Genomic DNA, 57671 nt, shown 5'->3' on the forward strand with positions numbered 1-57671 from the left:
GGTCAAGCCCGCTCCCACAGGATCACCGCAGTCATGTGGGAGCGGGCTTGACCCGCGATGGGGCGTTGGCCGTCATGCCAGCCCCTCAGAACGACCGCACGATCCGCCCCAGCGTCTCCATCGCCTGCTCCGACTGCTCGGTCCAGGGGCTGCCGTAATTGAGGCGGATGCAGTTGCGAAACCGCCGCGTCGGCGAAAAGATCGGCCCCGGCGCAATGCTGATGCCCTGGGCCAACGCCATCTGGAACAGCTTCAGCGAGTCCATCTGCTCCGGCAGCTCCAGCCACAGGAAGTACCCGCCGCTGGGGTGGCTGACCCGCGTCTGCGCCGGGAAGTGCCGGGCAATCGCCGCCAGCATGGCGTTCTGCTGCTCTTCCAGCGCATAGCGCAGGCGCCGCAGGTGGCGGTCGTAGCCACCGTGCTGCAGGTAGTCGGCAATCGCCGCCTGCGCCGGCATCGATGCACACAGCGAGGTCATCAGCTTGAGCCGCTCGATCTTCTGCGCATAGCGCCCGGCCGCCACCCAGCCGATCCGGTAGCCCGGCGCCAGGCTCTTGGAGAACGAGCCGCAATGCATCACCAGCCCTTCGGTGTCGAATGCCTTGGCCGGCTTGGGCGCCTGCTGCGCGTAGTACAGCTCGGCATACACGTCGTCTTCGATCAGCGGCACCTGGTGCACGCTCAGCAGCTCGACCAGCTGCTTCTTCTTGTCTTCCGGCATGCTCGCGCCCACCGGGTTCTGGAAGTTGGTCATGCACCACACGGCCTTGACCGGATGCCGCTCCAGCGTCTGCGCCAGCACCCCCAGGTCGATGCCTTCGCGCGGGTGCACCGGAATCTCCACCGCCTTGAGCTTGAGCCGCTCCAGAATCTGCAGGCAGGCATAGAACGCCGGTGCCTCGATGGCCACCAGGTCACCCGGCTCGGTTACCGCCTGCAGGCACAGGTTCAACGCCTCCAGCGCACCGTTGGTGATCAGCAGTTCTTCCATCGGCAGCATCAAGCCGCCGACCATGTAGCGCAGGGCGATCTGGCGGCGCAGTTGCGGGTTGCCCGGCGACAGGTCGGTGACCACCATGCGCGGGTCCATCTCGCGGCTGGCGCTGGCCAGCGAGCGCGCCAGGCGCGGCAGCGGGAACAGGTTGGGGCTGGGGAACGCCGAACCGAAGGCCACCGTCTGCGGGTCCTTGATCGAGTCGAGGATCGAGAACACCAGCTCGCTGACGTCCACCTCGGTCGATTCGCTGGCCTGCTCGATGATCTGCGGCTCGTTGAACTGGCGCGGGGCGTGGGTGTTGACGAAGTAGCCCGAGCGCGGCCGGGCCCGGATCAGCCCGCGACGCTCCAGCAGGTAGTAGGCCTGGAACACCGTGGACGGGCTGACCCCGTGGGTCTGGCTGGCGTAACGCACCGACGGCACGCGCTGGCCGGGGCCGAGTACCCCGGAGCGAATCAGTTCGGCAATGTCGTCGGCGAATTTCTCGTAGCGTTTCATCATGGCTCTGGGCGGTCTGACTCAGCGGAGTGTATGTGATCAGCGGTTCAAAGGCGCGACAAAACGGCTGCGCGCAAGGCTGCGCACGTTCGGCTGGTCGGTGTCGATGAGTTCGAAGCTGATCTCCTGGGAGCTGCTGGGCGCACGGTCGGCCAGCATCGCCACCGAGACCGGTATATCGCTCATCTCGCTGGCCGCCAGGGTGAACTCGGTCTTGCCATGCAGTTCGAAGCCCTCGGCGTCCACCAGGCGCAGGCGGTAGGTCTGCGGCTGCTGGGTCTTGTTGATGACCTTGAGGGTGTAGATGTTCTCGATCTGCCCCAGGGCGTTCTCGCGGAACAGGCCGCGGTCCTTGATCACGTCCATCGACACCATCGGGCGTTGCTGCAGGGCGATAACCAGGGCGCCGATCATCACCACCAGCACGGTCACGTAGCCCAGCAGGCGCGGACGCATCCACTGGGTGGTGCCGCCTTGCAGGGTGTGCTCGGACTTGTAGCCGATCAGCCCGCGTGGGTAGCTCATCTTGTCCATGATGCTGTCGCAGGCGTCGATGCAGGCGGCGCAGCCGATGCACTCCATCTGCAGGCCGTCGCGGATGTCGATGCCGGTGGGGCATACCTGCACGCACATGTGGCAGTCGATGCAGTCGCCCAGGCCCTGGGCCTTGTGGTTGGCGTCCTTCTTGCGCGGCCCGCGCGACTCGCCGCGCTGCGGGTCATAGGCGATGGTGAGGGTGTCCCTGTCGAACATCACGCTCTGGAACCGGGCATACGGGCACATGTGCATGCACACCGCCTCGCGCAGCCAGCCGGCGTTGATGTAGGTGGCACCGGTGAAGAACAGGATCCAGAACAGGCTGACGCCACCCAGCTGCAGGGTGAACAGCTCCTGGGTCAGTGGCCGGATGGGTGTGAAGTAGCCGACGAAGGTCAGTGCGGTCAGCAGGCTGACGCCCAGCCACAGGGTGTGCTTGGCTGCGCGGCGCGCCAGTTTGTTGGGGCCCCAGGGCGCCGCATCGAGCTTGATGCGCTGGTTGCGTTCGCCCTCGGTGACCTTCTCGCACCACATGAACACCCAGGTCCATGTGCTTTGCGGGCAGGTGTAGCCGCACCAGACGCGCCCGGCGAACACGGTGATGGCGAACAGGCCGAAGGCGCAGATGATCAGCAGCGCCGACAGCAGGATGAAGTCCTGCGGCCAGAAGGTGGCGCCGAAGATGTGGAACTTGCTGTCGGCCAGGTCCCAGAGGACCGCCTGGCGCCCGTCCCAGTTCAGCCAGACGGTGCCGAAAAACAGCAGAAACAGAAAACCCGCGCCACCCAGGCGCAGGTTTCGGAAAAAGCCGGTGAAGCTACGGGTGTGGATGTGTCTGTCGCTGCTGGCGGCCTTCTTCTTGAACGTGGAGGGCTCGGCAATTTCAACGATCTGGACGGGAATTCGTTCGCTCATGGTTCGTCGCTCATCAGGCCTCGATCAGGCCAGAGCACTATGGCGTCCCATCTGTTTGCATAACAGGTGCAGATATCTGGATAAAAACCGTATCAGATTATCCCTTGAAACCCTGCAGCCCTTATATGATCGAGCCCTCCTCGGAGGTCTTCAAATGCCTGCGACTATCCACCGCACCTGCCACGGTGAGCGCGTCAGCCTCTGCCTCGGTGATCGGCACCCGTTGCCCGGCCAGGGTCGCGATCGACATGCGCAGGTCGGCATCGGTGATGATCTGCACCTCTGCCGCTTCACCTTCGATGTTCAGGTCGTCGGCTATCAGGGTGCAGCGCTTGGTGGTTTCGTTGATTTCAATGGGCATGGCGGTGTCCTCGAACGGGGGGCTTACAGCTGTGACTCCGTTGCCGGCCGGGTTGCTGAGCGTGGCCGATCAGCGGTCGACAGCACTCGCGCGCCAGGCTGTTGTCCATCCAGTATCCCCTTGCTGATGGACGCTGCTCATGGACGCCTGGTGGCACCAAGTCTGGTCGACACTGATTGCCGAATTCGCCGATATCACCGATGCCAAGCAACTGACGCAGGTGACGGTGCGCCTGTTGATGGCTGCGCTGCTGGGGGCGGTGCTGGGCTTCGAGCGCGAGCTCAAGGGCAAGGCGGCGGGAGTACGCACGCACATGCTGGTGGCCATCGGTGCGGCGCTGTTCGTGCTGGTGCCGCGCATGGCCGGGGCGGACGACGCAGCGTTGAGTCGGGTGGTGCAGGGGATCGTCGCCGGCATCGGCTTTCTGGGGGCGGGCACCATACTCAAGGGCAAGGAGGACGATGCGGGCCATGTGAAGGGCCTGACCACTGCTGCGGGCCTGTGGATGACCGCCGCCATCGGCGTGGCCGCAGGCATGGGGCGCGAAGCCACTGCGCTGGTGAGCACGGTGCTGGCGTTGCTGGTGCTGGGGGTGATGCCGTGGGTGGTCGACCGCCTGGAGAAGCGCAAGCCAGAGGATGACCAGCAGAACGAGTAGGGCAGCAAGCACTGAGGGGAGCCTGGGCTCCCCTCAAATTTTGTTGCGTGTGCTCTTTTTATTATTGGAGGGTGGTCTATTGTTGTTTTTGGCGACCCTTGCCTCTTGTTGCGTTGCGATCCCCATCCGGGATCAAGAGCAAACGTATTTTTTTGAGCGCTGATCGACCTTTATCATTGCTGATCCAACCGAGACGGGCGCTACCTTGGGGTAGTTTTATTGTTCTCTGTCAGGTCGCGGGGCACGCCCCCGAAAAGCCATCCACTTCAAAAAAATCTGTTAGCTGCGCCTCTGCCGTGTTGTTCTTGTTATGTCAGAGCCGGTACGTCTTATTTTTATTGGGTTGTCGCATTTTTTATTGTTGTTGTACGAAAGATATAGCAGGTGCCGTGCCAACTTTTTAAAACCCAATAAAATCAATGGTTTGCTGGTTTGGTGGAAAAATCGTCACGGGAAATTGTGCTGATTTGTTTCCGTGTTACCCGGATTTTCCCTGTCGGGTGTGGGGGCGGTAACACTCACCCCCCATTGGCCCTGTTGCTGCGCACCGTTACCGGGCAGCGCGTGCCCTGGCAACACGCGAACCGCTGGCGCGGCCCAGCACGGCACTGATGCGCTGGCCGGCGTCGATCAGCTTGTCCAGGTCGATGCCGGTCTCGATACCCAGGCCCTGCAGCAGGTACAGCAGGTCTTCACTGGCCACGTTGCCACTGGCGCCCTTGGCATACGGGCAGCCGCCCAGGCCGGCGACCGAACTGTCGAACACGTTGATTCCCTCCAGCAGGCTGGCGTACACGTTGGCCAGCGCCTGGCCGTAGGTATCGTGGAAGTGCCCGGCCAGCTCGGCACGCGGCACCTGCGCGCCGACCACTTCGAACAGGCGGCGGGTGGCGCCCGGGGTGCCGGTGCCGATGGTGTCGCCCAGCGACACTTCATAGCAGCCCATGTCGCGCAGCTCGCGGGCGATGGGGGCGACCTGCTCGGCATCTACCTGGCCTTGATAGGGGCAGCCCAGCACGCACGAGATATAGCCGCGTACCTTCACCCCGTGTTCGCGCGCCGCCTGCATGATGGGCGCGAAGCGCTGCAGGCTTTCGCTGATCGAGCAGTTGATGTTGCGCTGCGAAAACGCCTCGGACGCGGCGGCGAACACGGCCACCTCCTTGACGCCTGCGGCCAGTGCGTCTTCGAAACCGCGCAGGTTGGGGGCCAGCGCCGCATAGGTGATGCCGGGCTGCTGGCGGATGCTGGCGAACACGTCGGCCGAACCGGCCATCTGCGGTACCCACTTGGGCGAGACGAAGCTGCCCACCTCGATATAGGACACGCCGGCGTCGGTCAGGTCATCCACCAGGCGGACCTTGTCCGCCACGCTGATGGGTTGGGCTTCGTTCTGCAGGCCGTCGCGGGGGCCGACTTCTACCAGACGCACATGGGTAGGCAATGACATGGCTAGGGTTCCTGTGGGCCTCAATGGCCGTTTTTCTGATTGTTCAGGGTGGTGGCCAGCGCCTGCTGGCAGCGCTCCTCGGCGGTGTCGAGTTCCAGCTGCATCTGCTGGATGTCGAGCAGTTGCTGTTCGAGCTGGGCGCGGCGCTCGGCGATCTTCGCCAGCATGCTGTGCAGCTGTTTCTGATTGCCGCTGGTGGGGTCGTAGAGTTCGATCAGCTCGCGGCACTCGGCCAGCGAGAAACCGATGCGCTTGCCGCGCAGGATGAGCTTGAGGCTGACCTTGTCGCGGGCCGAATACACACGCTCCAGGCCACGACGTTCGGGGCTGAGCAAGCCCTGCTCCTCATAGAAGCGGATGGCCCGGGTGGTGATGTCGAGTTCGCGGGAAAGGTCGGAGATGCTGTAGGTCTGGCTGCTCATTGCATGGCTCGGGGAAGGGGGCATGCGGCTAAGCTACTGGCTGGTTGACGTATACGTCAAGCAGGCATTCGGGGATGGCTGTCGCGGGTCACGCCCGCTCCCACAGCTTCAGCGCAGGTCGGGTGGGAGCGGGCTCGACCCGCGATAGCTTCAACGCAGCCCGCAGCTTATGCGCGTGCCTCCCGCTCGTCCTGCGCCACCACCGCCTGGCACAACTCGATCATCTGCTCGCGCATCCAGCGGTTGGCCGGGTCCTGGTCGGTGCTTTCATGCCAGTACAGGTGGGTTTCCAAAGGCGGCACGTCGCCCACCGGCAGGCTCACGTAGTTCAGTTGGTGGCGCCGCGCGAAGCGCTCCGGCACGGTCATCACCATGTCGGTCTGCTGCAGCACCTGCGAAGCCATCAGGTAATGCTGCGAGCGCAGCGCGATCTTGCGCTTGAGCCCCTGCTTGCCGAGCGCCAGGTCCACGTAACCCAGGCCGTTGCGCCGGCTGGAGATCTGGATGTGGGTCAGGCTCAGGTAATCCTCCAGGCTGATCCTGTCCCTGGCCAGCGGGTGGCCCTGGCGCATCGCGCACACGAACGGGTCCTGCATCAGCTTGACGTGACGCACCTGCGGGTCGGTGTTCAGCGGTGCATCCACGGCAAAGTCCAGGCGTCCGGCGGCCAGCTCCTTGGTGGTCTCGCGGCGCTTGCACAGAAAGCTCTCGATCACCACGTTCGGCGCCAGCCGGCGCAGGCGCTGGAACAGCGATGGCAGCACCACCGCCTCGGTAAGGTCGGTCATGCTGATGCGGAAGGTCTTGTTGGCCTGCAAGGGGTTGAAGATGCGGCTCTCCTGCACCGACACCCGCAGCAGCGACAAGGCATTGCGCACCGGGCCGATGATGTTCTGGGCCATGGGCGTGGGCACCATGCCCTGGGCCGTGCGCACGAACAGCGGGTCGTTGAAGGTCTCGCGCAGCCGCGCCAGCGCATTGGACACCGCAGGCTGGGTGATGCCGACGATCTGCCCGGCACGGGTCAGGTTGGCTTCGGTGTAGATCGCATCGAAGACGATGAACAGGTTCAGATCGACCTTGCTGAGGTTCATGGATGCCGCTCTTGTTGGAGTTATGGCCCGATCATATATCGGTTATGAATGTTTATACACGCCGAGAATAGGCTAGGTGGATTTTGCCCGGTGATCTAGCATCCAAGCCAGATCTCTTAAATCACTCGCCTTTCCCAGCAGGTACCGCTCATGGATTTCGCCTATTCACCCAAGGTCCAGGCACTGCGCGAACGCGTCACCGCGTTCATGGACGCCTATGTATATCCCGCCGAGGCGGTGTTCGAACGCCAGGTTGCCGAAGGTGATCGCTGGCAGCCGACCGCGATCATGGAAGAACTCAAGGACAAGGCCAAGGCCGAGGGCCTGTGGAACCTGTTCCTGCCCGAGTCGCAACTGGGCGCCGGCCTGACCAACCTGGAGTACGCGCCGCTGGCCGAAATCATGGGCCGCTCGCTGCTGGGGCCGGAACCGTTCAACTGCTCGGCCCCGGACACCGGCAACATGGAGGTCCTGGTGCGCTACGGCAGCGAGGCGCAGAAACGCCAGTGGCTGGAGCCGCTGCTGCGCGGTGAGATCCGTTCGGCGTTCGCCATGACCGAGCCCGACGTGGCCTCGTCCGATGCCACCAACATGGCCGCACGGGCGGTGCGCGACGGTGACGAGTGGGTGATCAACGGTCGCAAGTGGTGGACCTCCGGCGCTTGCGACCCGCGTTGCAAGATCATGATCTTCATGGGCCTGAGCAACCCGGACGGGCCGCGTCACCAGCAGCACTCGATGATCCTGGTGCCTACCGATGCACCGGGGGTGAAGATCGTTCGCCCGCTGCCGGTGTTCGGCTACGACGATGCGCCCCACGGCCACGCCGAGGTGCTGTTCGAGAACGTGCGCGTACCGTATGACAACGTGCTGCTGGGCGAAGGGCGCGGCTTCGAGATCGCCCAGGGCCGTCTCGGGCCGGGGCGCATCCATCACTGCATGCGTTCGATCGGCATGGCCGAGCGTGCCCTTGAGCTGATGTGCAAGCGTTCGGCCGAGCGCACCGCATTCGGCAAGCCGCTGGCGCGCCTGGGTGGCAACATCGACAAGATCGCCGACTCGCGCATGGAGATCGACATGGCCCGGCTGCTGACCCTCAAGGCGGCCTACATGATGGACACCGTCGGCAACAAGGTGGCCCGCAGCGAGATCGCGCAGATCAAGGTGGTGGCACCGAACGTGGCGCTGAAGGTGATCGACCGGGCCATCCAGATTCACGGCGGGGCAGGGGTCAGTGCCGACTTCCCGCTGGCCTACATGTACGCGATGCAACGCACCCTGCGCCTGGCCGACGGGCCGGATGAAGTGCACCGCGCGGCGATCGGCAAGTACGAGATCGGCAAGTACGTGCCCCGGGAGATGCTGCGCAGCGGGCACTGAGCCCGCGTCGATGCCCTCGCGGATCGCCTGCTGACCGGGTGGGGCGGGCATGATCCGCGAGGGTATTCGACACGCTGCCCGAGGCTACTCCACCCGTTTCACGTCCTTGGCCGCCGTTCGTGTCTTGAACAGCGACAGCAGCACGCCACCGGCCAGCAGCCCGAACGTCACGCACAGCGACAGCAGCGGCGGCACCTTGCCGATCAGGCCGTGGGCGAAGATCTTGCCGCCGATGAATATCAGCACCAGCGCCAGGGCGTACTTGAGGTAAACGAAGCGGTGCACCAGCGCCGCCAGGGCGAAGTACAGCGCACGCAGGCCCAGGATGGCGAAGATGTTGGAGGTGTACACGATGAAGGGGTCCTGGGTGATCGCCAGGATGGCCGGCACGCTGTCTACCGCGAACACCAGGTCGGCCAGCTCGATCAGCACCAGGGCCAGGAACAGCGGCGTGGCGTACAGCAGTGCCCTGGGCTGGCCAGCCGGTTTGAGGCGCACGAAGAAGCGCGCCCCATGCAGGTCATCGGTCACGCGCATGTGCCGGCGCACGAACCTGATCACCGGGTTGTGTGCCAGGTCCGGGTGCGTTTCGTGGCGGGTGAACAGCATCTTGAGGCCGGTAAACAGCAAGAATGCGCCGAACAGGTACAGTATCCAGTCGAATTCCTGCACCAGCGCACTGCCCAGGCCGATCATCAGGGCGCGCAGCACCACCACGCCCAGAATGCCCCAGAACAGCACGCGGTGCTGGTAGCGGCGCGGGATGCCGAAAAAGCCGAAGATCATCGCCATGACGAACACGTTGTCCATCGACAGCGACTGTTCCACCAGCAGCCCGGTGTAGAACTCCAGCGCGCTCTGTGCGCCCAGCTCCAGCCACACCCAGCCACCGAACAGCAGCCCCACGCTGAAGTAGGCCGAGTACAGCAGCAGGCTTTCGCGCATTTCGATGTCGTGCGGGCGACGGTGCAGCACGCCAAGGTCCAGGACCAGCAGAGCCACCACCAGGGTGATGAACACCAGCCACAGCCACACGGCCGTGCCCAGGAAATCGTCGAAGAGAAATAACGGCAGAGCGCTCATGAGCCCCTCCTTGTCGTCGTAGTTGTATGAAAACAACTGTGACTCCGACATGGCGGCGATCAGCCGTCAGAGGGGCCCGGTGTCACTGAGCCAAAGCCTAGCTCGCCTCTGGAAAGGGTGAGGGGGGAGGCTGTTACAAATGGTTTCCCGGGTGGGTGGGTCAGTAGACCCAGACTTCCACGCGGCGATTGCGGATTCGGCCTTCTTCGGCGGCATTGGTCGCCACGGGCATCTGACCGCCGAGGCCCGTCACTTCGCGCAGGTTCACCCCTTCGCGCACCAGTTCGCGGCGTACCGCCATGGCCCGCAGGCGCGAGAGCAGGGCGGCGCGGTCGGGGTCGTCCTTGGCGTCGCCAAACCCCACCAGCACCACGCTGTGCTGCAGCTTCTGGTGTTCGCGCAGGTACTCCAGCACGCGCTGCACATCGCGCAGCGCCTTGTTGTCGAGGCTGGCGCTGCCTTCCTGAAAGCGGAAATTGACATTCAGGCGCCTGGCGTTGGCGATCAACTGGCGGTACTGCGCCGGCATGCCCGGCAAGGCCTGTACCTGGACCGGCCGCACCTGCTGTGCGACGAACCCGCTGCTGGCCACGATGGCCTGGCCCGCTGCGCTCTGGGCGAACTCCACCAGGGCACTGGCCAGCGGGTTGCGCTGGGCGGGCGGCAGGTACAGGTACAGTCGCCGCGACAGCGGGTAGTCTTCGCTGGCCACCAGGGCGGGGGTCGGCAGCATGGCCTGGGAGGTGCCGTCGACGATGGCCAGCACCTTGGCCCCGTGCACCGACGCCAGGCTGCTGAAACCGATGGCCTGGCGGTCGGCACTGACCTCGTCGGCCAACTGCTCGCCGGACTCGAAACGCCTGGCGTGGCTGGCCAGCGAATACTGCTGGGCGTCCAGCACCAGGGCCTTGAAGGTGTCGAAGGTGCCCGAGCGGTCATCGCGGGCGTAGAGGTGGATCGGCCCGCTGCCGGCGCCCAGTTCATCCCAGGTGGTGATGCGGCCGGCGAAGATCTGCGCCAGTTGCGTGGTGCTCAGCTGGGGCAGCGGGTTGTCCGGGTGCACGATGACGGCCACGCCATCGAGGGCGATGACCTGTTCGGCGTCGGCACTTTTCAGGTCGCCCAGCGCGTGCAGCGCCTGCTGCTCGCTGTCGTTGATCGGGCGTGAGGTGGCCGCCAGGTCGGCGTCGCCGCTTTTGAGCGCGGCAAAGCCGGTGCTCGAGCCATGGGCGGCAATGCTCACGCGCAGTGTCTGGCCCTGTGGCGAAACCCCCTGCACCCACACCTCGTTGGGCCGTGCGCCGGGCAGGGTCTGGATCGACCGGGCGCCCTGGGCCTGCAGCAGGCCGCGTACCAGCGCGGGGCCGAGCACGCTGCCCACGGTATTGGAGCCTTGCAGGCGCAGGCTGGCCGGCTCGGCGCAGCACAGCGCCGGCAGCAGGCCAAGCAGCAGACAGAAAGATCGCAACATTGCCGGGGGTGCTCTGCACTCAAGATGGTGAGCGCAGATTAAGACAGATCGATGACAGTCCAATGACTGCCATCGAGCGCATGACTCAGTTCAGTTCCAGCCAGATCGGCGCATGGTCGGAGGGTTTCTCCATGGCACGCAACTCGTAGTCGACCCCGGCGGCCTTGATGCGCGGCAGCAGTGCCTGGGAGGTCAGGATCAGGTCGATGCGCAGCCCGCGCTTGGGCTCGTCCTCGAAGCCGCGGCTGCGGTAGTCGAACCAGCTGAAGCGGTCGGCCACTTCCGGGTGCAGATGGCGGAAGCTGTCGGTCAGGCCCCAGTTCTTCAGGCGCGCCATCCACTCGCGCTCTTCGGGCAGGAAGCTGCACTTGCCGGTCTTCAGCCAGCGCTTGGCATTGTCTGGGCCGATGCCGATGTCGCAGTCCTCGGGCGAGATGTTCACATCGCCCATCACCACCAGTGGCTGGTCGTTCTGGAATCGGGATTCGAGCAGGGCCTGCAGGTCTTCGTAGAAGCGCTGCTTGGCCGGGAACTTGGTGGGGTGGTCACGGCTTTCGCCCTGGGGGAAGTAGCCATTCATGATGGTGATGGGGTTGCCGTGCTCGTCGGCGAAGGTGCCCCAGATGAAACGCCGCTGCGCGTCCTCTTCATCGGTGCTGAAGCCCTTGACCAGGCTCAGCGGCGCCTGGCGCGACAGCAGGGCGACACCGTAGTGGCCCTTCTGCCCGTGAAAATGCACGTGGTAGCCCAGCGCCTGCACCTCGGCCAGCGGGAACTGCTCGTCGGACACCTTGGTTTCCTGCAGGCCGATCACGTCCGGCTGGTGCTTTTCGATCAGCGCGGCCAGTTGATGGGGGCGGGCGCGCAGGCCATTGATGTTGAACGAGACGATCTTCATGGGGGGGCGCAATCCTGAGCAAATCGGGAATGCTAGCCGATGGCGCCCGGCGTGTCAGCACGCGTGGCGTCCTGGCCTATAGTCAAAGGGAACGTTGGCCAGCGCGCACTACTCAGAAAGAGGCATTGAAGCCCACCAGGAGAGTCACCATGTCCGATACCCCTGCCGTACCGGCCGAAGTTCGTCAGCTCGACAGCGGCTACAGCCGTGAGGCGCGCTCGCTGCTGTACCAGGCCTACCGGCATGAGCCGACCTTCCGCTACCTGTTCGAGGCCGATCGTCCCGGCTACGACCATCGCGTGCGCGCCACGGTACGCGAGCTGGTGCGTCAGCATTTCTTCCAGGACCTGCCGGCGCTGGGCCTGCTGGTGCAGGACCGGCTGATCGGCATCGCCCTGATCGCCCCGCCGCAGCGGCGCCTGGGCATCACCGAGAGCTGGGCGTGGCGCCTGCGCATGCTGCTGAGCGCCGGCCTGCGCTGTACCCGGCGCTACCTGGACTACCAGGCCGCGGTCATGGCCTGTGTGCCGGGCGACGCGGTGCATGTGCTGCCGCTCCTGGGCATTCACCCGCAGTTCCAGGGCCATCACTATGGCGAACAGTTGCTGCTGGCGCTGCATGACTGGTGCGCCGAGGACGAAAAGTCCGAAGGGGTGGTACTGAATACCGGCAATGACCACTACCTCGAGTTCTACAAGCGACAGGGCTACCTGGAAATCGGTGAAATTGCTGTAGGACCAATCCGCGAGCATGTGTTTTTTCATCCCAATCCCCAGCGTTTGCGCCAGGCACAGGCTTGAAGGGGTGGTGTATCAGACCGTCGGCGAGCTGCGGGCAACCGCCAAGCTCTGGTAGCATCCGCGCCTATGACGTATTCAGGACGATTCACCTGCGGGTTGATTTTATGGGTTGCCAGCTGCGCGGTGTACGCACAGAGCGAGCTGGTAGTACGCATCAAGCCCGCCAACAACGAGCTCAAGGCCAACGTCGAAGGCTATATCGGCAGCCTTGGCACCCGCGATGAAGAAGCGCTGCTGCGCTTCAGCCGCGGCGCCGTGGAGCAGGCCAGAAAAGCCGCTCAGGCGCTGGGCTACTACCAGGCGCAGATCGACAGCCAGGTCAAACCTTCGCCCAAGGCCGACAAGGGCCCGCAACTGGTGCTCAGCATCGAGCCGGGCGAGCCGGTGCGCCTGCGCGAGGTGACAGTGCGCGTCGAGGGACCGGCCAGCGAGATGACGGCCTTCCGGGTTCCTTCGAGCAAGGCGCTGCGGCCTGGGGCTGTGCTCAACCATGGCAACTACGAGGACGCCAAGCGGCTGATCCAGAACCAGGCCTCGCGCTACGGTTTCTTCAGCGGGCATTTCCTGCGCCAGCGCCTGGCGATCGACCCGGCGGCGGGTGTGGCGGACATCGAACTGGTGTACGACAGCGGCCCGCGTTACCAGCTGGGCAAGGTTCGCTTCGAAGGCGACGCGCCGTTCGACGAGAGCCTGCTGCAACGCATGGTGCCCTTCAAGCAAGGCACCCCCTACGACTCCGAACTGATCGCCGAACTGAACAACGCGCTGCAATCGAGCGGCTACTTCGAAGGCGTGCGGGTCGACGCTGCGCCCACTGCCGCCGTGGCGCAGAGCATCCCGGTAGAGGTGCAACTGCAAACCCGCAAGCCCCGCACCATGGGCCTGGGCCTGGGCTTTTCGACCGACGTCGGGCCGCGCGGCAAGGCCAACTGGACCCGCCACTGGGTCAACCCGCAAGGCCACAGCTATGGCCTGGAAACCGAGCTTTCGGCGCCGCGCCAGAACGTCGGCCTGTGGTACGACATACCGCTCGACCCGCCGCTGACCGACAAGCTGCGCTTTGCCGGCGGCTACCAGAACGAAGAGATAGCCGGCACCGACAGCCTCAGCAAACTGCTCACCGTGGGCCCGGAATGGCACAGCAAGCTGCCCAGCGGCTGGCAGCGCGTGGTATCGCTCAAGTGGCAGCGCGAAGAGTACCGTCTGGGTGACGATTCGGGTTTGAGCACTCTGCTGATGCCGGGTGTGAGCTACAGCTACCTGCGCAGCGACAACCGCATCGACCCGCACAACGGCTACCGCTTGCAGTTCGACGCGCAGGTGGCCAAGGAAGGGCTGCTGTCCGACACCAACCTGCTGCATGGCAACGTGCTGCTCAAGGGCCTGACCACCGTGGCGCAGAACCACCGCTTCCTGGGCCGGGTGCAGTTCGGCGGCAGCGCCACCAACGGCTACAAGTCGGTGCCCCCCTCGCTGCGCTTCTTTGCCGGTGGCGACCAGAGCGTGCGTGGCTACGACTACCAGACCCTTTCACCCAAGAACGCCGATGGCGACCGTATCGGCGGGCGCTACCTGGTGGCCGCCAGTGCCGAGTACCAGTACTCGATCGCCGAGAAGTGGCGCCTGGCGACCTTCGTCGACCAGGGCAACTCGTTCAACAGCCTGGAACTTCCCAGCCTCAAGACCGGCGTCGGCTTCGGTGTGCGCTGGGTGTCGCCGGTCGGCCCGCTGCGGCTCGACCTGGCCAAGGCGCTGGACGATGACGGCGGCATACGTTTGCACTTTTCCATGGGGCCCGAGTTGTGAGCAAGGTGTTGAAACGCGGCGGGCTGGCCCTGCTGGCGCTGCTGGTCGTGCTGGTGCTGGCCGTGGGTATCCTGCTGGGTACCCAGGCCGGCAGCCGCTGGGCCTTGAGCCTGGTGCCGGGCTTGCAGCTGGACAATTTTCAAGGCCGCCTTGGCGGGCAATGGCAGGCCGATCGGCTGATCTGGCAGCAGGGCGAGGACCGTGTCGAAGTGCTTGCGCCGGTGTTTGCCTGGTCGCCCGGCTGCCTGTTGCGCATGACCTTGTGTATCGACCAGCTGCGCGCCGGGCAGGTCAACCTGGACTTCGCCCCCAGCGAGGCAGCGCCCGACAGCGGGCCGCTGCAGTTGCCCAGCCTCCAGTTGCCAGTGGCGATCGAACTGGGCGAAGTACAGGTCGGCCAGTTGCATCTGGACGGCAGCGAGCAGTTGAGCCAGTTGCAACTGGCTGCGCACTGGACCGCCCAGGGCCTGCAGATCGACAGCCTGAACCTGCAACGCGAAGACCTCAGCCTGAACCTCAGCGGCCTGCTGCAACCGGTGGGTGACTGGCCGTTGCAGCTGCAGGGTCAGGTGCAACTGCCGGCCATCGACGACCAGCCCTGGCAACTGGCGGTGCAGATAAAAGGCGACCTGCAGAAAAGCCTCGACCTGCAGGCCGACAGCAGCGGCTACCTGCAAGGGCGCCTGGCGGGTCAGTTGCAGCCCCTGGCCGAGCACCTGCCGGCCCAGGTACGCCTGAGCGCCACCGGCTTCAAGCCATCGGCCGGATTGCCGGACACCCTGCAGTTCGAGCAGCTGGAACTCAGTGCCTATGGCGACCTGGCAAAAGGTTATCAACTGGTGGGCGCCGGTCGCCTGCCGGCCGAGCAGGGGCCGATCAGCCTGAGCCTGCGTGGCCGGGTGGATGCCAAGGGCGCCCAGATCGCCGCCCTGGACCTGAGCGCCGCCGCGCAGCAGCGTGTCACGCTCAGCGCCACTGCCGACTGGCAGAGCGGTCTGGTTGCCGATGCCAGCATCGACTGGCTGGACTTCCCGTGGCTGCGCCTGTACCCGCTGGACGAGGCTCCGCAGGTCACGCTGCGGCGCCTGAACGCCAAGGTCAACTACCGCGACGGCAACTACCAGGGCGATTTCAGTGGCGACCTGGACGGGCCGGCAGGTGCCTTCAAGGTCAGCAGCCCGTTCAAGGGCGACCTGGGCCAGGTCAGCCTGCCACAGCTGGCCCTTGAAGCCGGCCAGGGCAAGGTGGCCGGCAGCGTCGCCGTGCAGTTTGCCGAGGGCGTGGCGTGGGACGCGGCACTGGAATTGTCGGCGCTCAACCCGGCGTACTGGCTGGCCGAGCTGCCGGGCATCTTGGCGGGCCCGCTGCGCAGCAAGGGCGAACTCAAGGGCGACACGCTGCGCCTGAATGCCGACTTGGACCTCAAGGGGCGATTGCGCGGCCAGCCCGCCGTGCTGCAGGCCAAGGCCGACGGTGCAGGCGAGAACTGGACCCTGGGCACCTTGCTGATCCAGCTGGGGGACAACAAGATCAACGGCAGCGCCAGTGTGCAGCAACGCCTGGCCGGTCAGCTTGACCTCAACCTGCCGCGCCTGGGCCAGCTGTGGCCGCAACTGCAAGGCCAGCTCAAGGGTCGGCTTGATGTGGCCGGTACGCTCAAGGCGCCGCAGGGGCAACTGACCTTGCAGGGCCAGCAACTGGGCCAGGCCGAAAACCGCGTGCAACGCCTTGACCTGGACGCCCGGCTGGACAGCGCCCAACGTGCCCTGATCGACCTGCAGGCCGGGTCGATCCGCCTGGGCGAAACCAACCTGGGCACCCTGACCGCCAAAGGCCAGGGCGACATTGGCAAGCAGCAATTGCAACTGGCCCTCGATGGGCCGCAACTCAAGCTCGACCTGGGCCTGGACGGTCAGCTCGACAAGGGCAACTGGCGCGGACGCCTGGCCAGCGGCCAGGTGCAGGCGGGCGGGCAGGACTGGCAGCTGCAGGCACCGGCCAGGTTGCAGCGCCTGGCCAATGGGCAGGTGGATTTCGGCGCCCATTGCTGGCGCTCCGGGCAGGCCAGCCTGTGTGGTGAAGACCAGCGCCTGATGCCCGACCCGCGCCTGCGCTACCACCTCAAGCAGTTCCCGCTGCAAAGCCTGGCGCAGTGGTTGCCCAAGGACTTCGCCTGGCAGGGCATGCTCAATGCCGACATCAACCTCGACCTGCCGGCCAGCGGGCCCAAGGGGTCGATCGTGGTGGACGCCAGTGGCGGCACCTTGCGGGTGCGGGAAAAGGATCGATGGCTGGACTTTCCGTACCAGGCGCTGCGCCTGAACAGCACCCTGGGCCCGCGCCGCGTGGACACGCGCCTGGAGTTTGTGGGCGGGCGCCTGGGCGAGCTGACCCTGTCAGCGCGCATCGACCCGCTGGCGCGCAACAAGCCGCTGAGCGGAGACTTCCGCCTGAGCGGGCTGGACCTGTCGGTGGGCCGGCCGTTCGCGCCGATGGTCGAGCGCCTGGCTGGCCAGCTCAACGGCAGCGGACAGATCACCGGTACGTTGCTGGCGCCCCAGGTCAACGGCAACCTGACGCTGAGCAATGGCGAAGTGTCGGGGGCCGAGTTGCCCATCAGCCTCAGCGACCTCAGCCTGCGGGCACAGATCGCAGGCGAGCAGGTGCAACTGGGCGGCGAGTGGAAGAGCGGCCCGGTCGGCCAGGGCCGCCTGAGTGGCCAGATCGGCTGGGCCCAGGGCCTGGCGGTGGAGTTGCAACTGCAGGGGCAGCGCCTGCCGGTCACCGTCGAACCCTACGCCAACCTGGAGGTGGCGCCGGACCTGAAGATCCACATGATCGGCGAAAAGCTCGCGGTCACCGGCAAGGTGCTGGTGCCCAAGGGCAAGATCACCGTGCGCGAACTGCCGCCTTCGACCGTCAAGGTGTCGGATGACACGGTCATCGTCGGCCACCAGACCGAGCAGGGCAAGGCGCCGATGGCCGTGGCCATGGACATCGACGTGGAGGTGGGGCAGGACAAGCTGGCATTCAGCGGCTTCGGCCTGACCGCCAACCTGCTGGGGCGCGTGCACATTGGCGACAACCTCGATACCCGTGGCGAGCTCAGCCTGGCCGATGGGCGCTACCGCGCCTATGGCCAGCGCCTGACCATCCGCCGTGCGCGGCTGCTGTTTGCCGGGCCGATCGACCAGCCCTACCTGGACATCGAGGCCATTCGCCAGACCGACGACGTGATTGCCGGCATCCGCCTCAGCGGCAGCGCCGAACAGCCCACCACCCAGGTGTTTTCCGAGCCGGCGATGAGCCAGGAGCAGGCCTTGTCGTACCTGGTGCTGGGGCGTCCGCTGGGCAATACCGGCGAAGACAACAACATGCTGGCGGAGGCGGCCCTGGGCCTGGGCCTGGCGGGCAGCGCGGGGATTACCGGCAGCCTGGCATCGAGCCTGGGCATCGAGGACTTCCAGCTCGACACCCAGGGCAGCGGCGACAACACCAGCGTGGTGGCCAGCGGCAAGCTGACCGAGCGCCTGAGCCTGCGCTACGGCGTAGGGGTGTTCGAGCCGGCCAACACCATCGCCTTGCGCTACCTGCTCAGCAAGAAGGTCTACCTGGAGGCTGCCAGCGGTATCGCCAGCTCGCTGGATATCTTCTACAAGCGCGACTTCTGATACGGCCCGTCAAGGGCTGCGCACACAACAACGCCAGGCGCGACCGCTCGCGCCTGGCGTTGTTGTGTGCAGGGTGTGTCTAGCGCGTGTGCGCTTCCTGGCGACGGATGTTGCCGATCTGGCGCAGGCTCAACCCGTACTTGTCGGCCAGCACGCTGCGTGACTGGCCATTGGAGCTTTCCTGCTGGATCTGCTGGTTGCGCAGCTGGCGATTGAAGTGGTCGGCCTTGGGAATTTCCAGCGCCATGCCGGCGTAGCGCTTGATCAATGCATCCAACGCTTCGGTTGGCAGGATCTCGGCCAGCGTGGTGCGCTCGCGGTGCTTGGGAATGTACTTGGGGCGGCCGCCGTAGATGGTGGTCAGGCGGTAGGCATGCTCCAGCCCGATGCATTCGATGAGCATCTGCAGTGACTGGGGCAGTTGTTCGATGTCGATCTTGTTCAGGTCACACAGTTCCATGATGACTTCCTTGTTGGCGGTATGAGCGAAGGGGCCACTTCATCGGGTGCCGTCCGTGCCTGAGCATCCTTGCCAGGTGCGGCGCGCCCCACGTCGACAGCGTTGAACTGCCAAGTGGCCTGAAGGAATTCTCGGTCAACCGCCAAGGGGAGATCTAGGCAGCAAGCGGGTCAGGGGAGGTAGTCTTTCCGTACACATTGCGTGAGGAAGTCGGTGGTCTGTTGTAGGAACCAGCGGCGCCAGGGAGGGCGTGGCCGCGTGTCTACGGCGAGCCTGCTCCAGCGCTGTGGTTCAGGTTGCTCAACCCTGAACGCAAGGCACGGGCACACCTGGCGGATGATTTCAGGTTGTCGCGTCGGGAAAAACCGGGAAACATCCTCCTGCGTGACGTGGCGTTGTATCATGGCCGCCGGCCGCAGTAGGGCCCTCAAACCCGTTGTCGTAAGGATTTTTCAATGACTCAAGCTCAACGCCTGAAATACTCGATCCTGGTTGCCCTGGTGGTGCTGGCAATCATGCTGGGCGGCTCGTACCTGCAGAACGCCGGCGTGATCAGCGAAAAGGTGTTCCAGTACATCGCCATCGGCGTAGCCGTATTGGCCGTGATCGTGAACGGCATCATGCGGCGCAAGGTCAAGTTCTGACCGCTTGCGAGGCTGCGGCCGGCGTCACCCGGCCGTTGGCCTAGCGTGAAACCGGCTGTTCCAGCACCGCGCGAGCCTCGGGGTTGAGGCTGTAGCACTTGTCGCTGCCCAGGCTGATCACACCCTCGACGCAGAGGCGCTTGAGCACTTCGCGAACGCTCAGGAACGACAGCGGAATATCCAGCTGCTCGAGCTGGCTGTGCACCCCGCGCACCCCGATACTGCGCCCCTCTCTGGCGGCCGCGTGCAGCGCATCGATGACCTTCAGCCGGATCAGGCTGGTGCGCAGGCCGAATGCCTTGAGCAGTTCGCGGATATGTTCGTTGCCGGCGCGGTCCGGTTCAGCCGCTTCGGGCTTTTCCGGCAGCGGCGCGTGGGCTTTGCGTCTGAAACGCAGCGGTGTGATTGGCTGTTGCTGGTTGTACATGTGAAAACTCCCTTTCCCGAGCCTGTCCAGTTTGCGTGTGGTGCTCTCACTCTATAAGACGAACGAGCGCGGCAAATCTGCATCGGCAAGGCAAAAAATATTGCCTTTATGTAGAGAGAGACGAACGAGCGGCGCAAAAGCGGTAAATTTTCATGATGAAATTCGTCTAGTCAGGATGTTCGTTCACCCTGATGCTGCCGGAGTCCGCGTGTCTGCCAATCGCTCGATCCCCTCGTTCTGCCTGACGGCCCTGCTGGTTGCTCTGAGTTGTTCAGCCCACGCCCGCGAGGCGCCGCCGGGCGAGGCCCGGGCCGAGATCCGCCGCACCAGCTTCGGTGTGCCGCACATCGTGGCCCGCGATGAGCGTGGCCTGGGCTATGGCATCGGGTATGCCTACGCGCAGGACAACCTGTGCCTGCTGGCCAACGAAGTGGTGACCGTCAACGGTGAGCGCTCGCGGTTCTTCGGGCCGCAGGCGCTGACCCTGGAGCAGCGTGAAAACCTGGCCAGCGACGTGTTTTTCACCTGGCTGAACACGCCAGCGGCGGTGTCTGCGTACTGGCAGGCGCAACCGGCGCCGATCCGTTCATTGCTCGAAGGCTACGCGCTGGGCTACAACCGCGCGCTGGCCGAGCGCACTGCCCAGGGCCTGCCTGCCCAGTGCCAGCAGGCCGAGTGGCTGCGCCCCATCACCGCCCTGGACCTGGTCAAGCTGACCCGGCGCCTGCTGGTCGAGGGTGGGGCCGGGCAGTTCGTCGAAGCCGTGGCCGGTGCCGTGCCCCCCGGTGCAGCGGCGGGGTTGCCGGCTGCGGCCTTCAGTGTGGCCCAGGCGCGTCAGGCCAACTTTGCGCTTGAGCGCGGCAGCAACGCGGTGGCGATAGGGCACGAGCGTTCGGCCAATGGCCGTGGCCTGTTGCTGGCCAACCCGCATTTCCCGTGGGTGGGTGGCATGCGCTTCTACCAGATGCAGTTGAGCATCCCCGGCAAGCTGAACGTGATGGGCGCCGCGTTGCCCGGCCTGCCGCTGATCAATATCGGTTTCAACCGGCATCTGGCCTGGACTCACACCGTCGACACCTCCCGGCACTTCACCTTGCACCGCTTGCAACTGGACCCGAAAGACTCGACCCGCTACCTGCTCGATGGCGTGTCCACCCCCATGACCCGCCAGCCGGTGAGCGTGTCGGTCAAGGCTGAGGACGGCCAGCAGCAGGTGGTCACCCGCGAGCTGTACGGCACGATCTACGGCCCGCTGGTGCAGTGGCCCGGGCGGCTGGACTGGACCGGGCAGGTGGCCTTCAGCCTGCGTGATGCCAACCTGGGCAACACCCGCGTGCTGCAGCAGTGGTACAGCATGAACCAGGCCGACAGCCTGCAGGCCCTGCAGCATTCGGTGCAGCGCCTGCAGGGCATACCCTGGGTCAACACCCTGGCGGTGGATGCCAGGGGGCAGGCGTTGTACCTGAACCAGTCGGTGGTGCCCTATGTGGAGGCGCCGCTGCTGGCGCAGTGCAGCGACCCGTCGGCGGGCCTGGAACTGATCGTGCTCGACGGTTCGCGCAGCGCCTGCAACTGGAAGGTCGATGCGCGAGCGGCGCAGCCCGGTATCTTCCCCGCGCAACTGCAGCCCAGCCTGCTGCGTGGCGACTTCGTACAGCACTCCAACGATTCGGCCTGGATGGTCAACCCGGCGCAGCCGCTGCGCGGCTACTCGCCGATCATCAGCCGCGAAGACGTGCCCCTGGGCCCGCGCAGCCGCTTTGCCCTGCAGCGGTTGAACCGCCCCGGCAAGATCAGCGCGCAGGACCTGCACCACATGGTCATGGACGACAAGGTGTACCTGGCCGAGCTGGCGCTGCCCGACCTGCTGCAGTGGTGCAAGGGCGCCACGGCCGATCCGCAGCTCAAGGCCGTTTGCGACAGCCTGGCGGCGTGGGATGGCAAGGCCGGCCTGGCCAGTGGCATCGGCCTGGTGCACTTTCAGAACATCCTGCAGGCGTTGCAGGAGCACGGTGAATTCTGGCGCGTGGCATTCGATCCGGCCGACCCCCAGCACACCCCACGCGGCCTTGCGCTGGAGCGTGCCGAGGTGGCCAGGGCCGTGCGTGCGGCGGCATTGGCGTCGCAGGCGCAGGTGGCCGAGGCCGGGCTGAGTGCGAATGTGCAGTGGGGGCAGATCCAGCAGGCGGGCGACGGCACGCCGATGCATGGCGGGCCGTCGAGCCTTGGGGTGTACAACGCCATGCAGAGCGTGCCGGGCGAGGGGGGCAAGCGCACCGTGATCAGCGGCACCAGTTACCTGCAGGTGGTCAGTTTCGATGACAAGGGGCCGCACGCGCAGGGGCTGCTGGCGTTTTCCCAGTCCAGCGAGGCGGGGTCGGTGCATGCCAGTGACCAGACCCGTGCTTTCTCGGCCGGGCACTGGCACACCATTCCATTCACCGAGGCGCAGATCAAGGCGGACCCGCAGTATCAGGTGCAGGTGATACGTGAGACGGATACTGCAGCTGTAGCCAGCAGCCCACGTTGAGCGTCGGCTTGACCCGCGATAGCGTGGCTACGTATTCAGATCCCGCAACAACAGCCCGAAGCCCAGCTCCACCTGTTCGGGAATCGGCAGGTACACCGTGTGCCCATCCCCCGGCGCCACCTCCAGCGGGTTGCCCGCGCGATCCCGCAGCTGGTGCAGGTCGAAATGGTAGTTGCCCCGCGGCGTCATCAGCTCCAGGTGATCGCCCAGCCCGAAACGGTTCTTGACCTTGACCTCGGCCAGCCCGTCGACCCGCTCCCCGGTCAGCTCGCCCACGAATTGCTGGCGCTCGGACACCGAGTTGCCCCGCTCGTAGTTCTGGTACTCGTCGTGCACGTGGCGGCGCAAGAAGCCTTCGGTGTAGCCGCGTTGCGCCAATGACTCCAGGTCGAGCATCAGCGAACGGTCGAATTCACGCCCCGCCAGCGCATCGTCGATGGCCTGCCGGTACGCCTGGGTGGTGCGGGCACAGTAGAAGTGCGACTTGGTACGCCCCTCGATCTTCAGCGAGTGCACCCCCATGCGGGTCAGGCGCCCGACGTGCTGCACGGCACGCAGGTCCTTGGCGTTCATGATGTAGGTGCCGTGCTCGTCCTCGAATGCCGGCATGTCTTCGCCGGGCCGGTTGGCTTCCTGCAGCACGAACACCTGGTTGGTGGGGGCGCCGACGCCCAGGGTCGGCTGGACTTCGCGCACGATCTCACCCACCTCGTTTTCCTGGGCCGGGGTGGCGCTGTACTGCCAGCGACAGGCGTTGGTGCAGCTGCCCTGGTTGGCATCGCGCCGGTTCAGGTAGCCCGACAGCAGGCAGCGCCCCGAATACGCCATGCACAGGGCGCCGTGCACGAACACTTCCAGCTCCATCGCCGGCACCTGCTGGCGGATCTCTTCGATTTCTTCCAGCGACAGCTCCCGGGACAGGATCACCCGGCTCAGGCCCTGGGATTGCCAGAACGCGACACTGGCCCAGTTCACCGTATTGGCCTGTACTGACAGGTGGATCGGCATGGCCGGGAAGTGCTGGCGCACCAGCATGATCAGCCCAGGGTCGGACATGATCAGCGCGTCCGGGCCCATGGCGATCACAGGTTCCAGGTCCTTGAGGAAGGTCTTGAGCTTGGCATTGTGCGGGGCGATGTTGACCACCACGTAGAACCGCTTGCCCTGGGCCTGGGCTTCCTGGATGCCCAGCGCCAGGTTGGCATGGTCGAATTCGTTGTTGCGCACACGCAGGCTGTAGCGCGGCTGGCCGGCGTAGACCGCATCGGCGCCATAGGCGAAGGCATAGCGCATGTTCTTCAGGGTGCCGGCAGGGGCGAGCAGTTCGGGTCGGGCGAGGTGGGTCATGGCAAGGTCGCGACAAAAGCGCGGATGCTACGCGCCTGCACCACCGATTTTATTGATCCACGGCAACGGCACTTTCTGCAGTGCGCCGCGCACTAATCATCAGAGCGCAAAGGAGCGGACATGAACGAATCGGTATTGCAGCAAAAAGCCTTGATGTGGTTGCTGGTCCTGGTGACCCTGGCCTTCATCTGGATTCTATTGCCCTACTACGGCGCGGTGTTCTGGGCGGTGATCCTGGGCATCGTGTTTGCGCCGTTGCAGCGCCGGTTGCTGTTGCGCCTGGGCTGGCGGCGCAACCTGGCGGCGGGTATCACGCTGCTGGTGTGCCTGCTGATCGCGATTCTGCCGGTGATCGTCATCAGCACGCTGCTGGTTCAGGAAGGCGCCACGCTGTACAAGAACATCGAGAGCGGCCAACTGGATATCGCCGGCTACATCGAGCGCTTCAAGGACATGCTGCCCGCTGTGGCCCAGCATGGCCTGGAACGCCTGGGCATGGGGGATCTGGAGGGCTTGCGCGACAAGATCGCCAAGGGCGCGATGCAGGGCAGCCAGTTCTTCGCCACCCAGGCGTTCAGCTTCGGGCAGGGCACGTTCGAGTTCCTGGTGAGCTTCGGCATCATGCTGTACCTGCTGTACTTCTTCCTGCGCGATGGCGCCGAGCTGGTGCGCAAGATCCGCACGGCGGTGCCCCTGGCCGAACACCAGAAGCGTCGCCTGCAACTGAAGTTCAATCGCGTGGTGCGTGCCACGGTCAAGGGCAACCTGCTGGTGGCGGTGACCCAGGGCGCGCTCGGCGGGTTCATCTTCTGGGTGCTGGATATCCCCAGTGCGCTGGTGTGGGCGGTGCTGATGGCGTTTCTGTCGCTGCTGCCGGCGGTGGGTGCCGGCATCGTGTGGGGCCCGGTGGCCGCGTACTTCCTGCTCAGTGGTTCGATCTGGCAGGGTGTGGTGCTTGCCGCCTTCGGGGTGTTCGTGATCGGTCTGGTGGACAACGTGCTGCGCCCGATCCTGGTGGGCAAGGATACCCGCATGCCCGACTACCTGATCCTGATCTCGACCCTGGGCGGGCTGGCGGTGTTCGGCCTCAACGGCTTCGTCATCGGGCCGTTGATCGCGGCGCTGTTCATGTCCAGCTGGGGGATTTTCGTGGCGACCAAGCCTCAGGTGCAACTGCCCTGAGGCGCCGCTGGCGAGCGTCACTTCCAGCTATAGGACATGCCCACGTAGGCTGCGAAGCCTTCGCCGGGGGTGGAGCGTGCGGCATCGAGACCCTTGTCGTCGTAGCCGGGCGTCACGGTTGCGGCATAGCGCTTGTTGGTGAGGTTGCGCAGGTCGAGCCAGGTGGCCCAGTCCTGTCGGGGGGAGGCGTAGCCGAAGGTTGCGCCCAGCAGGGCATACGCATCGGCCTGGTAGGAGTTGGCGTAGTCGACCTGCACCTTTGAGGCCATCTGCGTGTTGAGCCCGGCATAGAAGCCGCTGGGATGGTCCAGGCGCACCTGCGCCTGGTAGTAGTGCATCGGCATGCCGGGCAGGCGGTTGTCGCCGAACGCCGCGTCATCGCGGTAGTGGAAGTCGCTGAAGGTGTAGGCCTGGCGCAGCGACACCCGGCCAACTCCGCTGTGTTCCCACAGCAGGCTGTCGAGGCTGGCTTCCACCCCCTGGTGCACGGTAGGGCTGGCATTCACCTCGCCGACGATGGCGTTGGTGGTGCTGCTGGCGGCCACGGTTTCCACTGTCAGCAGTTCGTGGCGCACGGCCGAGTAGTACCAGGCCAGGTCCCAGCGCCCCAGCCGCGAGTCGCCGCGTGCGCCGAGCTCCAGGGTGGTGGCGGTCTGGTTGCGCAGCTCGATGGGTTGGGTCTGCAGGCCTTTGATCGCTGGCGAGCTCCAGATCAGCGCCCAGGGGTGTGCAGGCTCCACCGAGCGGCTCAGGTTGCCGTACAGCTGCAGCGCGGGGCTGAAGTCGTAGCGCAGCCCCAGGCGCGGGGCGTAGTCCCAGTCATGCTGGCTGACCTTGCCGCCGCTGGCCGGATAGGTGACGGCGCTTTCGCGGCGGGTATAGATCATCGCCAGGCCGCTGGTCAGCCACAGGTCTGGCACCAGTTCCAGTTCGTTGCTGAAGTGGAGGACGCTGTCCGAGCCCTGGTAGGTGAAGTCGCGGGTCTTGGTGCCTATGGGCTGAGTGGGGGCGGTCTCGACCCGCACGAACTCCGAGGCCCCGGTGTTGGGCAGGTGCTTGGTGGTGCGCCAGCCCAGGGTTGTCTTGCTCTCGTGGCCGAACAGGGTGTCGCGGCGCAGGTAGTTGAGCGTGCCGCTGACGTCGGTGTACGCCACCTTGAGGCGCTTGGTGCCTTCACGCAGGTCCATCGGGTAGTCGTGGTAGACCAGGCCGGCTTCCAGCTGCGAGTCGTCATCGAGGTAGAAGGTGGTCTTGTTGCCCAGCCAGGTGCTGCCCGGTTGCGGGCGGCTGGCGTCGCGGCTCAGGTACAGCGGGTTGGCAGCGCGCGGGTGGTGCTTGATCTGGTCCTTGGTCAGGCGCCCGGCCAGTTCGTTTTCGGTTTCGCGGTAACGCAGGTAGAAGCGGGTTTCCAGGTTGGGGTTGAAGCGGTAGCCGACGTTGGCGGCGATGCCCTTGCTGCTGCCGCTGCTGTGGTCCTGGTAGCCGTCGTATTCCGAGTCGGTGAGGGCGACGTAGTAGTCCAGGTCACCCAGTACCTGGCCGGAGCTGACCTGGCGTTTGCCGTAGCCACGGCTGCCGGCCTCGACCCGTACCTGCAGGGGCGCGGCGTCGTAGCCGGTGTGGGTCACATAGTTGATGGCGCCGCCCAGGGCCAGGGCGCCGCGGTCGAAACCATTGGCGCCGCGCAGTACCTCGGCGCGGCTTAGCCACAGGGGCTCGAACAATTCATAGGGCGTGCCGCCGGGGCCGGTCAGGGGCAGGCCGTCGAACAGGGTGTATACGCCGGAGCCGTGGGCGCCGGGGGCACGGTTGAGGCCCGAGCCGCGAATCGACAGTTTGATGCCGTCGTTGCCGGCGGATTGGGCGAACACGCCGGGCTGGTAGGCGAGAACGTCCTGGTTGCTGGCAACGCGGCCTTGTTCGACCTGTTGCATGTCGATCAGGTTGGTGGCCCCGGGGATTTGCTGCAGGCGCTCACGGGCGTCCTGAAGCTCGTTGTGTTCCTGGTCCTGGATCAGTACCTGGCCGAGTTCGATGCCTGGGTTGGCTTGGGCGGTGGCGGTGCAGGCGATCAATACGGCGAGGGACGAGCGGGACAGGGTGGGGTGCATCGAAGGGGTTCCGGAACGGTTGGGCGGGTATCTGACGTTGCAAGTATCAGACGAAGCACAGTGGGTGATCTGTAGTGCAGTCATGCTTTTGATCTGCTCTGGATATGTTCACGGTCGTCGATTTTACCGATTGGTGTGTTTATCCGGCATGGATAGCGCTGCGAATGACGCCTTCCGCTCTTACAGCGGGTCACTTTTGCAAGGACGCAAAAGTAACCAAAAGGTCCCCGGCCAAACATACGGCCCTACGCTTCGCTCCGGGTTCCCTCCCTCCGGCGCCGTCCAGGGGGCACGCGACCCGAGTTGCTGCGCAACTCTAACAGTCGCTCGCTTCGGCTAACGCCGAAGGGGCTGCGCCCCGCCCCCTGCACGACACCTCCACTCGGCCTCCTGACAGGCCGGACAATCAAGATCAAGATCAAGAACAAAAGCAACGGCGGTGCTGGGGATGGGTTGTTCAATCGCCAAAAACAAAACACCCCGCCGAAGCGGGGTGTCCTGTCAATGCATCAGCACTCAACCAAGCAACTGCAAACCTGCATGCTGCACCAGGTCCAGCAACGGCTGCGGATATACACCCAGCACGAACGCCAGAATCGCAATCGCCAGCAACATCACGCCACCGGTACGCTGCTCCCAGTTCAACGGCGCATCGTGACGACGCAGGTTCGGCTCGATCAGGTACAGGGTGACCATCACGCGCAGGTAGTAGAACACCCCGATCGCACTACCGATCACCAACGCACCCACCAGCCACCACAGCTGCGACTCGACGCCGGTAGCAATGATGTAGAACTTGCCGATGAAGCCCGCGGTCAGCGGAATACCCGCCAGCGACAGCATCATCACGGTCAGTACCGCCGTCAGGTACGGACGACGCCAGAACAGGCCGCGGTACTCGTACAGGGCATCGGCATCACGGCCCTTGTAAGGCGAGGACATCAGGGTGATGACGCCAAACGCGCCCAGGCTGGTGATCACGTAGGTCACCAGGTACACGCCAATGGCTTCCACCGCCATGCCCTTGCTCGCCACCAGCGCAATCAGCAGGTAACCGAAGTGGGCGATCGAGGAGTAACCCAGCAGACGCTTGAGGTTGCTCTGGGTCAGCGCCAGCAGGTTGCCGACCAGAATCGAGGCCACTGCAATCACCGACAGCACGGTGGTCAGCACGCCGCTGCTGGCAGCAGGGGAGAGCATGAACAGGCGTACCACAACGGCGAATACAGCCACCTTGCTCGCGGTGGCCAGGAACGCGGCAACCGGCGCCGGAGCACCTTCGTATACGTCCGGGGTCCACAGGTGGAACGGTACCAGCGACAGCTTGAACGCCAGGCCGACCAGCATCATGCCCAGGCCCAGCTGGGCAATCAGGCTTGGCAGGCTGGTGGTGGCCAGGGCCTTGCCGATGCCGTCGAAGCTCAGGCTGCCGGCGTCGGCATACAGCAGCGCCATGCCGAACAGCAGGAACGCGGAACCGGCTGCCGACAGCACCATGTACTTGATGCCGGCTTCCAGCGAACGCTTGTTGAAGAACGCATACGCCACCAGGCCATACACCGGTACCGAGAGCAGCTCCAGGCCGATGAACAGGCCGGCCAGGTGTTGCGCGCAGACCAGCACCAGGCCGCCCAGGGCCGCCATCAGGATCAGCAGGTAGAGCTCTTCGCGGTTGCCCGGGTAGCCCTTGCCGCCGTCACCCAGGTAGGCATGCGCCAGGGTCACGCAGGCCAGGGTGGCGACCAGGATCAACGCCATGTACAGGCACGCGAAGCTGTCGACGGTCAGCAATGGGGTGACCGCCAGCGGGGCCACCTTGAGGGTCGGGATGATCGACAGCAGGGCCAGGTTCAGCCCCACGGTCGACAGCAGGAAGGTTTGCGAGTGATTGCGGCGCCAGGCGATGGCCAGCATCACCACGACGATGGTGATACTGGTGATCAGCAGTGGCGCAAGCGCAATAAAGTGTTGAATCGTCAGGTCCATAGCGCTCTTACCGGGCCGAAGCGAGTTGAGTGAAAGCGGAGCCGAGCCACTGCTGCACACCACTCATGGTGGCGGCGGAGGTATCCAGGAACGGCTGCGGGTAAACGCCCAGCACAATCAGCAGTACCGCCAGGCCCAGCACCATGATCAGTTCGCGGTTGTCCATGCCGGCCAGTACTTCGTCGGACTTGGCCGGGCCGAAGTAGGCGCGGTGGATCATGATCAGCGAGTACACCGAGCCGAACACCAGGCCGGAGGTGGCAATCGCGGTGACCCATGGGGCACTGACGAAGCTGCCGATCAGGATCAGGAACTCGCCGACGAAGTTGCCGGTACCCGGCAAGCCCAGCGAAGCCGCGGCGAAGAACAGGCTGATGGCCGGCAGGTAGGCGATGCGCGACCACAGGCCACCCATCTGACGCATGTCACGGGTGTGCAGACGCTCGTACAGCTGGCCGCTGAGGATGAACAGCGCCGCCGCCGACAGGCCGTGGGCCAGCATCTGGATCACCGCGCCCTGCAGGGCCTGCTGGCTGCCGGAGTAGATGCCGATCAGCACGAAGCCCATGTGCGAGACGCTGGAGAACGCGATCAGGCGCTTGATGTCGGTTTGCGCGAAGGCCAGGAATGCACCGTAGAAGATCCCGATCAGACCCAGGGTCATGGCGATCGGCGCGAACTCGGCCGAGGCATTCGGGAACAGCGGCAGGGCAAAACGCAGCAGGCCGTAGGCTGCGGTCTTCAGCAGGATACCGGCCAGGTCGACGGAACCGGCAGTCGGCGCCTGGGCGTGGGCATCAGGCAGCCAGGAGTGGAACGGTACCACCGGCAGCTTGACCGCGAAGGCGATGAAGAAGCCCAGCATCAGCAGGTATTCGGTACCCGCCGGCAGGTCGGCCTTGAGCAACTGGGTGTAGTCGAAGGTGATCACACCGGTGTTGCCGTAGTTGACCAGTACCAGGCCCAGGATCGCCACCAGCATGATCAGGCCGCTGGCCTGGGTGAAGATGAAGAACTTGGTGGCTGCGTAGATCCGGGTCTTCTTGCCGTCCGAGGAGCTGTGACCCCAGAGCGCGATGAGGAAATACATCGGCACCAGCATCATTTCCCAGAAGAAGAAGAACAGGAACAGGTCCAGGGCCAGGAACACACCGACCACGCCGCCCAGGATCCACATCAGGTTGAGGTGGAAGAAGCCGACGTGGCGCTGGATCTCTTTCCAGGAACACAGTACCGAGAGCACACCGAGCAGGCCGGTGAGCAGGATCATCAGCAGCGACAGGCCGTCCAGGGCCAGGTGCAGGCTAATGCCGAAGCGCTCGATCCACAGCACTTTGAACTCGTAGGCCCACTGTGGCGCGGCACCCGGCGCAGGCGCCAGGGTGTAGTCGCCGTTGGCCCACAGCCAGAGGCCGATACCAAGCAGCAGGGACATGGTCAGCAGCGCGATGTAGCGCGGCAGGGTGGCGCCGAAGCGCTCACCCAGCCAGCACAGCAGGCCGCCGATAAAGGGGATCAGGATCAGCCAAGGCAAAATCATGACGGGCTCAATTCCTTTCGCAAAGTCGCAAGGTTCATATCAGACCGCAGCCACAACAACGGCACCGAGCACAAGCACGGCACCAATGGCGATCGAGGCGGTGTACCAGCGCAGCTGACCGGTTTCGGTTTTGCTCATGGCGGCATGACCGCCCTTGGCCAAACGCGGAATCAGGCCGATGCTGCGGTCAACCGGATCCTTGCGCAGGATGTGGCTGATCAGCAGGTAAGGTTTGACGAACAGCTTGTCGTAGATCCAGTCGAAGCCCCAGGCGGCGAACCACCAGGCCGACAGCACACGACCGATACCGCTGTTGGCGATCGCGGTAACCAGGCGACGCTTGCCCAGGAACAGCATGGCGGCCAGCAGGATGCCGGCGATGGCGATGGCACCCGAGGCGATTTCCAGGCTGTGCTTGGCTTCGCCACCGGCATGCCCGACGCTCTGCGGCAGCACGCCGGCCAGCGGTGGGTGGATCCAGGCGCCGACGAAGGTCGACAGCACGATCAGCACGCCCAGCGGCAGCCAGTGCGAGATGCCGTGGCCAGCGTGGGCTTCGGTCTTGGCTTCGCCGTGGAAGGCGATGAAGATCAGGCGGAAGGTGTACAGCGAGGTCATGAACGCACCCACCAGGCCGGCGTACAGCAAACCGCTGTTGCCGCTGGCGAAGGCTTCCCAGAGGATCTCGTCCTTGGAGTAGAAGCCGGCGGTCAGCAGCGGCAGGGCAGCCAGGGCGGCACCACCGACGATGAAGCTGGCGTAGGCCAGTGGCAGTTTCTTCCACAGGCCGCCCATCTTGAAGATGTTCTGCTCGTGGTGGCAGGCAACGATCACCGCACCGGAGGCAAGGAACAGCAGGGCCTTGAAGAAGGCGTGGGTCATCAGGTGGAAGATCGCGCCGTCGAAGGCGCCCACGCCCAGGGCCAGGAACATGTAGCCGATCTGGCTCATGGTCGAGTAGGCGAGGATACGCTTGATGTCGGTCTGTACCAGCGCGGCAAAGCCGGCCAGCACCAGGGTCACGCCGCCGACCACACCTACCAGGTGCAGCACGTCGGGTGCCAGGGCGAACAGGCCGTGGGTACGTGCGATCAGGTAGACACCGGCGGTCACCATGGTGGCGGCGTGGATCAGTGCCGATACCGGGGTAGGGCCGGCCATCGCGTCTGCAAGCCAGGTCTGCAGCGGCAGTTGGGCCGATTTGCCCACAGCGCCGCCCAGCAGCATCAGGGTTGCCAGCACGATCCAGAAATCACCGGCCTGGAACTTCTGCGGCGCCAGCACCAGCAGTTGCTGGATGTTCAGGGTGCCCAGTTGCTGGAACAGGATGAACAGGCCGATGGCCATGAACACGTCGCCGATACGGGTGACGATGAAGGCCTTGAGCGCTGCGTTGCCGTTGTTGCGGTTGCTGTAGTAGAAACCGATCAACAGGTACGAGCACAGGCCCACGCCTTCCCAACCGAAGTAGATGAACAGCAGGTCGTCGCCCAGGATCAGGAACAGCATGCTGGCAATGAACAGGTTGGTGTAGGCGAAGAAGCGCGAGTAGCCGGCTTCACCACGCATGTACCACGAGGCGAACAGGTGGATCAGGAAGCCCACGCCGACCACCACGCCGAGCATGGTCACCGACAGGCCGTCCAGGTACAGGGTGAAGTTGGGCTTGAAGTCGCCCACCTGCATCCACTGCCACAGCAGCTGGCTGTACGCGCCGCCTTCAGGCGGGGCGACGTTGAACTGCCAGATCACGTAGGCGGCCACGATGGCCGAGAGGCCGATCGAACCGACACCGATCAGCGCCGACAGGTTCTCCGAGAACCGCCCACGCGAGAAAGACAGCAGCACAAAGCCGATCAGGGGGAAGACGAAGGTCAGAAAGAGTAGGTTCATCCGCGCATCTCACTGGCAGCATCGATATCGAGAGTGTGGAAGCGGCGATACAGCTGCAGCAGGATCGCCAGGCCGATACTGGCCTCGGCGGCGGCCAGGCTGATCACCAGGATGAACATGATCTGCCCGTCCGGTTGCGCCCAGCGGCTGCCCGCCACGATGAATGCCAGTGCCGAGGCGTTCATCATGATTTCCAGGCTCATCAGTACGAACAGAATGTTGCGGCGCACCATCAGCCCGACCAGGCCGAGGCAGAACAGGATGCCGGCGACGGCCAGGCCGTGTTCGAGAGGAATTGCTGACATGATTTACTCCTTCGCCTCGTTGCGGCCGAGGTGGAACGCCGTCACTGCTGCAGCCAGCAGCAGCATCGAGGCCAGTTCCACCACCAGCAGGTAAGGGCCGAACAGGCTGATGCCCACGGCCTTGGCGTCAACGGTGGTATGACCGATGGCGGCGCCACTCGGCTGCACGAACAGCACGTACAGCAGTTCGGCCAGCAGCAGGACGGCGAGGAACACCGGCCCGCCCCAGATGCCGGGCTTGAGCCAGCCGCGCTCCTGGGCGACCGAGGCCGGCCCCAGGTTGAGCATCATCACCACGAACACGAACAGCACCATGATGGCGCCAGCGTAGGCGATCACTTCGAGCACGCCGGCAAACGGCGCGCCGAGGGCGAAGAAGGTCATCGCCACGGAGATCAGCGAAATGATCAGGTAGAGCAGGGCATGCACCGGGTTGGTGTTGGTGATCACCCGCAGGGTGGACACCACGGCGACACCGGATGCGAAATAGAAAGCGAATTCCATCTTTCTTCCTTAAGGGAGCAAGCTCTTCACGTTGATCGGCTCGGCTTCGTTCTGCGCGGCGCCCTTCGGCTTGCCGGCAACGGCCATACCTGCAACACGGTAGAAGTTGTAATCAGGGTTCTTGCCGGGGCCGGAGATCAGCAGATCTTCTTTCTCGTACACCAGGTCCTGACGTTTGAACTCGGCCATTTCGAAATCCGGGGTGAGCTGGATCGCGGTGGTCGGGCAGGCTTCCTCGCAGAGGCCGCAGAAAATGCAGCGCGAGAAGTTGATGCGGAAGAACTCGGGGTACCAGCGACCGTCTTCGGTCTCGGCCTTCTGCAGCGAGATGCAACCCACCGGGCAGGCCACGGCGCACAGGTTGCAGGCCACGCAGCGCTCCTCGCCGTCGGGGTCGCGGGTCAGCACGATGCGGCCGCGGTAGCGCGGCGGCAGGTAGACCGGCTCTTCGGGGTATTGCAGGGTGTCGCGTTTGCGGAACCCGTGGGAGAACACCATCACCAGGCTGCGCAGCTGGGTGCCAGTGCCCTTAACGATGTCGCCAATATACTTGAACATGGGTCAAATCCTCACTGGGCCGCAACAGCTGGCGTGTTGAGCAACACGAGCGCAGCGGTCACCAGCAAATTGATCAGGGTCAGCGGCAGGCAGAACTTCCAGCTGAAGTCCATCACCTGGTCATAGCGCGGGCGCGGGATCGAGGCGCGCAGCAGGATGAACAGCATGATGAAGAACGCGGTCTTCAGGGCGAACCACACGAACGACAGTTGCGGCAGGATGCCGAACGGCCCGTGCCAGCCACCGAAGAACAGCGTTACCAGCAGCGCCGAGATCAGGATGATGCCGATGTACTCGCCCACGAAGAACATGCCCCATTTCATGCCGGCATATTCGATGTGGTAGCCGTCGGCCAGTTCCTGTTCCGCTTCCGGCTGGTCGAAGGGGTGACGGTGAGTCACGGCCACGCCAGCGATGAAGAAGGTACAGAAGCCGAAGAACTGCGGAATGATGAACCACAGGTTCTGCGCCTGGTATTCGACGATGTCGCGCATGTTGAACGAGCCGACCTGGGCCACGATGCCCATCAGCGCCAGGCCCATGAACACTTCGTACGACACGGTCTGGGCCGAGGCCCGCAGGCTGCCGAGCAGGGCGTACTTGTTGTTCGACGACCAGCCGGCGAACAGGACGGCGTACACCGACAGGCCGGCCATGGCGAAGAAGAACAGCAGGCCGATGTTCAGGTCCGCGACACCCCAGGTCGGGGTGATCGGGATGATCGCGAAGGCGATCAGCAAGGCGCTCATGGCCACCACCGGCGCCAGGGTGAAGATCACCTTGTCGACGAAGGGCGGGTTCCAGTCTTCCTTGAAGAACATCTTCAGCATGTCGGCGGCAATCTGGAACATGCCGAACGGGCCGACGCGGTTAGGACCGTAACGGTCCTGCCACCAGCCCAGCAGGCGACGCTCGACGAAGCTGAGCAGCGCACCGCAGACCACCACCGCCAGCAACACCACGATGGCCTTGATGACAGTGAGGATCACATCGATCACTTCAGGGGTGAACCAGGTCATTGTGCTGCCTCCTGCAAGCCTTCGACGGATGCACCGAAGATGGCAGGCGGGATGCCGGCCAGGCCTTTGGGCAATGCAACCAGGCCTGCGCCCAGTTCCTCATTGATGCGCAGCGGCAGACGCAGGGTCTGGCCGGCCACGTTCAGGCTCAGCAGTACGCCGTCGTTGACGCCCAGGCGGTCGGCTTCGGACTTGGCCAGTGCCACGTAGGCCTGCGGGATGCGCTCCTGCACCGGGGCGGCGCGCGAAGAGTTCTCTTCACTGCCGAACAGGTGGTAGAACGGCACGGCCTGCCAGGTGCCACGGGCCGGCGAGAACGCCGCCGGAACGCTGGCGAACCAGTTCAGCCTGTCGCCCTGGGTCTCGATCAGGCGGGTGCCCGGGTCGCCTGCACGCAGGTGACCACCGACCTCGTCCTGGAACTTGTTCCAGGCCTGCGGCGAGTTCCAGCCCGGCGACCAGGCGAACGGCACCTGCTGGCGCGGTTCGGCGGAGCCCGAGTAGCCTTCCATGGAGAAGGCGAACGCGGTGTCCGGGTCTTGCGGGGTACGTGGTTCGTGCACGCTGATGTTGGCGCGCATGGCGGTACGGCCCGAGTAGCGCAGCGGCTCGCGGGCCAGTTTCATGCCCTTGATGCGGAACGCGGCCGATGGCGCGGCGTTGACGATGCCGGCCAGTTGCGGCACCACGCCAGCCACGGCGTGGGTCACGTGGTCCAGCTGGGTCCAGTCGACCGGCTTGTTGAGCAGGGTGGCACGCAGTGCGTGCATCCAGCGCCAGCCTTCGTGCACCAGGATGCTGCTGTCCAGGTACTGCGGGTCGAACACCTGGAAGAAGCGCTGGGCGCGGCCTTCCTGGCTGACCAGGGTACCGTCGCCCTCGGCGAAGGTGGCGGCCGGCAGCACCAGGTGCGCGCGGTCGGTGGTCGGGGTTTTCTGGTGGTCGGCAACGATCACCACCTTGGCCGCGGCCAGGGCAGCGTCGACCTTGGCAGCCGGTACGCGGCTGTACAGGTCGTTTTCCAGTACCACGATGGCATCGGCCTTGCCGGCGATCACGGCGTCCAGCGCCGCATCGATCGACTCGCCACCGAGCATGGCCAGGCCCAGGCTGTTGGCCTCGGGCACCACCAGGCTCAGCGAGCCGTTCTTCTCGCGCAGCTTGAGTGCCTTGGCGATGTTGGCGGCAGCTTCGATCAGAGCCCTGGAGGCCAGCGAAGTACCGGCAACCACCAGTGGGCGGTTGGCCGCGACCAGGGCGTCGGCGATGCGCTTGGCCAGGTCCAGGGCTTCGGCGTCCAGGCCTTCGACGGCTGGGGCGCTCGGGTCGATGGCGTGGGCCACGGCGAAACCGATGCGGGCCAGGTCGTCCGGCGCGGCGTGCACGCACTCCTGCGCCACGTCGTCGAGCTTGGTCTCGCTCAGGCTGGCAATGAACAGCGGGTACATGGCGTGCTGGCCGATGTTCTTCACCGCGGCATCGAGCCACGGCTGAACGCGCATGGCATCGGCCATCGCCTCGGCCTTGCCCTTGACCGACTGGCGCAGGGCCAGGGCCACGCGGGCAGCGGTCTGGGTCAGGTCTTCGCCAAGCACGAATACCGCGTCATGGTCTTCCATGTCGCGCAGGGTCGGCACCGGCAGCGGGCTGTCGTTGAGCACCTGCAAAGCCAGGCGCACGCGCTCCAGCTCACCGGCTTCCATGCCTGCATAGAAGTGTTCGGCACCCACCAGCTCGCGCAGGCCGTAGTTGCTCTCCAGGCTTGCACGGGGCGAACCGATACCCACGATGTTGCGCCCGCGCAGCATGTCGGCGGCCTTGTCCAGCGCGGCGTCCAGGCCCAGTTTCTGGCCGTCCTGGAGCAGTGGCTGGCGTGGGCGGTCGGTACGGTTGACGTAGCCGTAGCCGAAGCGGCCACGGTCGCACAGGAAGTACTGGTTCACCGAGCCGTTGAAACGGTTCTCGATGCGGCGAAGTTCACCGTAGCGCTCGCCCGGGCTGATGTTGCAGCCGCTGGAGCAGCCATGGCAGATGCTCGGGGCGAACTGCATGTCCCACTTGCGGTTGTAGCGCTCGGAGTGGGTCTTGTCGGTGAACACACCGGTCGGGCAGACCTCGGTCAGGTTGCCGGAGAACTCGCTCTCCAGGGCACCGTCCTCGACACGGCCGAAATACACGTTGTCGTGCGCACCGAACACGCCCAGGTCGGTACCGCCGGCGTAGTCCTTGTAGTAGCGCACGCAGCGGTAGCAGGCGATGCAGCGGTTCATCTCGTGGGAGATGAACGGGCCGAGCTCCTGGTTCTGGTGGGTACGCTTGGTGAAACGGTAGCGGCGCTCGTTGTGGCCGGTCATCACCGTCATGTCTTGCAGGTGGCAGTGACCGCCTTCCTCGCACACCGGGCAGTCGTGCGGGTGGTTGGTCATCAGCCATTCGACGACGCTGGCGCGGAACACGCGGGCTTCTTCGTCTTCGATGGAAATCCAGCTGCCATCGGTGGCAGGGGTCATGCAGGACATGACGATGCGACCACGGGTGTCGTTCTCGTCGGTGTACTGCTTGACCGCACACTGGCGGCAGGCACCGACGCTACCGAGCGCCGGGTGCCAGCAGAAATAGGGGATGTCGAGGCCTAGCGACAGACACGCCTGTAACAGGTTGTCTGCACCGTTGACTTCGAGCTCTTTGCCGTCTACGTGGATAGTGGCCATGGTTCAAAGTTCTTCGTTGGCCCGCGTCTGCGGGCGTGGCTAATGGAAAGCTGTATGCCTGCGGTTCGCCGTCATCCGGGCGAGCATCGCGGGCAACGGGCGGCACGGACCGCCCGTCTTCTTGTTCGTTATGCGCCAACCACAACGGGTTTGGCCAAGTCCGGGCGCGGTGCAGCAGTGGCTGCGATGCCGGCTTCGAACTCGGGGCGGAAGTATTTGATGGCACTGCCCAGCGGCTCGACCGCACCGGGTGCGTGAGCGCAGAAGGTCTTGCCTGGGCCGAGGAAACCGACCAGCCCCAGCAGCGTCTCGATGTCGCCTGGCTGACCCTGACCTTTCTCGATGGCGCGCAGCAGCTTGACGCTCCACGGCAGGCCGTCGCGGCACGGGGTGCAGAAGCCGCACGATTCGCGGGCAAAGAACTCTTCCATGTTGCGCAGCAGCGAGACCATGTTGACGCTGTCGTCAACGGCCATGGCCAGGCCCGTACCCATCCGGGTACCGACCTTGGCGATGCCGCCGGCGTACATCTGGGCGTCGAGGTGCTCGGGCAGCAAAAAGCCGGTACCGGCGCCGCCTGGCTGCCAGCACTTGAGCTTGAAGCCGTCGCGCATGCCGCCGGCGTAGTCTTCGAACAGCTCGCGGGCGGTGACGCCGAAGGGCAGTTCCCACAGGCCAGGGTTCTTCACCTTGCCGGAGAAGCCCATCAGCTTGGTGCCGTGGTCTTCGCTGCCTTCGCGGGCCAGAGACTTGTACCAGTCGATGCCGTTGCCGACGATGGCCGGCACGTTGCACAGGGTCTCGACGTTGTTCACGCAGGTCGGCTTGCCCCACACGCCCACGGCGGCAGGGAAGGGCGGCTTGGAGCGCGGGTTGGCGCGGCGGCCTTCGAGGGAGTTGATCAGTGCGGTTTCTTCACCACAGATGTAACGCCCGGCGCCGGTGTGCACGAACAGTTCGAAATCGAAACCGCTGCCCAGGATGTTCTTGCCCAGCAGGCCGGCAGCCTTGGCTTCCTCGACCGCACGGGTGAGGTTGCGCGCGGCGGTGGTGTATTCGCCACGCAGGAAGATGTAGCCGCGGTAGGCCTTGAGCGCGCGGGCACTGATCAGCATGCCTTCGATCAGCAGATGGGGCTGTTGCTCCATCAGCATGCGGTCCTTCCAGGTGTTGGGCTCCATTTCGTCCGCGTTGCAAAGCAGGTAGCGGATGTTCATGGATTCGTCTTTGGGCATCAGGCCCCATTTGACGCCCGTCGGGAAGCCCGCACCGCCACGGCCCTTGAGGCCGGAGTCCTTGACGGTCTGCACGATGTCGTCCTGCGACATCTGCGCCAGTGCCTTGCGGGCAGCGGTGTAGCCGTCCTTGGCCTGGTACTCGTCGAGCCACAGTGGCTCGCCGTCGTCGCGCAGGCGCCAGGTCAGCGGATGGGTTTCGGCGGCGCGCGCGATGCGGTTGGCCGGGCCGAAGGAAGTGATGGTCATACGTAACCCTCCAGCAGTTTGGAAACGCCGGCAGGTTGCACGTCGCCAAAGGTGTCGTCGTCGATCATCAGGGCCGGGGCCTTGTCGCAGTTGCCCAGGCAGCATACCGGCAGCAGGGTGAAACGCCCGTCTGCGGTGGTCTGGCCCAGGCCGATGCCCAGCTCGCTCTGGATCTGGCTGACCACCGACTCGTGGCCGCCGATGTAGCAGACCATGCTGTCGCACACACGGATGATGTGGCGGCCGACCGGCTGGCGGAAGATCTGGCTGTAGAAGGTGGCCACGCCTTCGACGTCGCTGGCAGGGATGCCCAGCACTTCGCCGATGGCGTACACGGCGCCGTCCGGCACCCAGCCGCGTTCCTTCTGAACGATCTTCAGGGCTTCGATGGACGCCGCGCGCGGGTCCTCGTAGTGGTGCATCTCGTGCTCGATGGCCGAGCGCTCGGTTTCGCTCAGGGCGAAACGGTCGGTTTGGATAAGCGTGTTATTCATGCTTAGCGGTCCACGTCAGCCATAACGAAGTCGATACTGCCCAGGTACGCAATCAGGTCCGCGACCATGCTGCCGCGGATCACCGAAGGGATCTGCTGCAGGTGCGGGTAGCTCGGAGTGCGGATCCGGGTGCGGTAGCTCATGGTGCCGCCGTCGCTCGTCAGGTAGTAACTGTTGATGCCCTTGGTCGCTTCGATCATCTGGAAGGACTCGTTGGCCGGCATGACCGGGCCCCACGAAACCTGCAGGAAGTGCGTGATCAGGGTCTCGATGTGCTGCAGGGTGCGCTCTTTTGGCGGCGGCGTGGTCAGCGGGTGATCCGCCTTGTACGGGCCTTCCGGCATGTTGCGCATGCACTGGTCGATGATCTTGATGCTCTGGCGCATTTCTTCCACGCGCACCATGCAGCGGTCATAGGCATCGCCATTGCTGGCCAGCGGCACTTCGAACTCGAAGTTCTCGTAGCCCGAGTACGGGCGTGCCTTGCGCAGGTCGAAGTCGCAACCGGTCGAACGCAGGCCGGCACCGGTGACGCCCCATTCCAGGGCTTCCTTGGTGTTGTAGGCAGCCACGCCGATGGTACGGCCCTTGAGGATGCTGTTCTGCAGGGCGGCCTTGGTGTACTCGTCGAGGCGCTTGGGCAGCCAGTCGACGAAGTCCTTGACCAGTTTTTCCCAGCCGCGCGGCAGGTCGTGGGCCACGCCACCGATACGGTACCAGGCCGGGTGCAGACGGAAACCGGTGATGGCTTCGATCACGGTGTAGGCGCGCTGACGGTCGGTGAAGGTGAAGAACACCGGGGTCATGGCGCCGACGTCCTGGATGTAGGTACCCAGGAACAGCAGGTGGCTGGTGATGCGGAAGAACTCGGCCATCATGATGCGGATGGTGTCGACCTTCTGCGGCACCTTGATGCCGGCCAGCTTCTCGACCGCGAGCACGTAGGGCAGGTTGTTCATCACCCCGCCCAGGTAGTCGATGCGGTCGGTGTAGGGGATGAAGCTGTGCCAGGACTGGCGCTCGGCCATCTTCTCGGCACCACGGTGGTGGTAGCCGATGTCCGGGACGCAGTCGACGATCTCTTCACCGTCCAGCTGCAGCACGATACGGAACGCACCGTGAGCCGAAGGGTGGTTGGGGCCAAGGTTGAGGAACATGTAGTCCTCGTTGGCACCGGAACGCTTCATGCCCCAGGCTTCGGGGTTGAAGCGTGCGGCTTCTTCCTCGAGCTGCTGCTTGGCCAGGTTCAGGCTATAGGGGTCGAACTCGGTGGCGCGCGCCGGGAAGTCCTTGCGCAGCGGATGGCCTTCCCAGGTGGGCGGCATCATGATGCGGGTCAGGTGCGGGTGGCCGGCAAAGTCGATGCCGAACATGTCCCAGACTTCGCGCTCGTACCAGTTGGCGTTGGGCCAGATACCGGTGACGGTGGGCAGGTTCAGGTCACCTTCGTTCAGTGCCACCTTGATCATCACGTCGCTGTTACGCTCGACGGACAGCAGGTGGTAGAACACGGTGAAGTCGGCGCCCGGCAGGCCGCGACGCTGGGTGCGCAGGCGCTCGTCCACCCCGTGCAGGTCGTACAGCATGCTGTACGGCTTGGCCACGTTGCGCAGGAAGGTCAGCACTTCGATCAGCTTGGCGCGGGCAACCCAAAGCACCGGCATGCCGGTGCGGGTGTCCTGGGCGGTGAACGCCTCGGGGCCAAAACGATTGTTCAATTCGACGACCACATCCTGGTCGTCAGCCTTGTAAGGCGGGATGTAAATAGCGGTGTCCGCTGTCATGGTCTCGATCGCTTTCGGTCAACGTAGAGAATGAAGCCAGGCCGCCTGCTCGAATGAACAGGCGGCAGGTCGCTGGATCAGACTTCGTCGGGGCTGCGCAGGTGGGTAACCTGGATACGCTGTTCACGACGCTGCTCTTTCTGCGACGGCATCTCGGCGCGGTACACGCCTTGATCGCCGACGACCCACGAAAGAGGGCGCCGCTCCTTGCCGATCGATTCCTGCAGCAGCATCAGGCCTTGCAGGAACGCTTCGGGGCGAGGCGGGCAGCCAGGCACGTAGACATCCACGGGGAGGAACTTGTCGACCCCCTGAACGACCGAGTAGATGTCGTACATGCCACCGGAGTTGGCGCACGAACCCATGGAGATGACCCACTTGGGTTCGAGCATCTGCTCGTACAGGCGCTGGATGATCGGCGCCATCTTGATGAAGCAGGTGCCGGCGATGACCATGAAGTCGGCCTGACGCGGCGATGCCCGGATGACCTCGGCGCCGAAGCGGGCGATGTCGTGGGGTGCCGTGAAGGCCGTGGTCATTTCCACGTAGCAGCAGGAGAGGCCGAAGTTGTACGGCCACAGGGAATTCTTGCGCCCCCAGTTGACGGCTCCACTGAGTACATCTTCGAGCTTGCCCATGAAGATGTTCTTGTGGACCTGGTCCTCTAGCAGCGAATCGGAGACGGTTTCCCGTTCACCGATTGGATACTGCTCGTTGGGCGCATCGGGGTCGATCCTGGTGAGATTGTATTGCATTGCCAAAGCCTCATTGTTTCAGCTTCGCTTGCCGCTTGCGACGACCTTCGGGAGCCCAATCGAGGGCCCCGACGCGCCATAGGTAGACAAGACCTGCCAACAGAATTGCTATGAAAACGAGTGCTTCGACGAATCCGGTCCAGCCGCTTTCGCGGACGGACACAGACCATGCAAAGAGAAAGAGGGCTTCGATATCGAAGATCACGAACAGCATCGCGACCAGATAGAATTTGGCGGAAAGACGCAGGCGGGCACCGCCTGTTGGCAGCATGCCGGACTCGAACGGTTCGTTCTTGCTGCGGCCCCAGGCCTTGCTGCCCAGCAGGGCGGACAGGCCGAGCATGAAGGCACACAGGCCGACGACACCCAAAAGGAAGATGGCAAAGCCCCAGTTGTGGGCGATGAGTCCTGTCGAATCGGGCATGCTGAAAATCCTTAACAGAGCGCTTGGTCTCTGAGCTTGAAAAGAAGTAGAGCAGTGACGATATGTCGCAGCGAAATCTATCGCGCTGATTTTATGGGTAAACCCGTAGCAAGTAAAATTTCTGCAGCAAATTTATTCGTAGCATTAAGAACAAAAATCTTTCGTAACTCGCTGCAGGCCACGTATTCCGTGGATTGCGCGTGCTTTTGTTAATTATGTTTCTTGTATGGCGTAACGAAATGCAAGTTTCGAAATGATAATTAATATCATTTGAGGGGCTCCTGTTATTCCTACCTCCTGCGTCAACTAAAAGTTGTTGTTCAAGGGTGTGGCCGGCAAGTTTGTGCGCCCCTGTTTCGGGCAGTGTCTGCGTGCTGGCGCTGGGCTCTGGCTCAGGGTTGTGCGCGGGGGTGGCGCGTCGGTATCTGCGCTGCCACGGCCGTCCGCTGACGCCGGTGTGCACTAGCATAGCCAATCGGGGGTAATAAGGAAGCCTTGTGCCGGGCGGCTGGCCTTTTCGCCGGCAAGGCTGGCGCCTGCGCGGGGTATGAATGGCACAAGACCCGGAGCCCCATCACAGGCCCCGGGTCTTGCGTGTTACCCGAATGTCACCAATCGATCAGCCGATCAGTGGAACTGCTCTTCTTCGGTCGAGCCGGTCAGGGCGGTAACCGAAGACTTGCCACCCTGGATCACGGTGGTCATGTCGTCGAAGTAGCCAGTGCCCACTTCCTGCTGGTGCGCCACGAAGGTGTAGCCTTTGGACGCGTCGGCGAATTCCTGCTCCTGCAGCTTCACGTAGGCAGTCATGTCGTTGCGGGCGTAGTCGTGCGCCAGGTTGAACATGCCGTGCCACATGTTGTGGATGCCAGCCAGGGTGATGAACTGGTGCTTGTAGCCCATGGCCGACAGCTCGCGCTGGAACTTGGCGATGGTCGCGTCGTCCAGGTTCTTCTTCCAGTTGAAGGAAGGCGAGCAGTTGTAGGACAGGATCTGGTCCGGGTATTCCTTCTTGATGGCTTCGGCAAAGCGGCGTGCTTCGTCCAGGTCCGGCTTGGCGGTTTCGCACCAGATCAGGTCGGCATACGGTGCGTAGGCCAGGCCGCGGGCAATCGCCTGGTCCAGACCGGCACGTACCTTGTAGAAACCTTCCTGGGTACGCTCACCCACCACGAATGGCTGGTCGTACGGGTCGCAGTCGCTGGTCAGCAGGTCGGCGGCGTTGGCGTCGGTACGGGCCAGGATGATGGTCGGTACACCGGCAACGTCGGCCGCCAGGCGGGCAGCGCTGAGCTTCTGTACGGCTTCCTGGGTCGGAACCAGTACCTTGCCGCCCATGTGGCCGCATTTTTTAACCGAGGCCAGCTGGTCTTCGAAGTGAACGCCGGCGGCGCCTGCCTCGATCATGTTCTTCATCAGCTCGTAGGCGTTGAGTACGCCGCCGAAACCGGCTTCAGCGTCAGCCACGATCGGTGCGAAGTAGTCGATGTAGCCGTCGTCGCCCGGGTTCTTGCCGGCTTTCCACTGGATCTGGTCGGCGCGACGGAACGAGTTGTTGATGCGCTTGACCACGGTTGGCACGGAGTCCACCGGGTACAGCGACTGGTCGGGGTACATGGACTCGGCCGAGTTGTTGTCGGCAGCCACTTGCCAGCCGGACAGGTAGATAGCCTGGATACCGGCCTTGACCTGTTGAACAGCCTGGCCGCCGGTCAGGGCGCCCATGCAGTTGACGAAATCTTTTTCAGGGCGGAACGAAGGGTGGGCGCCTTTGGTTACCAGGTTCCACAGCTTCTCGGCACCCATGCGGGCCAGGGTGTGCTCAGGTTGAACCGAGCCACGCAGACGAACGACATCAGCGGCAGAGTAGGTACGGGTCACGCCTTTCCAGCGTGGGTTCTCGGCCCAATCTTTTTCGAGGGCTGCAATTTGCTGTTCGCGTGTCAGTGCCATGAAAGTAAACCTCGTCGCATAGGTCGGTAAAAAATGTTCGCTCTGTCGGCTGCGCTGTGCGTACAGGGGCAGCTCCGATTGCTCGCTGGTCAGAAGCACTGGCAGCCAGTGGTGTGGGCGAAATGGCGACGTTGAACGATGGGGCTCGAAGGGGGAAGTGAGCAGGTCCTTGGCGTGGCTGTCGGGCAGGTTGGCTCGTGGTTGCCGTGCTGCGTCGATCAGGGTGTGCCGTCTACCGTTTGATGCGCTTCCGTCCCTCGGGACAACTTCGTTCCAGTCGCAATCTCGTCAAACCGCCTTGTGGGCTGTACAGACACGAATCGGCTCAGGTCGGGTAGGTCAGAGCGCAACTCGAAGGCCCTTGCCAGGGCCTCTGATTAGCGGGAGCGGGGCCATCATGCCTCTGCGATTCGGGGGCGTCAAATGTTTTGTAGTGCTTTTTTTCATCCACTACATCTTTGGTCTAATACGACTCGTCAGTCAGTTTCGAGGCCTTTGGTCGAGGCCGTGAACGGCGCGGGGTCAGTCCAGTGCCTCGACTTTTACCCGCAAAGTCATGTTCTCACCGCGCTGGGTGGAGTAACTGAGGGTCGAAGCGCTGCGATCGGCCTGACTTTGAGCGTTGACACCTGCCAGGCTGATCCACTCGCCAAGCTTGCCGGTGACCTTCGTGTCGGTGCTTTGCACCTTCACTACATCGGGACGTTCCTGGCTCATCCGGTCATTGTTGGTGCTGATGGCAAGGTGCACGGTTTCGCCGGTGACGCTGGCGGTGACGTAGAAACCCTGGGTGACGTTGCGGTACTCGGTGTTGCTCTGCACGCGTCCGTAGCTGTCGGTCTGGGTGCTGGTGATGGGAATGCTCTGGCCAACCTGGATCAGCGCTGGAGTGCCCTCGCTGGCCTGCACCTGTTGCAGCCCACCCTCGCGGTTGGCGGTGCCGTAGCGGATCACGCGGGCGTTGCCGCGGTTGTCCTGGACGTTGCTGTCGGTGTTGTCGACGCTGATCAGCAGGCGCTTGGGGGCGGTGTCCAGTTGTTGCAGCAGGGTGCGAAGTTCGTCGATCTTGCCGGGCTCGGCATTGACGATCAGCTTGTTTTCGAAGGTGCTGATACTGCCGTCCTTGCCGATGAAGGCTTGCGCGGCGGGGAGCAGTTCGGCGCTGGTGCGGTGGTTCAGCGGCAGGACTTCGGTGGCGGCCAGCGCACTGAGGCTGAACGACAGAAGCAGGGTGGCGAGCAGGGGGCGTAGCGGCATGTCCATGGTCTCCGCGGGTGGAGTGGACATGATGGCAAATTTGTAGCGGTTGTGCTGGCCTGTTCGCCGGCAAGGCCGGCTCCCGCAGGTATGGGAGCTGGTCTTGCCGGCGACAGGGCTGGCGCTTACTGCGAGTCGCGTACCATGTCCACGTGCGGCAGGCCGGCCTCGAGGAACTCCTCGCTGACAACCTTGAAGCCCAGGCGCTCGTAGAATGCGGTGGCATGCACTTGTGCGGTGAGCTTCTGCTGGCGCAGATCGCGGTTCTGCGCCTCGGCGATGGCGGCCTGCATCAGTGCGTCACCCACCTTGAGCCCGCGCCAGTCCTTGAGCACCGACACGCGCCCGATCTGGCCATCCTGCAACAGGCGGGCGGTGCCGATGGCGTAGTCACCCTCAAAGGCCAGGAAGTGCACGGCGATGTTGTCGTCGGCATCCCACTCCAGCTCTGGCGGCACGTTCTGCTCGGCAATGAACACCGATTCGCGGATACGGCGGATGTCGGCGTTGTCTTTCTGCCAATCGGCCAGGCGTACTTCGATCTTATTCATTGGCAAATCCCAGGCTTCCTTGCTTGACCAGTTCGCAGATCAGGGTAAGGCCATTTTCGTCGCCAAGCCATGGCGCGAGGTTTTCCACGTGCAGGGCGTCGGCGGCGCAGATCAGCTTGAGCAGGTCGCGCAGTTCGCCCGGCAGCAGGCGGCTCTGGCCGCTGGCGAACAGCAGCACGTTGTTGTCGACTTCCGACCAGGCCAGGCGCGCGCTCGGGTTGCGGATCAGGATCGCACCCTGTTCCAGGCTGTCGATCAGGTCTTCTTCGCTCAGTGCCTCGCCAGCCACCAGTTCCGGGTAGCGTGGTTCGGTCATGAACTGGCCGAACCAGGTCAGCAGCAGGCGCTCGTCGCTCATGTGCTCGGCCAGCAGGCCCTTGAGGCGGTCCAGGGCGTCGCGCTGGATCTGGTGCGGGTCGCTCACTGGCTGGGCGTCGGCGTCGGTGTAGCGCTCTTCGTCAGGCAGGAACTGGCTGAGGAAGTCGGTGAAGTGGGTCAGCACTTCGGCGGCGCTCGGCGCGCGGAAGCCGACCGAATAGGTCAGGCAGTCGTCTTCGGCCACACCGTAGTGGGCCAGGCGCGGTGGCAGGTAGAGCATGTCGCCCGGTTCCAGGGTCCACTCATCGGTCTGCTCGAAGTCGGCCAGGATGCGCAGGTCGGCGTGCTCGATCAGCGGGCTGTCGCTGTCGCACATCTGGCCGATCTTCCAGTTGCGCTTGCCCTGGCCTTGCAGCAGGAACACGTCGTAGTTGTCGAAGTGCGGGCCCACGCTGCCACCCGGGGCGGCGAAGCTGATCATCACGTCGTCGATGCGCCAGCTTGGCAGAAAGCGAAAGCTCTCCAGCAGCTCGCCCACTTCCGGCACGAACTGGTCGACGGCTTGTACCAGCAGGGTCCAGTCGCGCTCAGGCAGGGTGCTGAAGGTATCGTCGTCGAACGGGCCGCGGCGCAGTTCCCACGGGCGCTCGCCATGTTCGATGACCAGGCGCGATTCGACTTCCTCTTCCAGTGCCAGGCCGGCCAGTTCATCGGCATCGATCGGGCTTTCGAAATCAGGGAAGGCCTGGCGAACCAGCAGGGGCTTCTTCTGCCAGTAGTCGCGCAGGAATTCGCGGGCAGTCAGGCCGCCCAGCAGCTGAAGTGGGGTATCAGGATTCATGTGTAACCTATTGAAAAAAAGTAATTTTCTTTCAGCAATAAAAACGCCCGGCCAAGCCGGGCGTCAAAACGCGGGGGCAATCAGATGCGTTTGGCTTGTGCCGCGGCATTACCGATGTAGTTGGCCGGGGTCAGCTTCTTCAGCTCGGCGCGGGCTTCGGCCGGCATGTCCAGGCCATCGATGAAGGTTAACAGCGCTTCAGGGCTGATACCTTTGCCGCGGGTCAGCTCTTTGAGCTTCTCGTACGGGTTTTCGATGTCGTAGCGGCGCATCACGGTCTGGATCGGCTCGGCCAGGACTTCCCAGCAGGCGTCCAGGTCTTCGGCGATGCGGGCTTCGTTGATTTCCAGCTTGCTGATGCCCTTGAGACTGGCCTCGTAGGCGATCACGCTGTGGGCGAAACCGACGCCCAGGTTGCGCAGCACGGTGGAGTCGGTCAGGTCGCGCTGCCAGCGCGAGATCGGCAGCTTGCTGGCCAGGTGCTGGAACAGCGCGTTGGCGATGCCCAGGTTGCCTTCGGAGTTCTCGAAGTCGATCGGGTTGACCTTGTGCGGCATGGTCGAGGAACCGATTTCGCCGGCAATGGTGCGCTGCTTGAAGTAGCCCAGCGAGATGTAGCCCCAGATATCGCGATCGAAGTCGATCAGGATGGTATTGAAGCGGGCGATCGCGTCGAACAGCTCGGCAATGTAGTCATGCGGTTCGATCTGGGTGGTGTAGGGGTTGAACACCAGGCCCAGCTCGTCTTCGATGAAGGCGCGGGCGTTGGCTTCCCAGTCGATCTGCGGGTAGGCCGACAGGTGGGCGTTGTAGTTGCCCACGGCGCCGTTGATCTTGCCCAGCAGCGGCACGGCGGCAACCTGGGCGATCTGGCGCTCCAGGCGGTACACCACGTTGGCCAGCTCTTTGCCCAGGGTAGTCGGCGAAGCCGGTTGGCCGTGGGTGCGCGACAGCATTGGTACGTCGGCGAAGCGGTGGGCCAGTTCGCGGATCGACTCGGCGATCTGGCGCATCAGCGGCAGCAGCACGCTGTCGCGGCCTTCGCGCAGCATCAGGCCGTGGGACAGGTTGTTGATGTCCTCGCTGGTGCAGGCGAAGTGGATGAACTCGCTGACCTTGGCCAGTTCCGGCAGCTGGGCGGCCTGCTCCTTGAGCAGGTACTCGATGGCCTTGACGTCGTGGTTGGTGGTGCGCTCGATCTCTTTGACGCGCTCGGCGTGCTCGAGGGCGAAGTCGTCGGCCAGGGCGTTGAGCACGGCGTTGGCTTCGGCGGAAAACGCTGGTACTTCAGCGATTTGCGGGTGGGCGGCCAGGCGCTGGAGCCAGCGGACCTCGACCAGGGCGCGGAAACGGATCAGGCCGTATTCGCTGAAGATGGGGCGCAGGGCCTGGGTTTTGCCGGCGTAGCGGCCGTCAACAGGGGAAACCGCAGTGAGCGAGGAAAGCTGCATGGGGTGTTCTCGGACAGTCGGGCAACGAAAAGGGCGCATATCATACATGAAAAACGCGCCCGGGTTTTGAGGGTGACAAAAGGTCTTTCGGGCCTTTTCGCTGGCAAGCCAGCGAAGGCCGCGACGTGGCCAGGGTCAGCCGCGCAGCATCGGGTACAGCTCCTTGAGCAGCTTGCGCCGGCTGATCACCAGCTGCCAGCGGTGCCCGCCCAGCTGGCGCCACAGGCGCGCAGCACGGATGCCGGCCAGCAGCAGGGCGCGGATCTTCGAGGCATTGTTGGGCTGCTGCAGGTTGCGCATGTCGCCATGCACCTGGATACGCTGGCGCAGGGTGCTCAGGGTGTCCTGGTAGAGGGCGCCGCACGAAGCGATCACGTTTTCATGCACCAGGCCGAAATGATCGGCCTGGGACTGGATCTGCGGCAGGCGCTTGCCGATGGTGTCGAGCATGTCGCCACGCTTGGCCAGCTGGCGCTCCAGGCCCAGCATCGACAAGGCGTAGCGCAGCGGCTCGCGCTGCAGGCTGGCAGGGTCGCGCTCCAGCGCGCTGGCCAGGGCGCGGTAGCCATCCTTGAGGTTCAGGTCGTCACCGCCGAACACCTCCAGGGTGTCCTTGGGGTCGCGTACCAGCAGGCTGCCGAGCATGCAGCCCAGGTCGGCCTCGCTGGCCTGGCCCGTGCGGGCGATTCGGTCGACCAGCACGGCGGCCTGGAATACCCCGCCCAGGGCCACCAGTTGCTCTTGCATCTGGTTCATCAGCGGCTGCTCCAGGGCTCGGCCACTTCGATCACACCGCCCCCCAGGCATACCTCACCGTCATAGAACACCACCGACTGGCCCGGCGTCACGGCGCGCTGCGGCTCGTCGAAAACGGCGCGGTAGCCGCTTGCGGTGCGTTCCAGGGTGCACGCCTGGTCGCTCTGGCGGTAGCGCACCTTGGCCGTCAGCTGGCGCGGGCTGGAGAGTTCGACGGGATTGACCCAGAAGATCTCCGAGGCGAGCAGGGCGCGGGAGAACAGCCACGGGTGCTCGTTGCCCTGGCCGACCACCAGCACGTTGCGGCTGAGGTCTTTCTCCAGCACGTACCACGGCTCGTCGCTGGCATCCTTGAGGCCGCCGATGCCCAGGCCCTGACGCTGGCCGATGGTGTGGTACATCAGGCCGTGGTGCTGGCCGATGACTTCACCCTCGGTGGTCTGGATTTCACCGGGCTGCGCCGGCAGGTACTGCTTGAGAAAATCGCTGAAGCGGCGCTCGCCGATAAAGCAGATACCGGTGGAGTCCTTCTTCTTGGCCGTGGCCAGGCCGTGTTTTTCGGCGATGGCGCGCACCTCGGGCTTTTCCAGTTCGCCCACCGGGAACAGCGTGCGGGCGATCTGCTCGCCGCCGACGGCGTGCAGGAAGTAGCTCTGGTCCTTGTTCGGGTCCAGGCCCTTGAGCAGCTCGGTACGCCCGTCGATGTCGCGGCGGCGCACATAGTGGCCGGTGGCGATCAGGTCGGCACCGAGCATCAGGGCGTAGTCGAGGAACGCCTTGAACTTGATTTCGCGGTTGCACAGGATGTCCGGGTTCGGCGTGCGCCCGGCCTTGTACTCTTCCAGGAAGTGCTCGAACACGTGGTCCCAGTACTCGGCGGCAAAGTTGGCAGTGTGCAGCTTGATGCCGATGCGGTCGCACACGGCCTGGGCATCGGCCAGGTCTTCGCGGGCGGTGCAGTATTCGGTGCCGTCGTCCTCTTCCCAGTTCTTCATGAACAGGCCTTCCACCTGGTAGCCCTGCTCGATCAGCAGGAGGGCGGAGACGGAAGAGTCCACGCCGCCGGACATGCCGACGATGACGCGTGTCTTTTCGGGTTCGTAGAGTGCTGGACTGGTCATAGGTACCGGCTGTGTATCTGGAAAAAGACGTCGATTCTATCAGGCTGCGCCGCGCAAGGCGAAAGCCGCGGCTTCAATTGCGGATCAGGCTCAGGCTGTGCAGCGGGCCGGCCAGGTAGTCGTCGATGCATTGCGGCACTAGCTCGCTGCGCCAGCGCTCGGGGTCGGCCAGCAGTTCGTCGCGGGTGAGCCAGGTGGCGCGCACGATGTCGGTGTCCAGGGCGCGTTCGGGGTGGTGGCGAAGCGGGCGGGCAGCGAAGCAGATGCGCTGGTAGGTCACGCCGTTGCTGGGGGCGGTATAGAGGTAGATGCCGACGATGCCGGTAAGCTCGACGTCCCAGGCGGTTTCTTCGAGGGTCTCGCGCAGGGCGGCTTCGAGCAGGGTTTCGTTGGCTTCGAGGTGGCCGGCGGGCTGGTTGAAGACGTGCCGGCCGGCCTTGAATTCCTCGACCAGCAGGAAGCGGCCGTTGTCTTCGACGATGGTGGCGACGGTGATGTGGGGTTGCCAGGTCATGCGGGTGCCTTCGTAGTGGGGTGGCGTGCCTCTTCGCCGATGTCCAGAAAGCACAAACCCCGGTGCGTGGCCGGGGTCTGTGTGTCAGCTCAAGCCAACCTTACAGCGCGGCAACCGCGTTGTTGAAGGTCTGGCTCGGGCGCATTGCCTTGGCGGTCAGCTCGGCATCGGGGTAGTAGTAACCACCGATTTCAACCGGCTTGCCCTGGACTGCGTTGAGCTCGGCGACGATGGTCGCTTCGTTCTCGGTCAGTGCCTTGGCCAGCGGTGCGAAGCGTGCTTGCAGCGCCGCGTCATCGGTCTGTGCAGCCAGTGCCTGGGCCCAGTACAGGGTCAGGTAGAAGTGGCTGCCACGGTTGTCGATGCTGCCAACCTTGCGCGCAGGGGACTTGTTGTTGTCCAGGAACTGGCCGGTGGCCTGGTCCAGGGTCGCAGCCAGTACCTTGGCCTTGGGGTTGGCGTAGGCGGTGCTCAGGTGCTCGAGCGAAGCTGCCAGGGCCAGGAACTCGCCCAGCGAATCCCAGCGCAGGAAGTTTTCTTCCACCAGCTGTTGCACGTGCTTGGGTGCCGAACCGCCGGCGCCGGTTTCGAACAGGCCGCCGTTGTTCATCAGCGGCACGATCGACAGCATCTTGGCGCTGGTGCCCAGCTCCATGATCGGGAACAGGTCGGTCAGGTAGTCACGCAGCACGTTGCCGGTGACCGAGATGGTGTCTTTGCCGGCACGGATGCGCTGCAGCGAAACCTTCATGGCCTCGACAGGCGACAGGACACGGATGTCCAGGCCGGTGGTGTCGTGGTCTTTCAGGTACTTCTGGACCTTCTCGATCAGCACGCCGTCGTGGGCGCGTTGCGGGTCGAGCCAGAAGATCGCCGGGGTGGCGCTGGCGCGGGCACGGTTGACGGCCAGCTTGACCCAGTCCTGAATCGGCGCGTCCTTGGTCTGGCACATGCGGAAGATGTCGCCGGCTTCGACGTCCTGGGACAGCAGCAGGTTGCCCTTGCCGTCGACGACGCGGATCACGCCATCAGCCTTGGCCTGGAAGGTCTTGTCGTGGGAGCCGTACTCTTCGGCCTTCTGTGCCATCAGGCCGACGTTCGGCACGCTGCCCATGGTGGTAGGGTCGAAGGCGCCGTGTTGCTTGCAGTCTTCGATCACCGCCTGGTAGATGGTGGCGTAGCAGCGATCCGGGATCACTGCCTTGGTGTCCTGCAGCTGGCCTTCGGTGTTCCACATCTTGCCCGAGTCGCGGATCATCGCCGGCATCGAGGCGTCGACGATGACGTCGCTCGGCACGTGCAGGTTGGTGATGCCCTTGTCGGAGTTGACCATGGCCAGCGCCGGGCGCACGGCATACACGGCCTGCACGTCGGCTTCGATCTGGGCCTGCTGTTCGGCTGGCAGGTCCTTGATGCGGGCGTACAGGTCGCCGATGCCGTTGTTCAGGTTGAAGCCGACCTGCTCCAGTACGGCGGCGTGCTTGGTCAGCGCGTCCTTGTAGTACTCGGCGACGATCTGGCCGAACATGATCGGGTCGGAGACCTTCATCATGGTGGCTTTCAGGTGAACCGACAGCAGTACGCCCTGGGCCTTGGCTTCTTCGATCTGGGCAGCGATGAAGCTGCGCAGGGCCTTGGTGCTGAGCACGGCGCAGTCGACGATTTCGCCGGCCTTGACCGCGGTCTTTTCTTTCAGGACGGTGGTCGAACCGTCCTTGGCCAGCAGTTCGATGCGCAGGCTGTCATCGGCTTCGATCAGCGCGGCTTTTTCGCTGCCGTAGAAGTCGCCGTTGTCCATGTGCGCGACGTGCGACTTGGAGTCGGCTGCCCAGGCGCCCATCTTGTGCGGGTGCTTGCGGGCGTAGTTCTTGACCGACAGCGGTGCGCGGCGGTCGGAGTTGCCTTCGCGCAGTACCGGGTTCACGGCGCTGCCCTTGATGCGGTCGTAGCGGGCGCGGGCTTCTTTTTCCGCGTCGGTGCTGACGGTGTCCGGGTAGTCCGGGATGTTGAAGCCCTTGGCTTGCAGTTCCTTGATCGCGGCCTTCAGCTGCGGTACCGAGGCGCTGATGTTCGGCAGCTTGATGATGTTGGCTTCAGGCGTGGTTGCCAGTTGGCCCAGTTCTGCCAGGTGGTCGGCCACTTGCTTGTCGGCGCCGAGCTGTTCAGGGAAGGCAGAGAGGATACGGCCAGCGAGCGAGATGTCACGGGTTTCGACGGCGATGTCGGCAGTGGCGGTGAACGCTTCGACGATGGGCAGCAGTGAGTAGGTGGCGAGGGCGGGGGCTTCGTCGGTGAAGGTGTAGATGATCTTGGATCGGGTGGGCATATTCGGGTTAACTCTCTGTTTTGCTGAGCGTGCGCGGAATCTCGAGGGGTGCGCAGGATAGGCGCTTCGCTCAAGCGGATCCATGAGCAGAAAGTCGAGGATTCCGGGCTGTGATGGTGGGTTGCATCAGTCGAGTGTCAAACGGCTGAACTGCGGTAACAGCCCAGTCTTGTCGGGGCCGGACGTCTCTATTCGGACCAGTCGCCCCCAGTGACCCTTTGGTCACCGGCGGAGTATATCAAACCCTTGGTCGTAATCATCAAGGTCAACATGTCGGATGGCCACTTTTAGACCAAAGACGTAGAGCGTTTTACGCTGGTATGACGGTTTTTTCGGCGAGGTTTGCGTCTGCGTTCAACTGGGTTAGGCTCTGGGGATTGCATGAAGTCCTATCAACCAGAAAAAAGCGGAGTGCAGCATGGGATACCAGAAAATCAAGGTTCCGGCAGTCGGTGACAAAATCACCGTCAACGCAGACCATTCTCTCAATGTTCCCGACAATCCGATCATCCCCTTCATTGAAGGTGACGGTATTGGCGTCGATGTCAGCCCGGTGATGATCAAGGTGGTCGATGCTGCAGTCGAAAAGGCTTATGGCGGCAAGCGCAAGATCTCCTGGATGGAAGTGTACGCCGGCGAGAAGGCCACCCAGGTCTACGACCAGGACACCTGGCTGCCCCAGGAAACCCTGGATGCGGTGAAAGACTACGTGGTATCGATCAAGGGCCCGCTGACCACCCCGGTCGGCGGCGGCATCCGTTCGCTGAACGTCGCCCTGCGCCAGCAACTGGACCTGTACGTGTGCCTGCGTCCGGTGGTGTGGTTCGAGGGTGTGCCCAGCCCGGTGAAAAAACCTGGCGACGTCGACATGGTGATCTTTCGCGAGAACTCCGAGGACATCTATGCCGGCATCGAGTGGAAGGCCGGCTCGCCCGAGGCGAACAAGGTCATCAAGTTCCTCAAGGAGGAAATGGGTGTCACCAAGATCCGCTTCGACCAGGATTGCGGCATCGGCATCAAGCCGGTTTCCAAGGAAGGCACCCAGCGCCTGGTGCGCAAGGCCCTGCAGTATGTGGTGGATAACGACCGCGAGTCGCTGACCATCGTGCACAAGGGCAACATCATGAAGTTCACCGAGGGGGCCTTCAAGGACTGGGGCTACGAGGTGGCCAAGAACGAATTCGGCGCCGAGCTGCTCGATGGCGGCCCGTGGATGAAATTCAAGAACCCCAAGACCGGGCGTGAAGTGATCGTCAAGGACGCCATTGCCGACGCCATGCTCCAGCAGATCCTGCTGCGTCCGGCCGAGTACGACGTGATCGCCACCCTCAACCTGAACGGTGACTACCTGTCCGACGCCCTGGCGGCGGAAGTGGGCGGTATCGGTATCGCGCCGGGTGCCAACCTGTCGGACACCGTGGCCATGTTCGAGGCCACCCACGGCACGGCGCCCAAGTATGCCGGCAAGGATCAGGTCAACCCTGGTTCGGTGATCCTGTCGGCCGAGATGATGCTGCGTCACCTGGGCTGGACAGAGGCAGCGGACCTGATCATCAAGGGCACCAACGGGGCTATCAAGGCCAAGACCGTGACCTACGACTTCGAACGCCTGATGGAAGGTGCGACGCTGGTGTCGAGCTCGGGCTTCGGTGAGGCGCTGATCAAGCACATGTAAGCGGGCAGCAAAAGGCCGGCCTGTCCGAGAGGGCAGGCCGGCCCTGGTGTTCCTGGGGTGTTCAGGCGTCGATCGTGGTCGCGCTGCCGGCGGGCTCGCTCTGGGCGCTGGTGACGACGGGTCTTATGTTCTGCGCATGAAACCCCTTGGGTGCCTGAATGATATCGAATGTGACGACTTGTCCGGCCTTCAGGGTCTTGTAACCTTCCATGTTAATGGCAGAGAAGTGGGCAAACAGGTCCTCATCCTTGCCATCCTCGTTGATGAATCCGAATCCCTTGGCATTGTTGAACCACTTGACTTTGCCGGTTGCCATCCTCATATCCCTCTGCAAAGGACTCCATCACTGGAGTATCATCCACTCCATCCGCCTATGAACCTGCGAAAATTCTGGTTGACTGCGCGGATCTTTATCGACCACGGTGGGCTCTTATTGGTTGTAACACCGATTTGCCGATAGTCAAGGTCAGGCGACGGCCGTTCCGGCGTGTGGCCAGGCGGTCCACATTCAACCTTAACCTGTCGAAATGATGAATTTCTTTCCATGCATGCACATAGCCAGATTCGACTAACATTCAATCAGGATCGCCCGCAGCAGGATGAGGACGATGGCTCTGGTCTGGCGGTACAGGAAGCCAAGCCCGCGCTGCAGGCACCACCGATGTACAAGGTGGTTTTGTTCAACGATGACTACACACCGATGGATTTCGTCGTCGAAGTGCTCGAGGTGTTTTTTAACCTGAATCGCGAGCTGGCGACCAAGGTCATGCTGGCCGTCCATACAGAAGGGCGGGCAGTGTGCGGATTGTTTACCCGCGACATCGCCGAGACCAAGGCCATGCAGGTCAACCAATACGCCCGGGAAAGCCAGCATCCGCTACTCTGTGAAATCGAGAAGGACGGTTAATCGCCGACCACTTGGGTATGAGGTGAAGCTATGTTAAACCGCGAGCTCGAAGTCACCCTCAATCTGGCCTTCAAGGAGGCCCGTTCGAAGCGTCATGAGTTCATGACCGTCGAACACCTTCTGCTGGCGCTTTTGGATAATGAGGCCGCCGCAACCGTTTTGCGTGCCTGTGGAGCCAACCTCGACAAGCTCAAGCACGACCTGCAGGAGTTCATCGACTCCACCACGCCACTGATCCCCGTGCATGATGAAGACCGCGAGACCCAGCCAACCCTGGGCTTCCAGCGGGTGCTTCAGCGTGCCGTGTTCCATGTACAGAGCTCGGGTAAACGTGAAGTCACCGGCGCCAATGTGCTGGTGGCGATCTTCAGCGAGCAGGAAAGCCAGGCGGTGTTCCTGCTCAAACAGCAAAGTGTCGCGCGAATCGACGTGGTCAACTACATCGCTCACGGTATCTCCAAGGTGCCGGGCCATGGCGAACACCAGGACGGCGAGCAGGACATGCAGGACGAAGACGGCGGCGAAGCCTCGTCCTCGAGCAATCCGCTGGATGCTTATGCCAGCAACCTCAACGAGCTGGCACGCCAGGGGCGTATCGACCCGCTGGTGGGGCGCGAGACCGAGGTCGAGCGCGTGGCGCAGATCCTTGCGCGTCGGCGCAAGAACAACCCGCTGCTGGTGGGCGAGGCCGGGGTGGGCAAGACCGCCATCGCCGAAGGCCTGGCCAAGCGTATCGTCGACGGTCAGGTGCCTGACCTGCTGGCCCAGAGCGTGGTCTATTCGCTGGACCTGGGCGCCTTGCTGGCCGGTACCAAGTACCGTGGCGACTTCGAGAAGCGCTTCAAGGCGCTGCTCGGCGAACTGCGCAAGCGTCCGCAGGCGATCCTGTTCATCGACGAAATCCACACCATCATCGGCGCCGGTGCGGCATCGGGCGGGGTGATGGATGCGTCCAACCTGCTCAAGCCGCTGCTGTCTTCGGGTGATATCCGTTGCATCGGCTCGACTACGTTCCAGGAGTTCCGCGGCATCTTCGAGAAGGACCGGGCCCTGGCGCGGCGCTTCCAGAAGGTGGATGTCAGCGAGCCGTCGGTGGAAGACACCATCGGCATCCTGCGCGGCCTCAAGGGGCGTTTCGAGTCCCATCACAGCATCGAGTACAGCGATGAGTCGCTGCGTGCCGCAGCGGAGCTTGCAGCGCGCTACATCAATGACCGTCACATGCCAGACAAGGCCATCGACGTGATCGACGAGGCGGGGGCGTACCAGCGCCTGCAGCCGGTAGAGAAGCGCGTCAAGCGCATCGATGTGCAGCAGGTGGAAGACATCGTCGCCAAGATTGCGCGCATTCCGCCAAAGCACGTCACCAGTTCCGACAAGGAGCTGCTGCGCAACCTGGAGCGCGACCTGAAGCTGACCGTGTTTGGCCAGGATGCCGCGATCGATTCGCTGGCCACCGCCATCAAGCTGTCGCGTGCGGGCCTGAAGGCGCCGGACAAGCCGGTGGGCTCGTTCCTGTTTGCAGGCCCTACCGGGGTCGGCAAGACCGAGGCGGCGCGTCAGCTGGCCAAGGCGCTGGGGGTCGAGCTGGTGCGTTTCGACATGTCCGAGTACATGGAGCGTCACACCGTGTCGCGCCTGATCGGTGCGCCTCCGGGCTATGTCGGTTTCGACCAGGGCGGCCTGTTGACCGAAGCCATCACCAAGCAGCCACATTGCGTGCTGCTGCTCGATGAAATCGAGAAGGCTCACCCGGAAGTCTTCAACCTGCTGCTGCAGGTGATGGACCACGGTACCCTGAC

At 64.0% G+C, this 57671-nt stretch carries 47 protein-coding genes (1 of these 47 running past the window's edge); 11 read left to right on the plus strand and 36 right to left on the minus strand.

All coding sequences use genetic code 11. The features are described from left to right. Positions 1–85: 85 nt before the first annotated feature. The 3 genes from mapR to QMX96_RS13420 form a co-directional block, all read right to left on the minus strand. Positions 86–1495: a GntR family transcriptional regulator MpaR gene (gene mapR / locus QMX96_RS13410; RefSeq protein ID WP_043860894.1), complete on the minus strand. Its 1410-nt coding sequence runs from the start codon at positions 1493–1495 to the stop codon at positions 86–88. Positions 1496–1534: 39 nt separating this feature from the next. After that, the gene (gene ccoG, locus QMX96_RS13415) at positions 1535–2947 is read right to left on the minus strand and encodes a cytochrome c oxidase accessory protein CcoG (protein ID WP_043860893.1); all 1413 of its coding nucleotides are present in this window, start codon (positions 2945–2947) and stop codon (positions 1535–1537) included. 121 nt (positions 2948–3068) lie between these two features. Beyond that, positions 3069–3308 (minus strand): DUF3203 family protein, encoded by a 240-nt coding sequence (locus tag QMX96_RS13420; RefSeq protein WP_054915115.1) that lies wholly within the window; start codon positions 3306–3308, stop codon positions 3069–3071. 139 nt (positions 3309–3447) lie between these two features. Between QMX96_RS13420 and QMX96_RS13425 the strand changes: the two genes are divergently transcribed. Continuing rightward, the gene (locus QMX96_RS13425; protein WP_043860891.1) at positions 3448–3966 is read left to right on the plus strand and encodes an MgtC/SapB family protein; all 519 of its coding nucleotides are present in this window, start codon (positions 3448–3450) and stop codon (positions 3964–3966) included. Positions 3967–4516: 550 nt separating this feature from the next. On the opposite strand, the gene QMX96_RS13430 is transcribed toward QMX96_RS13425, so the two are convergent. From QMX96_RS13430 to QMX96_RS13440, 3 genes are all read right to left on the minus strand, one after another. Further along, positions 4517–5416 (minus strand): hydroxymethylglutaryl-CoA lyase, encoded by a 900-nt coding sequence (locus QMX96_RS13430; RefSeq protein WP_043860890.1) that lies wholly within the window; start codon positions 5414–5416, stop codon positions 4517–4519. A gap of 20 nt (positions 5417–5436) precedes the next feature. Then, entirely contained in the window at positions 5437–5838 is a 402-nt protein-coding gene (locus QMX96_RS13435; RefSeq protein WP_043860889.1) for a MerR family DNA-binding transcriptional regulator, read from the minus strand. A 167-nt stretch (positions 5839–6005) separates the two neighbouring features. Beyond that, positions 6006–6932 carry a LysR family transcriptional regulator gene (locus tag QMX96_RS13440; RefSeq protein ID WP_116054822.1) on the minus strand — a complete coding sequence of 309 codons (927 nt, stop codon included), beginning with the start codon at positions 6930–6932 and terminating at the stop codon, positions 6006–6008. 150 nt (positions 6933–7082) lie between these two features. Here QMX96_RS13440 and QMX96_RS13445 point away from each other — a divergent pair, with 150 nt between their 5' ends. Further along, positions 7083–8312, plus strand: a complete 1230-nt coding sequence (locus QMX96_RS13445) for an acyl-CoA dehydrogenase (protein ID WP_043860887.1) — start codon at positions 7083–7085, stop codon at positions 8310–8312. An 84-nt stretch (positions 8313–8396) separates the two neighbouring features. Here the strand turns inward: QMX96_RS13445 and QMX96_RS13450 are convergent, their stop codons facing one another. The 3 genes from QMX96_RS13450 to xthA all read right to left on the minus strand — a co-directional run bounded on the left by QMX96_RS13450 (position 8397) and on the right by xthA (position 11764). Next, positions 8397–9395, minus strand: coding sequence for a TerC family protein (locus QMX96_RS13450; protein ID WP_282361895.1), 999 nt, complete (start codon positions 9393–9395; stop codon positions 8397–8399). A gap of 160 nt (positions 9396–9555) precedes the next feature. Further along, positions 9556–10866: a phosphate ABC transporter substrate-binding/OmpA family protein gene (locus tag QMX96_RS13455; RefSeq protein WP_104572630.1), complete on the minus strand. Its 1311-nt coding sequence runs from the start codon at positions 10864–10866 to the stop codon at positions 9556–9558. Positions 10867–10951: 85 nt separating this feature from the next. Next, the gene (gene xthA / locus QMX96_RS13460) at positions 10952–11764 is read right to left on the minus strand and encodes an exodeoxyribonuclease III (RefSeq protein WP_043860884.1); all 813 of its coding nucleotides are present in this window, start codon (positions 11762–11764) and stop codon (positions 10952–10954) included. A 149-nt stretch (positions 11765–11913) separates the two neighbouring features. On the opposite strand from xthA, the gene QMX96_RS13465 reads away from it, so the two are divergent. The 3 genes from QMX96_RS13465 (at position 11914) to QMX96_RS13475 (ending at position 18041) form a co-directional block, all read left to right on the plus strand. Next, positions 11914–12564 carry a GNAT family N-acetyltransferase gene (locus QMX96_RS13465; RefSeq protein WP_282361896.1) on the plus strand — a complete coding sequence of 217 codons (651 nt, stop codon included), beginning with the start codon at positions 11914–11916 and terminating at the stop codon, positions 12562–12564. A gap of 66 nt (positions 12565–12630) precedes the next feature. Further along, positions 12631–14370, plus strand: coding sequence for an autotransporter assembly complex family protein (locus QMX96_RS13470; protein ID WP_282361897.1), 1740 nt, complete (start codon positions 12631–12633; stop codon positions 14368–14370). Continuing rightward, a complete protein-coding gene (locus QMX96_RS13475) occupies positions 14367–18041 on the plus strand; it encodes a translocation/assembly module TamB domain-containing protein (protein WP_282361898.1) in 3675 nt (1224 codons plus the stop codon). The genes QMX96_RS13470 and QMX96_RS13475 overlap by 4 nt, the downstream gene beginning before the upstream one ends. 79 nt (positions 18042–18120) lie before the next feature. On the opposite strand, the gene QMX96_RS13480 is transcribed toward QMX96_RS13475, so the two are convergent. After that, entirely contained in the window at positions 18121–18501 is a 381-nt protein-coding gene (locus tag QMX96_RS13480) for a Mor transcription activator family protein (protein ID WP_043860880.1), read from the minus strand. Positions 18502–18956: 455 nt separating this feature from the next. Here QMX96_RS13480 and QMX96_RS13485 point away from each other — a divergent pair, with 455 nt between their 5' ends. After that, on the plus strand, positions 18957–19145 hold the full coding sequence (locus QMX96_RS13485; protein ID WP_043860879.1) for a hypothetical protein: 189 nt from the start codon (positions 18957–18959) through the stop codon (positions 19143–19145). A 40-nt stretch (positions 19146–19185) separates the two neighbouring features. Here QMX96_RS13485 and QMX96_RS13490 read toward each other — a convergent pair whose 3' ends face one another. Beyond that, positions 19186–19572, minus strand: a complete 387-nt coding sequence (locus tag QMX96_RS13490; RefSeq protein WP_088515161.1) for a fe2+ zn2+ uptake regulation protein — start codon at positions 19570–19572, stop codon at positions 19186–19188. Between the two features lie 208 nt (positions 19573–19780). On the opposite strand from QMX96_RS13490, the gene QMX96_RS13495 reads away from it, so the two are divergent. Next, positions 19781–22102, plus strand: coding sequence for an acylase (locus QMX96_RS13495; protein ID WP_349016793.1), 2322 nt, complete (start codon positions 19781–19783; stop codon positions 22100–22102). A gap of 27 nt (positions 22103–22129) precedes the next feature. On the opposite strand, the gene yegQ is transcribed toward QMX96_RS13495, so the two are convergent. Next, positions 22130–23449: a tRNA 5-hydroxyuridine modification protein YegQ gene (gene yegQ / locus QMX96_RS13500; RefSeq protein ID WP_282361900.1), complete on the minus strand. Its 1320-nt coding sequence runs from the start codon at positions 23447–23449 to the stop codon at positions 22130–22132. Positions 23450–23569: 120 nt separating this feature from the next. Between yegQ and QMX96_RS13505 the strand changes: the two genes are divergently transcribed. After that, complete coding sequence (locus QMX96_RS13505) at positions 23570–24631, plus strand: AI-2E family transporter (protein WP_043860876.1); 1062 nt, start codon at positions 23570–23572, stop codon at positions 24629–24631. A 17-nt stretch (positions 24632–24648) separates the two neighbouring features. Here QMX96_RS13505 and QMX96_RS13510 read toward each other — a convergent pair whose 3' ends face one another. From QMX96_RS13510 to QMX96_RS13620, 23 genes are all read right to left on the minus strand, one after another. Next, positions 24649–26742 carry a TonB-dependent receptor gene (locus tag QMX96_RS13510; protein ID WP_282361901.1) on the minus strand — a complete coding sequence of 698 codons (2094 nt, stop codon included), beginning with the start codon at positions 26740–26742 and terminating at the stop codon, positions 24649–24651. Between the two features lie 516 nt (positions 26743–27258). After that, entirely contained in the window at positions 27259–28728 is a 1470-nt protein-coding gene (gene nuoN / locus QMX96_RS13515) for an NADH-quinone oxidoreductase subunit NuoN (RefSeq protein WP_043860874.1), read from the minus strand. A gap of 7 nt (positions 28729–28735) precedes the next feature. Continuing rightward, the gene (nuoM, locus tag QMX96_RS13520; RefSeq protein WP_043860873.1) at positions 28736–30268 is read right to left on the minus strand and encodes an NADH-quinone oxidoreductase subunit M; all 1533 of its coding nucleotides are present in this window, start codon (positions 30266–30268) and stop codon (positions 28736–28738) included. 39 nt (positions 30269–30307) lie between these two features. Then, positions 30308–32161, minus strand: coding sequence for an NADH-quinone oxidoreductase subunit L (gene nuoL, locus QMX96_RS13525; protein WP_043860872.1), 1854 nt, complete (start codon positions 32159–32161; stop codon positions 30308–30310). Next, a complete protein-coding gene (nuoK, locus tag QMX96_RS13530; protein ID WP_010220409.1) occupies positions 32158–32466 on the minus strand; it encodes an NADH-quinone oxidoreductase subunit NuoK in 309 nt (102 codons plus the stop codon). Before nuoK ends, nuoL begins: the two co-directional genes overlap by 4 nt. Positions 32467–32469: 3 nt before the next feature. Beyond that, on the minus strand, positions 32470–32970 hold the full coding sequence (nuoJ, locus tag QMX96_RS13535; RefSeq protein ID WP_043860871.1) for an NADH-quinone oxidoreductase subunit J: 501 nt from the start codon (positions 32968–32970) through the stop codon (positions 32470–32472). A 9-nt stretch (positions 32971–32979) separates the two neighbouring features. Beyond that, positions 32980–33528 (minus strand): NADH-quinone oxidoreductase subunit NuoI, encoded by a 549-nt coding sequence (gene nuoI, locus QMX96_RS13540; RefSeq protein ID WP_009400993.1) that lies wholly within the window; start codon positions 33526–33528, stop codon positions 32980–32982. Between the two features lie 11 nt (positions 33529–33539). Beyond that, a complete protein-coding gene (gene nuoH, locus QMX96_RS13545; RefSeq protein WP_054915105.1) occupies positions 33540–34547 on the minus strand; it encodes an NADH-quinone oxidoreductase subunit NuoH in 1008 nt (335 codons plus the stop codon). Continuing rightward, positions 34544–37258 carry an NADH-quinone oxidoreductase subunit NuoG gene (gene nuoG / locus QMX96_RS13550; RefSeq protein ID WP_282361902.1) on the minus strand — a complete coding sequence of 905 codons (2715 nt, stop codon included), beginning with the start codon at positions 37256–37258 and terminating at the stop codon, positions 34544–34546. The genes nuoH and nuoG overlap by 4 nt, the downstream gene beginning before the upstream one ends. A 128-nt stretch (positions 37259–37386) precedes the next feature. After that, the gene (nuoF, locus tag QMX96_RS13555) at positions 37387–38742 is read right to left on the minus strand and encodes an NADH-quinone oxidoreductase subunit NuoF (protein ID WP_043860868.1); all 1356 of its coding nucleotides are present in this window, start codon (positions 38740–38742) and stop codon (positions 37387–37389) included. Further along, positions 38739–39236 carry an NADH-quinone oxidoreductase subunit NuoE gene (gene nuoE, locus QMX96_RS13560; protein WP_043860867.1) on the minus strand — a complete coding sequence of 166 codons (498 nt, stop codon included), beginning with the start codon at positions 39234–39236 and terminating at the stop codon, positions 38739–38741. The genes nuoF and nuoE overlap by 4 nt, the downstream gene beginning before the upstream one ends. A 2-nt stretch (positions 39237–39238) precedes the next feature. Next, the gene (gene nuoC / locus QMX96_RS13565) at positions 39239–41020 is read right to left on the minus strand and encodes an NADH-quinone oxidoreductase subunit C/D (RefSeq protein ID WP_043860866.1); all 1782 of its coding nucleotides are present in this window, start codon (positions 41018–41020) and stop codon (positions 39239–39241) included. 77 nt (positions 41021–41097) lie between these two features. After that, positions 41098–41775, minus strand: a complete 678-nt coding sequence (locus tag QMX96_RS13570; RefSeq protein WP_043860865.1) for an NADH-quinone oxidoreductase subunit B — start codon at positions 41773–41775, stop codon at positions 41098–41100. A gap of 10 nt (positions 41776–41785) precedes the next feature. After that, positions 41786–42199 carry an NADH-quinone oxidoreductase subunit A gene (locus QMX96_RS13575; protein WP_010220397.1) on the minus strand — a complete coding sequence of 138 codons (414 nt, stop codon included), beginning with the start codon at positions 42197–42199 and terminating at the stop codon, positions 41786–41788. A gap of 627 nt (positions 42200–42826) precedes the next feature. Further along, the gene (gene aceA / locus QMX96_RS13580) at positions 42827–44152 is read right to left on the minus strand and encodes an isocitrate lyase (protein ID WP_043860864.1); all 1326 of its coding nucleotides are present in this window, start codon (positions 44150–44152) and stop codon (positions 42827–42829) included. A gap of 522 nt (positions 44153–44674) precedes the next feature. Further along, positions 44675–45409, minus strand: a complete 735-nt coding sequence (locus tag QMX96_RS13585; protein WP_229589330.1) for a secretin N-terminal domain-containing protein — start codon at positions 45407–45409, stop codon at positions 44675–44677. 125 nt (positions 45410–45534) lie between these two features. After that, entirely contained in the window at positions 45535–45960 is a 426-nt protein-coding gene (locus QMX96_RS13590; protein ID WP_043860862.1) for a GNAT family N-acetyltransferase, read from the minus strand. After that, the gene (locus QMX96_RS13595) at positions 45953–47119 is read right to left on the minus strand and encodes a cupin domain-containing protein (protein WP_282361903.1); all 1167 of its coding nucleotides are present in this window, start codon (positions 47117–47119) and stop codon (positions 45953–45955) included. Before QMX96_RS13595 ends, QMX96_RS13590 begins: the two co-directional genes overlap by 8 nt. 80 nt (positions 47120–47199) lie before the next feature. Beyond that, positions 47200–48570 (minus strand): adenylosuccinate lyase, encoded by a 1371-nt coding sequence (gene purB / locus QMX96_RS13600; protein ID WP_043860860.1) that lies wholly within the window; start codon positions 48568–48570, stop codon positions 47200–47202. A gap of 135 nt (positions 48571–48705) precedes the next feature. Beyond that, positions 48706–49326, minus strand: coding sequence for a high frequency lysogenization protein HflD (hflD, locus tag QMX96_RS13605; protein ID WP_043860859.1), 621 nt, complete (start codon positions 49324–49326; stop codon positions 48706–48708). Beyond that, a complete protein-coding gene (gene mnmA, locus QMX96_RS13610; protein ID WP_282361904.1) occupies positions 49326–50447 on the minus strand; it encodes a tRNA 2-thiouridine(34) synthase MnmA in 1122 nt (373 codons plus the stop codon). The genes hflD and mnmA overlap by 1 nt, the downstream gene beginning before the upstream one ends. A gap of 73 nt (positions 50448–50520) precedes the next feature. Further along, complete coding sequence (locus tag QMX96_RS13615; RefSeq protein WP_054915102.1) at positions 50521–50961, minus strand: NUDIX hydrolase; 441 nt, start codon at positions 50959–50961, stop codon at positions 50521–50523. Positions 50962–51061: 100 nt separating this feature from the next. Beyond that, positions 51062–53287 carry an NADP-dependent isocitrate dehydrogenase gene (locus tag QMX96_RS13620; RefSeq protein ID WP_043860856.1) on the minus strand — a complete coding sequence of 742 codons (2226 nt, stop codon included), beginning with the start codon at positions 53285–53287 and terminating at the stop codon, positions 51062–51064. Between the two features lie 418 nt (positions 53288–53705). On the opposite strand from QMX96_RS13620, the gene icd reads away from it, so the two are divergent. Continuing rightward, complete coding sequence (gene icd, locus QMX96_RS13625) at positions 53706–54962, plus strand: NADP-dependent isocitrate dehydrogenase (protein WP_043860855.1); 1257 nt, start codon at positions 53706–53708, stop codon at positions 54960–54962. A gap of 61 nt (positions 54963–55023) precedes the next feature. On the opposite strand, the gene cspD is transcribed toward icd, so the two are convergent. Continuing rightward, positions 55024–55278, minus strand: a complete 255-nt coding sequence (gene cspD, locus QMX96_RS13630; RefSeq protein ID WP_058541364.1) for a cold shock domain-containing protein CspD — start codon at positions 55276–55278, stop codon at positions 55024–55026. Between the two features lie 228 nt (positions 55279–55506). Here cspD and clpS point away from each other — a divergent pair, with 228 nt between their 5' ends. Continuing rightward, entirely contained in the window at positions 55507–55869 is a 363-nt protein-coding gene (clpS, locus tag QMX96_RS13635) for an ATP-dependent Clp protease adapter ClpS (RefSeq protein WP_043860853.1), read from the plus strand. A gap of 30 nt (positions 55870–55899) precedes the next feature. Beyond that, a protein-coding gene (gene clpA / locus QMX96_RS13640; RefSeq protein ID WP_043860852.1) for an ATP-dependent Clp protease ATP-binding subunit ClpA crosses the window boundary here: on the plus strand, positions 55900–57671 show its 5' portion. 499 nt of this gene lie beyond the right edge of the window; the window shows 1772 of its 2271 coding nt (coding positions 1–1772); the start codon lies at positions 55900–55902; the stop codon falls past the right edge of the window.

The organism is Pseudomonas sp. PS01300 (genome assembly GCF_029960155.1).
GTDB classification, from domain to species: Bacteria; Pseudomonadota; Gammaproteobacteria; order Pseudomonadales; family Pseudomonadaceae; genus Aquipseudomonas; species Aquipseudomonas palmensis.

What these genes read in the sequence shown, in the direction of transcription:
- icd (WP_043860855.1), top strand. Translation starts at nt 53,706, where the DNA reads ATGGGATACCAGAAAATCAAGGTTCCGGCAGTCGGTGACAAAATCACC.
- QMX96_RS13585 (WP_229589330.1), bottom strand. Translation starts at nt 45,409, where the DNA reads ATGCCGCTACGCCCCCTGCTCGCCACCCTGCTTCTGTCGTTCAGCCTC.
- QMX96_RS13505 (WP_043860876.1), top strand. Translation starts at nt 23,570, where the DNA reads ATGAACGAATCGGTATTGCAGCAAAAAGCCTTGATGTGGTTGCTGGTC.
- nuoM (WP_043860873.1), bottom strand. Translation starts at nt 30,268, where the DNA reads ATGATTTTGCCTTGGCTGATCCTGATCCCCTTTATCGGCGGCCTGCTG.
- nuoN (WP_043860874.1), bottom strand. Translation starts at nt 28,728, where the DNA reads ATGGACCTGACGATTCAACACTTTATTGCGCTTGCGCCACTGCTGATC.
- QMX96_RS13430 (WP_043860890.1), bottom strand. Translation starts at nt 5,416, where the DNA reads ATGTCATTGCCTACCCATGTGCGTCTGGTAGAAGTCGGCCCCCGCGAC.
- QMX96_RS13510 (WP_282361901.1), bottom strand. Translation starts at nt 26,742, where the DNA reads ATGCACCCCACCCTGTCCCGCTCGTCCCTCGCCGTATTGATCGCCTGC.
- QMX96_RS13445 (WP_043860887.1), top strand. Translation starts at nt 7,083, where the DNA reads ATGGATTTCGCCTATTCACCCAAGGTCCAGGCACTGCGCGAACGCGTC.
- QMX96_RS13620 (WP_043860856.1), bottom strand. Translation starts at nt 53,287, where the DNA reads ATGCCCACCCGATCCAAGATCATCTACACCTTCACCGACGAAGCCCCC.
- nuoH (WP_054915105.1), bottom strand. Translation starts at nt 34,547, where the DNA reads ATGACCTGGTTCACCCCTGAAGTGATCGATGTGATCCTCACTGTCATC.
- ccoG (WP_043860893.1), bottom strand. Translation starts at nt 2,947, where the DNA reads ATGAGCGAACGAATTCCCGTCCAGATCGTTGAAATTGCCGAGCCCTCC.
- nuoI (WP_009400993.1), bottom strand. Translation starts at nt 33,528, where the DNA reads ATGTTCAAGTATATTGGCGACATCGTTAAGGGCACTGGCACCCAGCTG.
- QMX96_RS13595 (WP_282361903.1), bottom strand. Translation starts at nt 47,119, where the DNA reads ATGAATCCTGATACCCCACTTCAGCTGCTGGGCGGCCTGACTGCCCGC.
- nuoJ (WP_043860871.1), bottom strand. Translation starts at nt 32,970, where the DNA reads ATGGAATTCGCTTTCTATTTCGCATCCGGTGTCGCCGTGGTGTCCACC.
- yegQ (WP_282361900.1), bottom strand. Translation starts at nt 23,449, where the DNA reads ATGACCCACCTCGCCCGACCCGAACTGCTCGCCCCTGCCGGCACCCTG.
- QMX96_RS13425 (WP_043860891.1), top strand. Translation starts at nt 3,448, where the DNA reads ATGGACGCCTGGTGGCACCAAGTCTGGTCGACACTGATTGCCGAATTC.
- nuoG (WP_282361902.1), bottom strand. Translation starts at nt 37,258, where the DNA reads ATGGCCACTATCCACGTAGACGGCAAAGAGCTCGAAGTCAACGGTGCA.
- QMX96_RS13615 (WP_054915102.1), bottom strand. Translation starts at nt 50,961, where the DNA reads ATGACCTGGCAACCCCACATCACCGTCGCCACCATCGTCGAAGACAAC.
- QMX96_RS13435 (WP_043860889.1), bottom strand. Translation starts at nt 5,838, where the DNA reads ATGAGCAGCCAGACCTACAGCATCTCCGACCTTTCCCGCGAACTCGAC.
- hflD (WP_043860859.1), bottom strand. Translation starts at nt 49,326, where the DNA reads ATGAACCAGATGCAAGAGCAACTGGTGGCCCTGGGCGGGGTATTCCAG.
- nuoF (WP_043860868.1), bottom strand. Translation starts at nt 38,742, where the DNA reads ATGACCATCACTTCCTTCGGCCCGGCCAACCGCATCGCGCGCGCCGCC.
- QMX96_RS13485 (WP_043860879.1), top strand. Translation starts at nt 18,957, where the DNA reads ATGACTCAAGCTCAACGCCTGAAATACTCGATCCTGGTTGCCCTGGTG.
- QMX96_RS13470 (WP_282361897.1), top strand. Translation starts at nt 12,631, where the DNA reads ATGACGTATTCAGGACGATTCACCTGCGGGTTGATTTTATGGGTTGCC.
- mnmA (WP_282361904.1), bottom strand. Translation starts at nt 50,447, where the DNA reads ATGACCAGTCCAGCACTCTACGAACCCGAAAAGACACGCGTCATCGTC.
- xthA (WP_043860884.1), bottom strand. Translation starts at nt 11,764, where the DNA reads ATGAAGATCGTCTCGTTCAACATCAATGGCCTGCGCGCCCGCCCCCAT.
- QMX96_RS13455 (WP_104572630.1), bottom strand. Translation starts at nt 10,866, where the DNA reads ATGTTGCGATCTTTCTGTCTGCTGCTTGGCCTGCTGCCGGCGCTGTGC.
- nuoK (WP_010220409.1), bottom strand. Translation starts at nt 32,466, where the DNA reads ATGTCAGCAATTCCTCTCGAACACGGCCTGGCCGTCGCCGGCATCCTG.
- QMX96_RS13465 (WP_282361896.1), top strand. Translation starts at nt 11,914, where the DNA reads ATGTCCGATACCCCTGCCGTACCGGCCGAAGTTCGTCAGCTCGACAGC.
- nuoE (WP_043860867.1), bottom strand. Translation starts at nt 39,236, where the DNA reads ATGAATAACACGCTTATCCAAACCGACCGTTTCGCCCTGAGCGAAACC.
- nuoC (WP_043860866.1), bottom strand. Translation starts at nt 41,020, where the DNA reads ATGACAGCGGACACCGCTATTTACATCCCGCCTTACAAGGCTGACGAC.
- mapR (WP_043860894.1), bottom strand. Translation starts at nt 1,495, where the DNA reads ATGAAACGCTACGAGAAATTCGCCGACGACATTGCCGAACTGATTCGC.
- QMX96_RS13570 (WP_043860865.1), bottom strand. Translation starts at nt 41,775, where the DNA reads ATGCAATACAATCTCACCAGGATCGACCCCGATGCGCCCAACGAGCAG.
- aceA (WP_043860864.1), bottom strand. Translation starts at nt 44,152, where the DNA reads ATGGCACTGACACGCGAACAGCAAATTGCAGCCCTCGAAAAAGATTGG.
- QMX96_RS13480 (WP_043860880.1), bottom strand. Translation starts at nt 18,501, where the DNA reads ATGGAACTGTGTGACCTGAACAAGATCGACATCGAACAACTGCCCCAG.
- QMX96_RS13420 (WP_054915115.1), bottom strand. Translation starts at nt 3,308, where the DNA reads ATGCCCATTGAAATCAACGAAACCACCAAGCGCTGCACCCTGATAGCC.
- QMX96_RS13490 (WP_088515161.1), bottom strand. Translation starts at nt 19,572, where the DNA reads ATGTACAACCAGCAACAGCCAATCACACCGCTGCGTTTCAGACGCAAA.
- nuoL (WP_043860872.1), bottom strand. Translation starts at nt 32,161, where the DNA reads ATGAACCTACTCTTTCTGACCTTCGTCTTCCCCCTGATCGGCTTTGTG.
- cspD (WP_058541364.1), bottom strand. Translation starts at nt 55,278, where the DNA reads ATGGCAACCGGCAAAGTCAAGTGGTTCAACAATGCCAAGGGATTCGGA.
- clpS (WP_043860853.1), top strand. Translation starts at nt 55,507, where the DNA reads ATGCATGCACATAGCCAGATTCGACTAACATTCAATCAGGATCGCCCG.
- purB (WP_043860860.1), bottom strand. Translation starts at nt 48,570, where the DNA reads ATGCAGCTTTCCTCGCTCACTGCGGTTTCCCCTGTTGACGGCCGCTAC.
- QMX96_RS13590 (WP_043860862.1), bottom strand. Translation starts at nt 45,960, where the DNA reads ATGAATAAGATCGAAGTACGCCTGGCCGATTGGCAGAAAGACAACGCC.
- QMX96_RS13440 (WP_116054822.1), bottom strand. Translation starts at nt 6,932, where the DNA reads ATGAACCTCAGCAAGGTCGATCTGAACCTGTTCATCGTCTTCGATGCG.
- QMX96_RS13575 (WP_010220397.1), bottom strand. Translation starts at nt 42,199, where the DNA reads ATGCCCGATTCGACAGGACTCATCGCCCACAACTGGGGCTTTGCCATC.
- QMX96_RS13450 (WP_282361895.1), bottom strand. Translation starts at nt 9,395, where the DNA reads ATGAGCGCTCTGCCGTTATTTCTCTTCGACGATTTCCTGGGCACGGCC.